Source organism: Roseomonas sp. CCTCC AB2023176 (assembly GCF_042259275.1).
GTDB lineage: Bacteria > Pseudomonadota > Alphaproteobacteria > Acetobacterales > Acetobacteraceae > Roseomonas.
This window is the reverse complement of sequence record NZ_CP170086.1, coordinates 454,012-508,010: the sequence shown is the minus strand read 5'-3', so window position 1 is coordinate 508,010 and position 53,999 is coordinate 454,012. Positions and strand designations below refer to the sequence as shown.

The following is a 53,999-nucleotide window of genomic DNA, read 5'->3' as shown; positions in this document are numbered from 1 at the left end:
AAAGCGGTTACCTCTTCGTCATGGTTCGCCTCGTGCTCCCCCTGGCGCTCGCGATCGGGACTGCCGCCTGTGCGCCCTTCCCGCCCGGCGGGCATCGCTACGCCGCTGAGTTCCGGCTCCAGCAGGAACAACTCGCCGCCCTGGCGGAGGCACGTCGCGCCCACGCCACGTCGGCCGGGACCCGGCGCGTGGACCCCGCCGAGACCCGCCAAGCCCGGGCCGCGCGGGTCCAGGCCGCGGCGCCCCGCGGCGACGCGCGAACCGGCGAGCCGATCGAGATGTCCATCACGGCCGTGGCCATCGCGCCGCCGGCCGTCCTCGGCCGACCGCGCTGGACGGGCGAAGGCCGGGACGAGGCGGCGGCACCGGAGCAGGGCGACCATGCCGGCGCGACCCGAGCCACGCCGGCCGGGGCCACATCGGTGTTCTGATCCGACGCAGGCCCGTCTCACGCTGCCGCGCGGTGAAGGCGGACCTCGTCGCCCATCCGGATCAGCCCTGGCCGTCCCGTCGCTCCGTAGGTCCCCACGAGGTCGCCGAAGCGCTGCGCCACGGTGCGCAGCACCGACGCGTCCCGCGCCGCGGAGTCCGGATCCAGCGTGATCATCGCGCAGCGCGGGATGCCCTCGCCCAGCGCCACGCGCGCCCCGTCCGCGCCCGTCCCGAAGGCCAGGATGCCGCCCCACCACGCGGAATCCGGCTCGTCGCTCTCGATCAGCACGTTCAGCCGGAAGCGCCGCCGGTCCAGCGGTGTGCCGTGCGCCGCCCCCACCGCCGCCAGCCCCGCCGTCGAGGCGAGGGAGACGGGCATCGCGTCGAAGGTGCCGCGCCCCAGATGGATCGGCGCGACCTCTACCCCCGCAGCACGCCCCAGCCGCGACGCGAGGTCGGGGTCGTCGAGCGCCATCGCCCCGCCCCCGGGCAGCGTCACCCACCACGGCGGAGCGGTAGGGGTCCGACGGGTCGGCGAAGCGCGCGCCGTGCAGCACCAGGTCCGGTACATCCCGCGCCGTCAGCCAGGGAAAGTTCGAGCGGTTCCCTACCCGGAGGAAGGCATGGCGCCGGTCGCCCAGCGCCCCCACCCACCCGAGGTCGAGCGCCTCGACCTCCTCCCCCGCCATGGATTTCACGGGATACCGCGCGAGCCGCGCGACCCGCCCTACGACCACGTCATCCGCCACGCCGATCTCCCCCCGGTCGCGCCGCGCTTGACGCCGCGCCCGCACCCGCGGCCTTCTGCGGGCCTCTCTCCAGGAAGCGCAAGCGGTGGGCCTCTTCAACGCCATCCTCGGCAACGCCTCGACCGTCGAGGCCGAGAAGGTCTCGGAGGAATTCGCCCCGCTGCTCATTCCCGGCGAGGTGGTCACCGGCGCCTACCGCCTTGTCCGCGACATGTTCGTCTTCACGACGAAGCGCCTGATGGTCGTGGACAGGCAGGGCGTGACGGGGCGCAAGACGGAATACCTGTCCATTCCCTACGCCGACGTGTCCCGCTTCTCCGTCGAGACGGCCGGCCATTTCGACCTGGAATCCGACATCAAGATCTGGCTCCGCGGCCACGCCGAGCCGATGCGATTCACCGTCCCCCGCGGCGGCGCGATCCTCGAGGTCCAGCGGCTGCTCGCGGCAGGGGTGCTGGCGGAGTAGCGGGCCACGACGCCCGATCCCGCCCATACCGGCGGCCCGGCTGGGCGCGTGGAAGCACCAGCCCAGGGCCAGCGGGACCGGACGCCCTGCGAGCCGCGGCCGCGCTGTGCCGCAGGACTGCCATGACCTAGGCTCGGCCGGGTGACCTCCTTCGTCGCCCTCCTTCGCGCGGTGAATGTCGGCGGGACCGGCAGGCTTGCGATGGCCGATCTGCGCGCGGCGTGCGGGCAGGCCGGCTTCGTCGACGCGCGCACCCACATCGCGTCGGGCAACGTCGTCTTCCGGAGTGACCTGGACGAGGCCGGCGTGAAGGCGGCGCTGGAGGGACGCCTCGCGCCGCTCACGGGCCAGCCGGTCGGCGTCCTCGTGCGGACGGCGCACGAGATGTCGGCCGTCCTTGCCGCCAACCCCTTCCCGGACAACCCGCCGAACCGGACCGTCGCCCTCTTTCTCGACCAGCCGCCGACCGCGGCAGCCCTCGATGACGTCCGCGGCCGGGCCGGGGAGCGGCTGGCCCTCGGCACCCGCGAGATTTACGTCGCGTACGATGGGACACTGTTGGCGAAGCCACCGACTCCTCCTCCACTGGGCCTACAGATGCCAGTTCGAGGCCTCCGGGCTCGGCAGGAGCAGGTTCACTGGTCCTCCACCTCGCGGAATGGGCGGAGCCGGGCAGGACATGGTGATTGACGCAACCCTCGTGCGCCGCCTCATCGCGGCACAGTTTCCGCGATGGAGCCATCTCGCCGTCACGCCGGTTGAACCGGGGGGCTGGGACAACCGGACCTTCCGGTTGGGCGAAGGGATGAGCGTGCGGATGCCGAGCGCGGCGTCCTACGCGCCCCAGGTCGAGAAGGAGCATCGGTGGCTCCCGGTGCTCGCTCCCCTCCTGCCGCAGCCGGTTCCCCTGCCGCTCGCGAAGGGGCAGCCCGGCGAGGGTTACCCATGGCCCTGGTCGGTCTACCGCTGGCTCCCCGGGCAGGCCGCATCGTCGGTCGATGCCGTGGACCTGGCGGTGCTGGCCGAGGACCTCGCGGGCTTCCTCGTCAGGCTCCAGTCGGCCGATCCGACGGGAGGACCGCCTCCCGGGTCCGACAACTTCCATCGTGGCGGCTCCCTCGCGGTCTACGACGACGAGGTGGGCGAGGCGTTGGCACGACTGCGCCGCTCCGTCGACACCGCCCCGATCCGGGCGATGTGGGATGCCGCACTCGGGGCGGCTGCAGCCGGCCCGCCTGTCTGGGTGCATGGCGACGTCAGCGCCGGCAACCTGCTCCTCGCGGGCGGTCGCCTCGCCGGCGTGATCGACTTCGGCGGGCTCGCGGTCGGAGACCCGGCCTGCGATCTCGCGATCGCGTGGACACTGTTCAGGAAGAGGAGCCGCGCTGTGTTCCGCGCGGGCCTCGGCCTGGCCGACGCAGCCTGGGCGCGGGGGCGCGGGTGGGCGCTCTGGAAGGCCGTCATCGTTCTCGCCGAACTGCCAGGCACGGACCACCGGCAAATCCCGGCAGCCCGCAATGTGATGACGGAGATCCTGAATGATCGCCGGTAAGGAGGCGCTCCGCCGCTGCGGTTCCGAAGGGCCTGCGGCAGAACCGGGCCGTGTCGTCGGGGAAGGGCGGAACGAACTTCTGCAGCCGGCGCGATCTCGCCAGCCTGCTGAGGAGAATTCGGCGTGATCCCCGCTCCCGTCCAGGGCTGCCGACTTCGCCAACAGTGTCCGATGGTTCGATGGGTACCTCGAAACTGGTCATCCCCCTCGCGGCCCGCGGCACGGCCCGGAACATCAACACGGTCGCGAAGCTCGCGGCGATGGCGGGAGGCGAGGGGCCGCGCGAGCCCTGACGGAGGAGGCAACGGTCGGGGCAGCCGTGCGTCCCGAGGTCCGCGACGTGAATCCGGCTTGCCGCGGCCGGCAGCGTCGCCGGGGCCGGCCGGTACCACCCGCTTGCCCCCACCCCCACCCCCGCGCTACACGCCCGCCTCCCGCGGGCACCCCTGGAGGCCCCGGTCCCCTTCGCGCGCCCGCACGGCTGCCGGAGGGACGCCCAGACGGGCACACACCCACACACGTGCGAAGGAAACACGGCAATGGTCCAGACCATCCGGATCGAGGCCGCGTCGCGCGAGCGGGCCGGTAAGGGGGCGGCGCGCGCGACCCGGCGAGGGGGCATGGTCCCCGCGGTCATCTACGGCGGCAAGCAGGAGGCGACGCTCCTCGCCCTCGACCCGCGCGACGTCATGAAGGAAATGCACAAGGGCGGCTGGCAGTCGCACCTCTATGAGGTCGCCGTCGCCAACGGCCCGACCGAGCGCTGCCTCATGCGCGAGGTTCAGTTCCACCCCGTCACCGACCAGCCGCAGCACGTGGACTTCCAGCGGCTCGCCGCGGGACAGCAGATCCGCGTCCGGGTCCCCGTCGCGCTCGTTGGCGAAGCGACCTCCCCCGGCCTGAAGGTCGGCGGCGTCGCCAACCTCGTCCGCCGCGACCTCGAGGTGCTGGCCGATCCCGACAACGTGCCGGAGCGCTTCGAGCTCGACGTCTCCGGCGCGAACATCGGTGACACGCTCCGCTGGTCCAACCTGCGCGACAACTTCGGCACGAAGCCGACGCTCGGCCGCGACTTCGTCGTGCTGACGATCGCGGCACCCACGACGGAAGCCGAGGCCGCGCCGGCCCCGGCCGCCGCCGCGCCGGCCCCGGCGCCCGCCAAGGGTGGCAAGGGCGGCAAGGCTGCGGCCCCCGCGCCGGCCGCCGCGAAGGCGCCCGCGAAGGCTCCTGCGAAGAAGAAGTGACGCCCCGTCACTGACTTGGGCGCCCGTCATGCGGAGACGCATGGCGGGCGCCCGCACCGGAGGGGGTGGCGCGATGCTTCTCTGGGTCGGCCTCGGCAATCCCGGCGCGGAGCATGCGCGCCAGCGCCACAACATCGGCTTCATGGCCGTGGAGCGCATCGCGCAGCGGCACCGCTTCGGTCCCTGGCGCAGCCGCTTCAAGGGCGAGACCTGCGAGGGCACGATCGCCGGCGACCGGATCGTCCTCCTCAAGCCCCAGACCTACATGAACGACAGCGGCAATTCCGTGCAGCCCGCCGCGGCATTCCTGAAGACCACGCTCGACGACATCACCGCCTTCCACGACGAACTCGACCTCGCGCCGGGGAAGGTCCGGGCGAAGAAGGGCGGCGGGAATGCCGGCCATAACGGCCTGCGCGACATGACGCGCGCCTTCGGCGCGCCCGACTTCCACCGAATCCGGCTCGGCATCGGCCATCCCGGGCACAAGGACCTCGTCCACCGCCACGTCCTCGGCAACTTCGCCAAGGGCGAAGCGGAATGGCTGGACCGCCTGCTCGACGCGGTCGCCGACGCCGCGCCGCTGCTGGCCGAACGGAAGCCGGAGGATTTCATGACAAAGGTCGCGTTGCTCACCGGACCCGCATGATCGCTATCGCCCGCGCCACCCCCGAGAACCTGCCCTTCATTCTCGCGACCGAGCGCCTGCCCGGCTACGACGCCCTCGTCGGCCGCTGGGACGAGGCCCGCCACCGCGAGGCTCTCGCCGCCCCGCACTTCGCCTACTTCATCGCCCGCCGTGACGGCGCCCCCGTCGGCTTCGCCATCCTCCGCGACTGGAACGCGCCGGAGCGCGTCACGAAGGTCCAGCGCATCGCCGTGTCCGACCCCGGGGCCGGCACCGGCCGTGCCCTGCTGCGCGCCGTCGCCGACGCTGCCTTCACCGAAACTCTGGTCCACCGCCTCTGGCTCGGCGTCTTCCCCGACAACCTCCGGGCCCAGCGCGCCTATGCCGCGGTCGGCTTCGTGCCGGAGGGTATCGCCCGCGGCAGCGCCTTCTTCGGCGGCCTTCACCGGGACGAACTCGTCATGTCCCTCATCCGCCCCGATTGGGAAGCCGCCCGCGCCGCCTCATCCCGTGCTAAGCCGGCCGCCGATGAAGGGCCTTCCGCGGCGCACCCTCCTTGCCGCGACGATCCTGACCGGCTGCGCCGAGGTTCCGCGCGCGGCATCCGCGCCACTGGCCGGCGCGGCCCCCGCGATGACCTCCGCGCCCGCCTGCACCGCCTCGTCGCCGCCTACCCCGACCACCTCACCGCGACGGACGGCGAGACACTGACCTGGCGCGACGGCACGCGGACCCCGACCGGCCTCCGCCTTCCCGAGCGCCCCTTCGACGTCATGCTCCGCGACGCCACCGTCGCTGATATGCTGCGCCAGTCCTACTGGCTGGGACCCCTCACCGTCATGCCCCCGCGCGACCACTCCCCCGGCCGCCTCCGCAACGGGGAGTTCTTCAACCGCCTCTACGGCGACTGCCGCGCAGCACCCCCGCCCACGCGCCCCGTCACCTGGATGCCCCGCACGGGGTCAGGCCGAGGGCGCCCGCAGCGCCTGTCCGTCACCACCGTCAACGATGTGGCGGGGCGGCTGGAGCGCGTGATCGAAGCCCTCGAAGGCCTCCCCGCCCGGATGAAGGCCTTCCTGGTCCCGTCCTCCGGCACCCTGAGCTGCCGCGCCGTCGCCGATACCGGCCTGCCGTCGATGCACGGCACGGGCGCCGCGATCGACCTCAACGCCCGCAACGCCGACTACTGGGCCTGGGCCCGCACGCGCTCAAGCGACGTCCCCTACCGCAACCGCATCCCCTGGGAGATCGCGGAATGCTTCGAGGCCGAGCGTTTCGCCTGGGGTGGCAAGTGGTACCACTACGACACGATGCACTTCGAGTACCGCCCCGAGCTCTTCCCGGCGTGAGCCTGGGTTAGATCCCCTCGCCATCCACGCCGTGCTCGGGCTGCGCTCCGTCCGGCGCACGCACCCCAGACGGCCGCTCCGCGTCCCGCGGCGCCGGCGCCCATTCGTCCGTGATCATCCCCTGCTGCTCGCTGATCCGGTCCAGCTCCTCCTTCGTCGGGGGGCGGGGGATGCGCGGTTCCTTCGTCGGCTCGTTGCTCATGGCACCCTCTCCGTTCCGCGCTGATCCAACGCTCGGGCGGTCCGAAGGATCGTCCCGGCCCTTCATGGCCGCGATGTTCTCCTCCGGGGTCTCGCCGGCGTCTTCGGCCATCCAGATCCGCCCGCGCATTGCGCCGGGCCGCCGTACGGTACCCCCATTCCCCTCCGTCATCCCGCTTGCCCTACTCCGGACCCTTCCCCCGCCGCACCCCCCGTCGTAACTCCCGCCCGCACTCCCCGAACCTGACCGGACCACCCCACCCCCATGGGCTTCAACTGCGGCATCGTCGGCCTGCCGAACGTCGGCAAGTCCACCCTGTTCAACGCGCTGACACGCACCGCCGCCGCCCAGGCCGCGAACTACCCCTTCTGCACCATCGAGCCCAACGTCGGCCGCGTCGCCGTTCCCGACCCGCGCCTCGACGCGCTCGCGCGCATCGGCAAGTCGGCCAAGATCGTCCCCACGTCGCTCGAATTCGTGGACATCGCTGGCCTCGTCCGCGGCGCCTCGAAGGGCGAGGGCCTCGGCAACCAGTTCCTGGCGAATATCCGGGAGGTGGACGCCATCGTTCACGTCCTCCGCTGCTTCGAGGACCCGGACGTCACCCACGTCGAAGGCTCCGTGGACCCCCTCCGCGATGCCGAAACGGTGGAGACCGAGCTGATGCTCGCCGACCTCGACAGCCTGGAGAAGCGCCTGCTGCCCGCGCAGAAGAAGGCGAAGAACGGCGACAAGGAAAGCGCCGCCTTCGTCGCGCTGGCCGAGCCGATCGTCGCCGCCCTCGCGGCCGGCAAGCCCGCCCGCACCGCCGTCCGCGCGCGGCGAGGAAGCCGCCGCTGCCCGCCTGCAGCTGATGACGACGAAGCCCATCCTCTATGTCTGCAACGTCGAGGAATCCTCGGCCGCCACTGGCAACGCGCAATCCGCCCGCGTCGCCGAACGCGCCGCCGCCGAGGGCGCTCGCAGCGTCGTCGTCTCCGCCGCCATCGAGGCAGAGATCGCCTCCATGGCCGAGGGCGACCGCCCCGACTTCCTCGAATCCCTCGGCTTGGCCGACAGCGGCCTGGATCGGGTGATCCGCGCCGGCTACGACCTGCTGGGCCTGCTGACCTACTTCACCGTCGGCCCGAAGGAAGCCCGCGCCTGGACCATCACCAAGGGCACCAAGGCCCCCCAGGCGGCGGCGGTCATTCACAATGACTTCGAACGCGGCTTCATCGCCTGCGAGACGATCACCTACGACGACTTCGTGGCGCTGAACGGCGAAGCCGGCGCGAAGGAAGCGGGGAAGATGCGCGTCGAAGGCAAGGAGTACGTCGTGAAGGACGGTGACGTGCTGCTCTTCCGCTTCAACGTCTGACGCGCCGCGCGACCCTCACCACCGCGCGGCGGGCGGCGCGTAGCGCGGCCGGTAGTCCCGCGTGAAGTGCGGCCGCGACCGCACGCGCATGGGGGATCGGGTATGCGACCGATCGGAATGCCGTCGCGCCACCGCCTCCGCCCGCAGCGCGGCATCCCGCCCTGCCTCGACCAATCCGGCCAGCGTGCCCAGCGGCAGGGCGCGCACGTCCCGTGCCTTCACGGCACAGGACCCCACCAGCACGAGCAAGGCCCAGCGCATCCGATCCTCCGCTCACGGAACCGTGAGCGGACACGACGACTGCCCGTTTCGCAACCTCAGAAGTTCTCGGAGGGCGCGGACGACCCGGGTCCGGTTCCCGGGGCGATCACGGTCGGCGTCACCGCCGTGTAGGTCGTGGCCTGCCCCGCCGCCTTGCCCAACTCGACCGTCCGCAGCGGAACGGACGGGAACCGCGCCCGGAACCGGTGGATCGAGTGCCGCGTGCAGGTTACGCAGCAGTCGATCTCCGACGCGATCACGAGGGAGGAGATGTCTTCCAGCCGGTCCAGACGCGACGCTGCGGCCGCGGCCTGCGCGCGCTGGTTCGCGACGAAGCCCTGGACGAACGCCCGCTGCGTCCCCGGCGGCGCGGTGATCGCCCCGCTCGGCTGCACCGCGCGGCGCCGCACCTCCGGCGTCGCGGCGAGGAAGTTCAGCAGCTTCGGCTCCGTATGGTACTGCGGCATCCCGTCGCAGCCGAAGCGGGTTTCGGCCGGCACCGCCGCGTAGGTGTCGGGCACCAGGCCCAGCCCCAGGCGGATCGATTCCGGGATGGCGGAGTCGTGCGAATACGCGGCCAGCACCACGCCCGGCCCGTTACGGAAGTTCACGACGCCGAGGCAGATGTTGTGCTTCTCAGTGTCGTAGCGCGTCCGGTATTGCAGTGCGCGGTTCAAGTCCTCGCGCATCACCGCCATTGCCATCTCGATATCGGCCCGCCGTGCGGGCGGCATCGTGGTCCCGGACATTGCCAACCCCCGCTCCGCCCCGCCCGTAAGGCGGGCCGAACCAGCCTAGGCAGCGGCCCCGGGGCGAACCAAGCCGCCTCCCGTCACGTCCGTCGCGCCGGCCAGCCCTTGGCCATCCGATCCCGGTCGGAAGCGCGGTGCCCAGAAGGCACTGCCAGCGCGCTGGGGGGAGGAGCGGATCGTCTGGGCCGCCCCTAACTCCCCGTCATCTCCCGCGGCTCCGCCGTCTCCGGCAGCGACTGGTCCATCGCCAGGCCCGGCACGCTGTCGCTGCACCACCCCACGATCTTCGCCGGCACGCCCGCGACCGTCGCGCAGGCCGGTACGTCGTGCAGCACCACCGACCCCGCGCCGACCTTCGCCCCGCGCCCGATCTCGATGTTGCCCAGCACCTTCGCGCCGGCTGCCAGCAGCACCCCGTCCCGGACCTTCGGGTGCCGGTCCCCGCGCTCCTTCCCCGTGCCGCCCAGCGTCACGCCCTGCAGGATCGAGACGTCGTTGCCGATCACCGCTGTCTCGCCCACCACGATCCCCGTCGCGTGGTCCATGAACACCCCGCGCCCCACCGGCACCGCGGGATGGATGTCCACCCCGAAGACCAGCGAGCACCGCGCCTGCAGGTAGAAGGCCAGGTCCCGCCTCCCCGCGAGCCACAGCGAATGCGTCACGCGGTGCCAGCACAGCGCGTGGTAGCCCTTGTAGTGCAGGAAGGGCGTCAGCCAGGACGCCGCCGCCGGATCCCGCCGCCGGATGGCGACGAGGTCATTTACCGCGGGCTCGGTCAGCGCGGTGCCCGCGTGCAGCGCCATGTCCTCCAGCGCTTCCGCAGGCATCAGCGATTCCGCCAGTTTCCGTGCCAGCAGCGCCGTCAGCGCCCCCCGAAGGTCGCGTGCCGCAGCACCGCTAGTTCCAGCAGCCCGCGCAGGGCCGGCTCGGCCGCCGCGGCCGCCGTCGCATCCGCCCGGATGCCGACCCAGACGTCCTCTTCCATCCCCGCGGCAAGCGCGCCGTTCCCGGCGATGACCGACCCGTCCATCCGGACCCCCTGACCCCGCCGGCACGTCGCCGCGGCCACGCCGGCTAGATCGTCGGTCCCTGCCGGCGGCACAAGTCGGCCGCGGCCCTCACGCCGGCAGGCTGACCCGCGCCCGCAGCCCCCCCAGCGGCGATCCCTCCAGCGTCAGGTCCCCCCCGTGCGCCCGCGCGATGTCCCGCGCGATCGCCAGCCCCAGCCCCGTCCCCCCGGAGGAGAAGGAGGTAAAGGGCCGGAACGCTTCCTCGCGCTGGCTCTCGGGGATGCCGGGGCCGTCATCGTCCACGAGCACGTGCGCGCGGTTCCAGTTCGCGCCGCCCGGCGCCTCGATCCGCACCTCCACCCGCCCCGCATGCTTGCGCGCGTTGTCCAGGAGGTTGCCGAGGCAGCGCCGCATCGCGTCGGCCCGCAGCGGCACCATCAGGTGCACCGGTCCCTCGACCCGCGCCGGATCGCCCGCGGCGCGGGCCACGCTCTCCCGCACCAGCGCCGCGAGGTCGGCGGGCCGCGGCACCTCCGTCACCTCCCCCGCGCGAAGGCGAGGTAGCCCGCGACCATCCGCTCCATTTCCTCGACGTCGGCGGTCAGCGCCTCCGCGTCCTCCCGCGCGTCGGACGGCAGCATGGCCAGCCCCAGCCGGAGACGCGTCAGCGGCGTCCGAAGGTCGTGGGAGATGCCCGCCAGCAATTCCGTCCGCTGCTGCACGAAGCGCCGGATGCGGGCCTGCATGCCGTTGAAGGCGGCCGCCGCCTGCCGCACCTCGGCCGCACCCTCCGGCTTGATCCCGCCGGCCCCCTCGACGCCCTCCCGCCCCTTGCCGAAGGCCTCCGCCGCGACCGCGAGGCGCCGGATCGCCTTCACCTGGTTCTTCATGAACAGCGCCGCCACGACGAAGAGCAGCGCCGACGATCCCGCGAGCCAGATGACGAAGAGGTACAGCGTGCCGGAGAACAGGCGCTTGCGCGGCGCCTCCACATGCAGCACGCCGTCGGGAAGGCCGACGCGGATGATCACGCTGCGCGTATCCGTCTGCCAGTCCGTGTCGAACGGCATGCGCAGGCGCTGCCGCAGCGCGTCGTCCAGGTCCGATTCCAGGGGGAGCAAGGGCAGCGATGCGGGTCGCGCCACCGGCGGCCCGAGCTCCGCTCCCCGCTCGAAGGCGAGCGACAGCTCCATGCGCCAGGAGGCCTCGCGGAAGATCCAGCCGCGCTCGCCCTCCCCACCCTCGCCGGGCGCGGGGTAGCGCGACAACAGCTCCGCGACGATCCCGACATCGCCCGCGAGGCCGGCGGTGAGCCGGCGCGAGATGACGTCGAGATGGGTACCATAGAAGATCTGGAGCGCGATCCCCTGCGTGACCAGCAGCGGGATGAGGATGATCAGGAGCGACCGGCCGAGCAGGCCGCTCGGCACGAAGCGGCGCAGCACCGCCGCCAGCGGCCGCGGGCGTGGAAGTCCGGAGAGCGGCTCCTCCCGACCGGGCCGGTCCCAGGCCGGGACGACCGCCAGCCCGGATGAGGTGGTTTCGGACGGCATGCGCGCGCTCCCCGCGGATCAGATGGGCGCCGGGCCTCCGTGCCGCGGCGCGGCGCCTCGGGTCAAGCGGACCGGCGCCCGTGGCCACTCGATGGCTGGGCAACCGAGGCTAACCCGGGCGAGGCCGCCGGGCGGGCAGGGGCGCCCCCATGCACGGATGCGTGCGCGCCGGGCGCAGCGGCTCGCGTCGGCGGCCCCGCCCATTCCGGGGTCAGGGCCGTCCGGGTTCCTCTTCCGCGACGGGGTCACCGGGGATCGCGTAGCCCTCGCCGAGCCACCGGCCCAGGTCCACCGCCCGGCACCGCGCGGAGCAGAAGGGCCGCGCCTCCTCCCGCGCCGGCTTCCCGCAAACCGGGCACGCTTTCGCCTTCGTCACGCCAGTCCCTCGATCCGTTCCTCGCCGGGCACGACGCCCGGGTCCTCGAGGAGGGAGATGGGGTGCGTTGCGCCGGCGGCGTAGTCCCGCAGCGCCTCCGGATGGTTCCGGAGGGCCGCGGCAACCACCGGATGGGCCCGCAGGACGGGCCTTGCCCCGGGCGCAGCGGCCGCTTCCCGCAGCGCCTGACGCAGTGCGCGCAGCCCGAGGGTCAGGGCCGAGGGCGGCTGCCCCAGGATCTCGTGCAGCGGCGGGTGCACCCGGGTCCGCACCATTTCCAGCAGCCCGGACCCCGTCACGCCGAGGACCCGCAGCCGCGTGTCGCCCGACGCCGCCCGGCGCAGCGCGGGAAGGAGCGCCGCGCGCGACGCCGCGCTGCCCCCCGCCGCGTCCAGCAGGATCACCCCCGCCAGGTGCCGCAGCCCTGCCTGCCGCACGCCCTGCACGATCGCCGCGGCGTTCGCCGCCGCCGGCTCCGCCGGCCCGGAATCCACGTCCATCGCGACGAGCGCGGCCGTCGGCTGGATGATCAGCCGCGCCCCGCCGCCGAGGGCCACCACCGGGTCCGAAAGCGACTCGAAAGCGGCATCCACCTCCCCGTCGAAGGCCTCCGCCACGGCCCGGACCCGGGCCGCGCCGAGCGCGCCCCGAAGCCGCGCGACCTCCGGGGCGCCCGAGGCCTCGATCGCGGCATCCGGATGCTCCGCCGCAAGCCGAAGCGCCGCGTCGGGGCCTCGCTCGACCAGCCGCGGCGGTCCGGCCCGGGGAAGGCCCGCCGGGACGTCCTTCGCCGAGAGCCGCGGCCCCTTGCCGCCCTGCGCCGGGCGCGTGACGCGGACCGGCAGGTAGGTCCCCTCCGGCACGCCGGCGCCGCCGGCCGCGTCGGGAAGGAAACCGCTGGCCCCGCCTTCCAGCAGCACGAAGGCGCCGGAGATCGCGGGCGCCCGCGCCGCGATGCGGCCGATGTGCAGGTCGCCGACCTCGCCGGCCCGGGGCGCCCGTTCGACGTAGGCTTCGTCGAGTGCGCCGTCGCGCAGCAGCGCCACGCGCCGCTCCCCCGGGGAAGCGGAGACGAGGATCCGGACCGCCCCGCCCGCCACCCCGTGCCCGTCCTTCAGGGGCGGAGCCATCCGACGCCGCGCAGGAGCTGGGCCGTCTCGAAGAGCGGCAGCCCGACGACGTTGGAATGGCTGCCGGAGAGGAACCGCACGAAGACCTCGGCGCGTCCTTGGATGGAGTAGCCGCCGGCCTTTCCCTCCCATTCCCCGCCCGCGACGTAGTCGGCGACCTGCGCCCCCGTCAGGCGCTGGAATGCCACGATCGTCGTCACCTGCCGCTGCCGGAGCCTGCCGTCGGGCGTGACGAGCGCGACGCCGGTCGTCACGCGGTGGCGCCGCCCGGACAGCATGTCGAGGAACCGCGCGGCTTCCGCCGCATCCGAAGGCTTGCCGAGGACGCGCCGCCCGAGGCCCACGACCGTATCGGCCGCCAGCACGAGGCAGCCGGGCGTCGCGGCGGCGATGGCCTGCGCCTTGGCAGCGGCCAGGCGGGTGGCGAGGTGCCGTGGCAGTTCCGCCTTCCGGGGCGTCTCGTCCAGGTCGGCGGGCGCGACGTGGTCCGGCACCACGCCGATGCGCGCGAGCAGGTCGAGGCGGCGCGGCGAGGCGCTCGCCAGCACGAGCTGGACCCGTCCGGTCGGGCCGGTGGGAATGACGTCAGCCGGCATGGGGGTGATGGCCGCACGCGACGGCGCCCTGCCTACGGTTCCAGTGATGTCCGCGATCGGGCGGGCGGAAGACGGCGTTCACTCGCGGGCTGCGCGGCAGGCCGGGACGCGGAGCGCGGACGAGGCACGCAGCCCCGCGGCGCTCACTTGAAGCGGAACGTGATCCGGCCCTTGGTCAGGTCATAGGGCGTCATCTCGACGTTCACGCGGTCGCCCGCCAGCACGCGGATGCGGTTCTTGCGCATCTTCCCGCTGGTGTGGGCGAGGACCATGTGGTCGTTGTCCAGCTTCACGCGGAACATTGCGTTGGGGAGCAGTTCAGTGACCTGGCCACTGAACTCGATCATGTCTTCCTTGGACATCAGGCCTCATTCTGCGACGGAAGGCCGCCCGCCCACGACGGGGGGGCGGCGGCCGGTCCGGATGGGTGGCGCGCCGACCGGGGCCGGGTTCGCGCCGATGGGGAGTGAACGCGGCCGGAACATGATCGTCGTCCCGCGCCGGGTCAAGGAAATGGGTGGTTCCGGCCCGTGCGGGAAGTGGCGCGCGACGGCTCGGGCCGCGCCGGTCCGAACCGCGTGACGTGGCCCGGGGCGCGATCGCCTACTCGCCCGACCTTCGCCGGGCCCGTTGCGCGGGCGTGACGGGATGGTTCGTCGCACCGTTCGGGGCCATCGCCCCGCACCGTCTCAGGCGTCGCCGACGATCCGTACGACCGTGCCCGTCCCGCCGCAGTCCTGGCATTCCCCGTCGCCCGACCTGCCGCTGCCGCCGCAGACGGGGCAGGTGACTTCACCCGCCTGCCGCGAACCGGGTGGCGCCTCGTCGCCGGGGGCCTGTTCCGCCGTCTCGTCCTGCATGGCTGCCTCCGGCCTCGACGGCCCGGTAACGGGCGGCGAAGCCCGGCCGTTGCGGGGGACGCGCGAGGTCCGAACGGGGAGTGGCACCGCCTGACCGCCGCTGCCTCGCGTCGTGCCGCGCCCGGGATGCTGCAAGCGGGTGAACGGCACGCCCGCGACGCCGCCGGGCCTGACCGATCCCGAACGGGTTGACCGGCCGTAGTCCTGGGCGCCCACTGATGCGCGCATGGCCGCCCGCGTGGTCTCCGGCCCGTTGGCAGGAAATCCAGTGGAACGGAGATCGCCCAGCCCCGGGGCCGTAGTCGAGGCGGCTGCGGCCCGGCGGTCCCGACGCGCGGCATCACGAGCGCCGATCCCAGGCGCAGGCACGCGTTCAGGTGGGGGCGGGGGAGATCCGGCCATGGGTGGTATTGCGACAGGGGCGGGGCCGGGGCGTCCGGCACGTGGTCTGGCGGCCGCAGGTCCGGGCCAGCGTTCGCGCGCGGGGGCGCACCGTTGAGCGGCGCTGTGTTCCTCCACCACGATCAGGATTCGCTCGACCGCGCCTACGACCAGCGGGTCTGGGCGCGCGACATGGACGCGGTGATGGCGCGGCTCGCGGCCCGCGGCGAGGAGGCACGGGCGCGGCTCGGTCCGCAGACCCGGCGCTACGGCCCGGGTGCGGACGAGGTGCTGGACGTCTTCGCGGCAGGGCCGGGCGCGCCGGTCCACGTGCACGTCCACGGCGGTGCCTGGCGCGCCCTCGGGCGGGGCGATGCGTCCTTCCTCGCGCCGGCCTTCGTGAAGGCCGGGGTCACGCTCGTCGTGCCGGACTTCACCAACCTTCCCCTTGGCCGCATGCCCGGGATGGCGGCGCAGGTCGCGGCGGCCGTGGCGTGGACGGCGCAGCATGCGGCGGAATTCGGCGGCGACCCGGATCGGCTCACGCTGTCCGGGCACTCCTCGGGGGCGCACCTGGCGGCCGTGGTCGCGACGGGGGCCGGGGGGCCTGGGCGCTTCCGGCAGGCACGATCCGGGCGCTGCTGCTGGTCAGCGGCACCTATGACCTCGAGCCGGTGCTGCTGAGCGCGCGGCGGAGCTACATCCAACTGGAGGCGAACGAGGCGCACCAACTCAGCCCTGCGCGTCACGTCTCGGCACTGGACTATCCCGTCACGGTCGCGGTCGGGGACCGCGAGAGTCCGGAGTTCCAGCGGCACGCGCGGGCCCTGCGGGACGGCCTTGACGCGCTCGGCCGGCTCGGGAACTGGATCGAGGAACGCGACTGCGATCACTTCGAGATCTGGGAACGGCTGGCCGATCCGGCGACCGCCCTGGGTGGGGCGGCGATCCGCCTCGCGCTCGGCAAGCCGGCCTGAAGCGAGGGAGACCACGGCATGAACACGACGGTCCGCGAGAACCACCGAGAGGACGTGGCGGGACGCGCCAATGTCGAGGATACGCCGGAGCTGCTCGCCTATTATGCGGAGCTGGAGCGGCACGAGACCGGGGCGCTCTGGACCGTCGCGAACAAGATCGAGCCGTGGGAGCCGGTGTCGTCCTCGGTGCCCGTGCTGTGGCGCTACGAGGTGCTGCGGCCTCACGTGCTTCGGTCCGTGGAACTGGTGACGCCGGAGAAGGCGGGCCGCCGGGTCATCTACCTGAACAACCCGGGGCGGCGGGACGTCTCGGCGGCGGTGGGTTGGCTGTATTCAGGGCTGCAGGTGATGCATCCCGGGGAGGTCGCCTCGGCGCACCGGCATTCGGCGTCCGCGCTGCGCTTCATCATGGAAGGCGCCGGCGCCTACACGATCGTGGACGGGCACAAGATGACGCTCGGCGCGAACGACTTCGTGCTGACGCCGAACGGCACCTGGCACGAGCACGGCGTGGAGGCGAGCGGGACACCCTGCATCTGGCAGGACGGGCTGGATATCCCGCTGGTGAACGCGCTGGAGGCGAACTTCTACGCCGTGCATCCGAAGTTGCAGCAGGAGGTCGGGTACCCCGTGGACGACATGCGGGAGGCCTGGGGCAATCCGGGCCTGCATCCGTCGAACGGGCCCTGGAGCAAGGGGTACTCGCCGCTGTTCAAGTACGAGTGGGGGCCGACCTACGAGGCGTTGGGACGGTATGCGCGGGCGACGGAGGGGTCGCCCTTCGACGGCGTGCTGATGACCTACGTGAACCCGGCGACGGGCGGGCCGGTGATGCAGACGATCGGGGCGTCCATGCAGATGCTCCGGCCGGGGGAGCGGACGAAGGCGCATCGTCACACCGGATCCTTCGTCTATCAGGTCGCGAAGGGGCGGGGACATTCCGTCATCGCGGGGCGGCGGTTCGACTGGCAGGAACGCGACATCTTCTGCGTGCCGTCCTGGGCCTGGCACGAGCATGCCAACGCGTCGGCGTCCAACGACGCCTGCCTCTTCACCTTCAACGACCTGCCGGTGATGCAGGCGCTGGGACTTTACCGGGAGGAGGGGTACCGCGACAACGACGGGCACCAGCGGATCGAAGGAACCTGAGCCCATGCGTCTCGTCACCTATCGTCGTCACGTCGAGGCTGCGGCGCGGCTGGGCTTCGTCGAGGACGAGCTTGTCGTGGACGTCGAGGCGCTGGGCGCCGCGCGCGGCCTGCCGCTGCCCTCGACGATGCTGGGGCTGATCGACCTGGGGCCGGTGGCGCTGGAAGCGCTGCGGTCGCTCGCGGGGGCGGGGGCCTGGCCCGTCGCGAGCGCGATCCCGGTGGAGGAGGTGCGGCTGCTCGCGCCGATCCCCCGCCCGAGGAAGAACATCTTCGGGATCGGGCTGAACTACGTGGAGCATGTCGAGGAATCGGCGCGGACGCTCGACACCTCGAAGGACTTGCCGAAGCAGCCGATCATCTTCTCCAAGCCGCCGACCTGCGTAATCGGGCCGGGCGACGCGATCGAGCATGACGGCGCGGTCACGCAGCAGCTGGATTGGGAAGTGGAGCTCGCGGTCATCATCGGGCGGCGGGCGAAGAAGGTGACGGAGGCGGATGCGCTGCGGCACGTCTTCGGATACTCGGTGATGGTGGACGTCTCGGCGCGGGACAACCGGCGCGCGGGGCAGTGGATCTATTCGAAGGGCATGGACACCTACGCGCCCTTCGGGCCCTGCATCGTCACGCCGGACGAGGTCGAGGACCCGCAGGCACTGGACCTCTGGCTGACGGTGAACGGGGTGGAGAAGCAGCTGTCGAACACGCGGCACATGCTGTTCAAGATCCCGACGCTCATCGCGGACATTTCGCGCGGGATGACATTGGAGCCGGGGGACATCATCGCGACGGGGACGCCGGAAGGCGTGGGCGCCGGGCGGAACCCTCAGGAATGGCTGCATCCCGGCGACGTTGTGGAGTGCGGGGTCGAGGGGATCGGCACGCTGCGCAACCCCGTCGTGGCGGTCTGAGGCGGCCGTGTTCTTCGACTTCGGGGCGTTGCCTGCGGATATCCGGTACAAGGTCCTGACCTCTACCGTCACGCCGCGTCCCATTGCCTGGGTGACGACGCGGCGCGAGGACGGGGTGGTGAACGCGGCGCCCTATTCGTTCTTCAACGTCATGGGGCAGGACCCGCCGACACTCGTGCTCGGGCTGCTGCGCGACCCGAAGCGCGGGTTCAAGGACACGGCGGCGAACATCCTGGACAGCGGGGAGTTCGTGGTGAACCTCGTGCCGGAGCGGCTGGCGGAGGCGATGAACCTGACCTGCATGGATGCGCCGCCGGACGTCAGCGAACTGGACGTGGCGGGGCTGGAAGCGGCGGCTTCCGTCCACGTGTCGGCGCCGCGGATCGCGGCCTCGCCGGTCGCGTTCGAGTGCCGCAGCCTGACCGTGCTGGTGACCGGGCCGAAGCAGGCGATCGTCGTCGGTCGGGTCCTTGCGGCACATGTCGCCGACGAAGTCGTGCTGGATGCGGCGCGGGCCTACATCGACACGCCGGCGCTGAACCTGATCGCGCGGATGCATGGCAGCGGGTGGTACGCTCGCTCGACCGACCGGTTCCAGTTGGACCGGCCGACCTACGCGGCCTGGCTGGCAGCGCGGGGGGAGATTGCGGGCTGACGGGCACGTCAACAGGCTGGCCCTTTTCTTGCGGACGCGGTTCGACCATGACAACTCCGGGACGGCCCGCGGCGGAGCGGGGCGGGAGGCAGGGAGAATGACCATGACGGTGGGACGCCGGCCGCTTCTGGCCGGAATGGGCGCGGCGCTTGCGGCGCCGCTCGTGGCGCGCGGCGCCAACGCACAGGGCGCGCCGGTCCGGGTGGGCTTCATCGCCACGCTGTCGGGGCCGTCCGGCTACATCGGCGAGGACCAGCGGGATGCCTGGAACCTCGCGATGCAGGAGGAGGGCGGGAACCGCCTCGGCGGCGTCGCCGTGCAGACGCTGCTGGAGGACGACGCCTTCCGGCCCGCGACCGCCAAGTCCATCTCCGACCGGATGCTCGCGGACGGCGTGCGGCTCTTCACGGGCATCAACTGGTCGAACGTGCTCGCCGCCGTCGTGCCGGGGGTGCTGGAGGGCAATGCCTTCTACGTCTCGCTGAATGCGGGGCCGTCGAACTATGCGGGGCGGAACTGCCATCCGAACTACTTCGTCGTGTCGTTCCAGAACGACGCGTTCCACGAGGCCTGCGGGCTCGGCGCGAACCAGGTGGGCTACAAGCGCATGCTGGTCATGGCGCCGAACTACCAGGCGGGGCGCGACGCCATCGCCGGGTTCCGGCGTACCTTCTCCGGCGAGGTGGTGGGGGAGATCTTCACGCGGCTCGAGCAGACCGACTTCTCGGCGGAGCTGTCGCGCATCCGCGCTGCACGCCCCGACGCGCTGTACCAGTTCCACCCGGGTGGCCTCGGCATCAATCTGACGAAGCAGTACGCGAATGCCGGGCTGACGCGCGACGTGCCGATGATCCAGGCGGTCTTCGCGATGGATGAGCGGATGATCGCGGCGACCGGCGACGCGGCGGAGGGGCTCTACACCGGCGGGTCCTGGTCCTCGGAACTGGATCACGCGCCGTCGCGGCGCTTCGTCGAGGCCTTCCGGCGTGCCTACAACCGCACGCCGACGATCTATGCGGGGCAGGCCTACGACACGGCGAAGTTGATCGGCTCGGCCCTGCGCGCGGTGGGCGGCGACCTGCGCAAGGCCGCCGAGTTCCGGGCGGCGATGCGTGCGGCGCAGTTCGAGAGCATCCGCACCGGCTTCCGGATGGGGCCGAACCAGCACCCGATCCAGGACTATTACCTCTTCAGGGTCGAGCGCGGGGCGAACAACGAGCTGCTGCACAAGCCGCAGAACCGCATCGCCGAGGCGCGCGGCGACGTCTTCGCGGCGGAATGCCGCATGCCCTCCGCCTGACCGGGTAAGCCGTGGGTCTCCTCCTCGCGGAGCAGGTGCTGAACGGGCTGCAATACGCGGCGCTGCTTTTCCTGCTGGCCTCGGGCCTCACCCTGATCTTCGGGGTGATGAACGTGATCAACCTGACCCACGGCTCCTTCTACATGGTCGGCGCCTTCACGGGCGCCTGGGCCTATGTGCGCACCGGGTCCTTCGGGGCGGCGCTGGTCGCGGCGCTCGCGGGTGCGGCGGTCTACGGGATCGTCATCGAACGGCTGGTGATGCGGCACCTCTACCGGCGGGATCACCTGGACCAGGTGCTCGCGACCTTCGGGCTGACGCTGTTCACGAACGAGCTGGTCTCGCTCGTCTTCGGGCGGACGCCGCCGCGGGTGGACGTGCCGGGCTTCCTGCGCGGGACGGTGGAGGTGCTGCCGGGGCTGCCCTATCCGCTGATGCGGCTGGCGCTGATCGGTGCCGGGCTACTGGTGGGGCTGCTGCTTTGGCTACTGATTTCCCGCACGCGGCTGGGCATGCTGGTTCGTGCGGGCGCGGACGACCAGGAAATGGTGGACGCGCTGGGGGTGGATACGCGTTTGCTGTTCGCAGGCGTCTTCGCGATCGGGGCGCTGCTCTGCGGCTTCGCGGGGGCGATGGCGGCGCCGCTGCTGGCCGTGGAGGTCGGGATGGGCGAACGCATCCTCATCACGACCTTCGTCGTCATCGTGGTAGGCGGCGTCGGGTCCATCCGCGGGGCGGCGCTGGGGGCCTTCCTGCTCGGGATGGCGGATTCCTTCGGGCGGACCTTCGTGCCGCCGGCGCTTGGCGCCGTGCTGCCGGGCTGGATCGCGGCGGACCTCGCGGCGGGGCTGGTCACCGCCATCGCCTTCGCCGTGATGGCGATCGTGCTGATCGTCCGGCCGAAGGGGTTGCTGGGATGAGCGACCTCGCGGCCACGCCGGTGGTGTCCGCCGCGCCGTCGCGCCGGCTGCTGCACGCGCTCTGGGCGGTGCCGCTGATCGTCGCGCTGGTGATGCTGCCGCAGATCGGGCAGGCGCTGGGGGTGACCTGGCTCGTCTCGGCCTTCACGCGCTTCGCGATCTACGCGTTGGCGGCGGCGGCGCTGAACCTCGTCATGGGATATGGCGGGCTGGTGTCCTTCGGGCACGGCGCCTTCTTCGGGATCGGCGGCTACGTCGTGGGGATCATGGCGCACCACCTGTCGGAGGGGGATGCGCTGCTCGGCGCGGCATCGAACATGGCGCTCGTCGTCTGGCCGCTGGCGATGCTCGTCGCGGGGCTGGTGGGGGTCGCGATCGGATGGTTGTCGCTGCGGACGAGCGGCGTGCAGTTCATCATGATCACGCTGGCCTTCGGGCAATTGGTCTACGTCCTGCTGGTGTCGCTGAAATACTACGGCGGCGATGACGGGCTGCTGGTGCCGGCGCGGAGCACGATTCCCGGCGTGGTGCGCACCGGGCCGACGGAGATCTACTACGCGACCCTCGTCGCGCTCGGGCTCTGGCTGCTGCTGACCTGGCGGATCGTGCATTCGCGCTTCGGCGCGGTGCTGCGCGGCCTGCGGCAGAGCGAGCGGCGGATCCAGAGCCTCGGCTATGCCGCGCGGCCGTATCGGCTGGTGGCGTTCGCGATCTCGGCGGCGGGGATGGGGCTTTCGGGCGCGCTCTGGGCGGAATACGCACGCTTCGTCTCGCCGGACATGGCGGCCTGGACGAAGTCCGGGGAGTTCATGGCCATGGTCATCCTCGGTGGCGTGGGGACCATGGCGGGGCCAGTGATCGGGGCGTCGGTCTATCTCGCACTGGAGCAGGTCTTCACCTCACTCACCGAGCGCTGGATGCTGATCTTCGGGCCGGCCCTCGTGCTCGTCGTCCTGCTCGGGCGCCGCGGGATCGTCGGGATGTTCGAGGATGTGTGGCAGCGGTTCGGGGGCGGCCGCGGATGACCGCGCTTCGGATCGAGGGCCTGCGCAAGTCCTTCGGCGCGCTGCGCGCAACGGACGACGTGTCGCTGACGATCGCGCCGGGGGAGATGCACGCGCTGATCGGGCCGAACGGGGCGGGGAAGACGACGCTCGTTTCCCTCATCGCGGGGGAGCACGGGGCCGATGCGGGGCGCATCCTGTTGCTCGGCCACGACGTCACGCGGCTGCCGGTGCATCGCCGGGCGCGGCTGGGGTTGGGACGGTCTTTCCAGATCACGCAGTTGCTGCCGGAGGAGACGGCGGAAGCCAATGCGGCCATGGCGGTGCAGGCGGTGCAGGGGCATGCCTTCCGCTTCTGGCGGGAGGCGGCGCGGGACCCGTCGCTGCTCGGGCCGGCCCGGGCGGCGCTGGATCGGGTGGGATTGGGTGCGCGGGCCGGGACGCGCGTCGCGGACCTGTCGCATGGGGAACGGCGGCAGCTGGAACTCGCGATCGTGCTGGCGCGCGGGGCGGAGGTGCTGCTGCTGGACGAGCCGATGGCGGGGCTGGGGCACGAGGAGGGGCTGCGGATGACGGAACAGCTCCGCGCGCTGAAGGGGCGCCACGCCGTGCTGCTCGTGGAGCATGACATGGACGCGGTCTTCGCGCTGGCCGACCGGATCACCGTGCTGGTCCGCGGGCGGGTCATCGCGACGGGCACGCCGGACGAGATCCGGCGCGATCCGGAGGTGCGGGCCGCCTATCTCGGCGACAGCCTGGAGGATGCGCCGGCGGCGGAGGTCCCGGCGTGAGCGCGGAAGGGTTGGTCCTGTCCGGCGTCGAAGCGGGCTATCCCGGCGGCGGGCGGGTGCTGTTCGGCGTGGACCTCGTCGCGCCGCTCGGGGCCGCGGTGTCGCTCATCGGGCGGAACGGGATGGGGAAGACGACGACCGTCCGGACGGTCATGGGGATGCTGCGGCCGCTGGGCGGGACAATCCGCTTCGCGGGGCGAGAGATCGGGGGGGAGCGGTCCTTCCGGATCGCACGCGCGGGACTGGGGCTGGTGCCGGAAGGTCGGCGCGTGTTTCCGTCCCTCAGCGTCGAGGAGAACCTGGCGGCGACGGCGCGTCCCGGGCCCTGGACGATGGCGCGGGTGCTGCGCCTGTTTCCGCAGTTGGAAGCGCGGCGCAATTCCTACGCGCGGACGCTGTCCGGCGGGGAGCAGCAGATGCTCGCCGTCGGGCGCGCCGTGCTGACGAACCCGCGGCTGCTGATCCTCGACGAAGCGACGGAGGGTCTGGCACCGCTGATCCGGGCGGAGATCTGGGGCGCGCTGCAGGTGCTGAAGACCGAAGGCCTGGGCGTCGTCGTGATCGACAAGAACCTGCGGGAGATGGCGCACCTCGTGGACCGGCATCATGTGCTGGAGAAGGGGCGCGTCGTCTGGACCGGGACCTCTGCGGAACTGGCGGGGGATCGGTCGCTGGCGGAACGGGCTCTCGGCGTGTAGGCGGCGGCCTGCCGGGGTCAGATGTCCTTCGGCGGGTCGGTTGCGGGCACCGTGACCTCAGCGAGCCCCTGCGCGACGAGGCTGCGCCAGGCTGATTCCGCGTCCTCCGCGAAGCGGAGCAGTTCGCGGTCGAGCGGCGCGATCATCCCGGCCTCCAGCAGCGCATCCACGTTGAAGACCGAACGCCAGAAGGCCTCGTCCACGAGGACGACGGGCACCGCCGGCGCCTTGCCGGTCTGGCGGAGGGTGAGGACCTCGAACAATTCGTCGAAGGTGCCGAGGCCACCGGGGAACACGACGAGGGCGTTCGCGCGCATGGCCAGGTGCATCTTGCGCATCGCGAAGTAGTGGAACCGGAAGGTCAGTTCCGGGGTGGAATACGCGTTCGGCTCCTGCTCGAAGGGGAGGAGGATGTTGAAGCCGATGGAGGCGGCGCCCGCATCGGCGGCGCCGCGGTTGGCGGCCTCCATGATCCCCGGGCCGCCGCCGGTGGCGATCACGTTGTCACGGAGGCCCTCGCCGTCGAGGAAGGCGCCGCCGCGTTCGGAGGCGATTCGGCCGAAGCGCCGGGCCTCGGCGTACCAGGAGGGCTGGCGGCCCGGGCCGTCCTCGCGCACGCGGGCGCTGCCGAAGACGACGATCGTGGAGCGGATGCGCCATTGGCGCAGGATCTCGTCGGCCTTGGCGAACTCGACGAGGAAGCGGACCCCGCGCATCGATGGGCCGAGGAGGAAGTCCTGGTCCAGCATCGGTAGCCGGTAGGACGGCGAAGCCATCTGCGCGGCGTTGGGCGGGTCGGGGTCGCGCGGCATCCGGGCTCCGGTCGGGCGCGGGGCGAAGCGGTCCCGGCATCCCCGCGACAACGGCGCGGACGGGCCGTCGTTGTGGCGCCGCCGCGGACCAGGTGGCCGGCACGCGGTCGTGAAGGCCTGTGCGCCATGGCCAGGACGGGCCGGCGGTCCCGGTCGGGCGGTCCCGGTCGGGCGGACCCGGCGCGAGCCGGGCCGTCGCCTGCCGGTCAGAACCGGAAGAAGAGGCCCACGCCCGGGGGTGGCGGCGGCGCGTAATAGCGCGGCGGCGGGGGAGGCGGCGCGTAGTACACGGGCGGCGGGGGCGGCGCGTAGTAGCGCGGCGGCGGGGCGTAGTAGGCCGGCGGCGGCGGCCCGATCGGGCGGCAGGCGTTGAGACGGTAGGAGAAGCGGTAGCCCGGCGGGCAGTAGTACTGCACCGGCTCCGCCATCGGGGGCAGGGAAGGCTCGGGCAGGCCGGGCGCCGCGAAGGCCGGGGCCGCCGAGAGCGCGAGGGCCGCGAGGCCGCCGCGTAGGGTGCTGGTGATCATGTCGTGGCCTCCTTCCCTGCCGTAACGCGAGTGCCGTAACGCCAGTGCCGTCACGCCGGTGCCTTAACGCCGGTCCCGGTCCGTCATCACGGCAGAACCGGGGCGGGATCGTGGCGTTTCGCAGCCGGGTCTGTCACCCGGCACATATCACGCGCCGCTGAAGACCCGGTCGAGCGTGGCGCGGACGTGGACGAAGTCCCGGGCCGGATCCATCGCTGCGTCGAGGGACGCAGCATTGAGGAACGAGGTAACGCCCGGGTCGGCCAGGAGGTTGTCGCGGAAGGAGCGCGCGCCGGAAGAGCCGAGGGCTTCCCAGGTCGCCATCGCCCCGCGCTGGACCGTGCGGTAGGCGTCCTCCCGGCTCATCCCGGCCTGGGTCAGGGCGAGCAACACCTTCTGGGAGTGCACGACGCCGCCGAGCGATTCGAGGTTGGCGCGCATGCGGTCCGGATAGATCGTCAGCCGTTCCATCATCCCCGCGGCGCGGGCCAGGGCGAAGTCGAGGGCGATGGTGGCGTCGGGACCGATCACCCGCTCGACGCTGGAATGGCTGATATCCCGCTCGTGCCAGAGCGCGACGTTCTCCAGCGCCGGGGTGGCGTAGCCGCGGACGAGGCGTGCCAGGCCGGTCAGGTTTTCGGAGAGCACCGGGTTCCGCTTGTGGGGCATCGCGGAGGAGCCCTTCTGGCCCGGATGGAAATATTCCTCGGCTTCCCGGACCTCGCTCCGCTGCAGGTGGCGGACCTCCACGGCCAGCCGCTCCACCCCGGAGGCGACGACGGCGAGGGCGCAGAAATAGGCGGCGTGGCGGTCGCGCGGGATGACCTGCGTCGAGACGGGTTCCGGCCTCAGTCCAAGTTCGGCGCAGACATGCGCCTCCACCCGCGGGTCCACCGCCGCGAAGGTGCCGACGGCGCCGGAAATGGCGCCCGTCGCCACCTCGTCCCGCGCCGCGACGAGGCGCTGGCGGCCCCGTGCGAACTCGGCCCAGTGGCCCGCAAGCTTGATCCCGAAGGTCGTCGGCTCCGCATGGATGCCGTGGGAGCGGCCGATGGTCGGGGTCATCGCGTGCTCCTCCGCGCGCCGCCGAAGGGCGGCCAGCAGCGCGTCGAGGTCGGCGATCAGCAGGTCCGCGGCGCGGACGAGCTGGAGGTTGAGCGTCGTGTCCAGCACGTCCGACGACGTGAGTCCCTGGTGCATGAACCGGGCGTGCTCCCCCATGCCCGTCCCGTCCGGTCCAGGCTCACCGAGCCAGGTGAGAAAGGCGATGACGTCGTGACGCGTCTCCCGCTCGATCGCATCGATCCGGTCGAGGTCGGCCTGGGAGATGGCTGCGACCTTCCGGGCGCCGGCCTCCCGGATCACGCGGGCGGACTCGGCTGGAATGGTGCCGAGCCGGGCCATTGCCTCGGCGGCCAGGGCCTCGGCTTCGAACCAGATGCGAAACCGGGCCTCGGGCGACCAGATCGCGGCCATCTCGGGGCGGGTATAGCGGGGGACCATCGTCGTGCTTCCGGAGTGCGCCCGGGGTATCCCGGTGCCTCCGCGGCGCGTCAACGGCCCGATGCGACGCCGCGATGTCCCGGGGCCCCGGCCGTTATGGAGCCCCCGTGTTGCGGGGGAATGGACGATTGTTTATGCGCGGTCCTCCTCGGCGGGCGCCCCGTCGGGCGCGGGATGGGACTGGACGCGGATGGATTGGCTGATCGCCCTCGGGCAGGTGCTCCTGATCGACATCGTGCTCGCCGGGGACAATGCGATCGTCGTCGGCATGGCCGCGGCCGGGCTGCCGACGGAGCAGCGGCGCAAGGCCATCCTTTGGGGCATCGGTGCCGCGACGATCATGCGGATCGGCTTCGCGGCGATCACGACGCAGCTTCTCGCGATCGTCGGCATCACGCTGGCGGGCGGCGTGCTGCTGCTCTGGGTCTGCTGGAAGATGTTCCGGGAGTTGCGGAACCCCCACGCCGAGCACCACGGGGCGGAGGCGGCCGCGGGCGAGGACACCGGCCTCGGGCCGGACGGGCAGCCGAAGAAGACCTTGCGTCAGGCGATCACGCAGATCCTCGTCGCCGACATCTCCATGTCCCTCGACAACGTGCTCGCGGTCGCCGGCGCGGCGAAGGACCACCTGGAGGTCCTGATCATCGGCCTCGCGATCTCCGTCGTGCTGATGGGCGTCGCCGCGACCTTCATCGCGGGGCTGCTGGACCGGTACCGCTGGATCGCGTGGATCGGCCTCGCGGTCATCCTCTACGTCGCGGCGGACATGATCTACGACGGCACGCACGAGGTCGCGGAGCGCGTACCCGGCGCCTATGCCTACCTGCTGCTGCCGCTCGGGTACCTCGCGGTGCGCGACGCCTTCCCGGCCTGGCTCTGGGTTGGGGCGACCGCGTTCCAGGTCGTCATCCTCTCCGCCCTCGTCGCGGTGGTGACGGAGGTGGTGCGGGGCGCCATGCGGCGCCCGGCGCCGCGGCACCTGTCGGATTCATGACGGTCGTGTCATCCGACTGTCCGGCCGGCCCCGCAGCGGGCCGCATCGCTTCCCACGCGGCGCGCGGATGATCTAAGGCCCGCGGCGCGCGGCGGTGCCAGTGGTGCCGCCGCGCGATTCGTGAGGTGATCGGGGCCGCCGCGCAGCATGGCGCCGCGGCCTGAGGACGGGGGAGCTACCCAATGGAGTCGCTGACCGGGTCGTTCGCCGGCCTGATGCAGATCATCTTTGCCAACGCGATCCTGTCAGGCGACAACGCCGTGGTGATCGGCCTAGCGGCGGCCGGCCTGCCGGCGCACCAGCGCGGCAAGGCCGTCCTCTTCGGCGTGATCGCGGCGGCGGTGCTGCGCATCGTCTTCTCGATCTTCGCGACCTTCCTCCTGACCCTCTGGTGGATCGAGCTCGTGGGCGGTCTCGCGCTGCTCTACATTGCCTATGGCTTCTTCCGGGAGCTGCGCCACAAGGAACAGGACGAGGCGGAGGGCGGCGAGCCGGCGCAAGAGAAGTCGCTGATGCAGGCCCTCTGGCAGATCATCGTCGCCGACGTGTCCATGAGCCTCGACAACGTGCTGGCGATCGCGGCGATCGCACGGAACAACTTCACGCTGCTGATCATCGGGCTGCTCGTCTCCATCGTGATGATGGGCCTGCTCGGCGGGTTCCTCGCGAAGCTGCTCGACCGCTACAAGTGGATCGCGTGGCTCGGCCTGCTGCTCATCGTCTACATCGCCCTTCAGCTGCTGTGGGAAGGGTCGCTGACGGCGAACGCGGCGTTGAGCCTCGGCCTGCCGCTGCCGGCACCGCATCCGGCGGGGCACTGACACCATCGCGACGCGCGCCCGACGACCCACCGCACGGCCGGCTGCACCGGAGGGGCGGCCGCCCGCGCTCCCGCTGGACCGCCCGCCGGTCCGGCCGTAGAGCGGGCCGCGGGGAGCGAGCCATTTGCCCTGCGAACAATGGCCTGGGCTGGCCGATCCCGACGGCGGACGGCCGGAGGCGAGGCCTCGGCCGACGCACGCGCCGTGTCGGTGATCCGGTCGTGCGGGTGATCCGGATCGACCGAGCAGGAGGAGGCGGCATGGCGTTGGTGCGGAACGTCGGGGGCGCCCTCGCCCTCGCCCTGTCGTTGGCGGCGTGCGCCACCGATGGCGGAAACCAGGACGACCGGGTCCCGCTCGAGGCCGCCACGGCCCGCCTACCGGCCCAGGCCGCGGGCTTCGAGCGCGCGGCCGCCCTTCCGGCCGGCGCTACGCCGGAACGCGCGCAGGAGCGCATCGTCGAATACGCGACGCCCCGCCGCATCGCCGTCGGCCTCGTCTTCCTCTACGACGCGGGCAAGCCGGAGGTGGCGCCGTCCGACGTGGCGCCGGAGTTCGAGCGCCGGGTCGCCGAGGGCGGACGGATGTCGGAGCGGTCGGGGCGCCGGCTGGTGGAACGCTCGCGCGAGGCGGTGCCGCTGGCCCGCGGCGGGTCCCTTTCCTGCGCCACCCTCGCCGGCGCCTTCGGGCGCAACCCGGTGGAATGGCAGGTCTGCGTCGGTGCGGTCGGCGGCCGCTTCATCCGGACCGAGGTGACGATGCCCGGCCGGAGCCCGCCGGCGGCGGACGCGCGCGGCTTCGCGCGGGCCATCGCGGACGCCGCCCGGGGCTGAAGCGCCGGCCCGGTTTGCAAGGCCGGGTCACCACCGTGGCTGTCGCCGATGCGATCAGGCCCCCGTCCTTGCACCCGCCGGCAGGGCTGCCGCTTCAGCCGAGGCAGCGCAGGAACAGCACGGAGGGGTGGACGGCGTCGCCGACCTCCGCGGCGTTACGGTTGGCCGTGCTGGCGGCGGTGCGCGGGGTCACGCCGTTGGCGCGAAGGAAGGTCAGCGCCTCCGATCCCTTCACCGCGAAGTTCACGTTCTGCGGGATGTCGCCGGTGCGCTGCGCCACGCGCTGCGCGTTCAGCTTGGAGGTGATGACGCCGACGACGTGGCCCGCGAGATCCAGCAGCGGCCCGCCGGAATTGCCGGGCTGCACGGGCGCGGAGATCTGGAACTGCTGCTGGTTGTCCTGCAGCCCCGCAAGGGCCGAGACATCGCCGGTCGTGAGGGTCGGGCCGGAGGACAGGAGCCCCGACAGGGGGAAGCCGTAGGTCACGACGGATTCGCCGCGCCGGACGACCGGATCGGAGCGGAAGGTGAGGGGCGGCCCCGCATTCTCCCGCAGGTCAAGCAGGGCGAGGTCACGGTCGTTGTCGCGGGCGCGGACGGTCGCCGTGACCTCCCGCCCCTCGGCGTTGCGGGCGCGGATGGCGGTGCAGCCGCGGATGACGTGCTCGTTCGTCATGGCTTGGCGGTCGCCGATGATGAAGCCCGTGCCGGAGGAGATCATGCGGCCGGTGCCGCCCGGGGCCGGGCCGTCGCCGGGGGCGAGGGGGCGGGCTTTCCATCCGCGGCCTGCTGCGGGCGGCCCGGGATGATCGGCCGCGGCAGCACGGGCGTCGCGACGGGTGGCGGCGCGACCGGTGGCGGCGCGACCCGTCCCGGCCCGGCGGTCGGCGGCAGGGGGGCTGGCTTGCCCGCATCCCCCTGCACGACCTGGGGCGGCGGAACCGGAACGGCGACGCCGCCCGCTCCGGGCTTGCGCGGATCCAGCACGACCTGCGCGGTCGCTGCGGAGGCGAGGAGAAGGAACGCGGCGGTCAGGGGAGCGCGTTGCATGGGCCAAGGGTGGTCACGCCGGCGGGGTCGGTCAATCGCGGCGGTCGCGGCCTGCGACGGACGTGACAGGCGGTGGGCGGCGCGCGTCGTGACGGTCCCGCCGACAGGGCTACAGGAGCCCTTCCCGCCGGAAGGACAGGTGCCGGCCGTTCCCGATGATGAGGTGGTCGTGCAGCGCGATCCCCAGCGCGCTGGCCGCGGCCTTCACCTCCGACGTCATCTCGACGTCGGCGCGGGACGGGCTCGGGTCGCCCGAGGGGTGGTTGTGGACGAGGATGAGGGCCGTTGCCCCGACTTCCAGCGCGCGCTTCACGACCTCGCGCGGATAGACCGGCGTGTGGTTCACGGTGCCGCGGGCCTGGGCTTCGTCCGCGATGAGGCGGTTGCGGCTGTCGAGGAACAGGACGCGGAACTGCTCGACGCGTTCGTGCGCAAGGGCGGCGGAGAGATAGGTGATGAGGCGGTCCCAGTTGTTGAGGACGGGCTGCTCCCGCGCCTCCTCCCCCGCCAGCTTGATCGCGGCGGCGCGGACGAGGCGCAGCGCCGCCACGACGGAGTCGCCGACGCCGGGGATGGCGCGGAGCTCCGGCTCCGGCGCTGCGGCGGCGCGGCCGAAGGAGCCGAAGCGGGCCATGAGGGTCTTGGCGAGCGGCTTCGTGTCCACGCGGGGCAGGGCGAGGAAGAGCACCATCTCCAGCAGCTCGTAGTCGGCCAGCGCGTCCGGCCCGGCGCGGAGCAGTTTTTCGCGCAGGCGCTTGCGGTGGCCGTCGGGGCCGGGCGGAGGTGCTTCGGCGCATGGTGCCGGCGCCAGGTCGGCGAGGAGGCCGAACCCCGCGCTCGCCTCCGACAGGCCGCTCCGCTTCGCCACGACCACCCCGCACCGTTGCGGGGGCAGTTGATCATCCGGGCCGGTACGGCGCCAGGGGTGCGATGGGGCCCGCGGTGGATCAACGCCCGTTCATGAGGTCCAACAAGCGGCGCTGCGCGTCCTGAAGGGCGGCGCCGCTCGTCCGGACCTCGTTCATCTGCGCATCGAGACGGGCGCGGAGGGAGGCGTCGCGGACCTCGAGGTTGTTGCCGCTGACCCGCAGCCGGACGAGGTTCGCGGCGATCAGTTCACCCAGGCGCTCGGTCGCGGCGAGGGCTTCTTCCATCAGTGGGAAGGCCGTCCCGAAGATGCGGGCGGGGGTGCGGACTAGACGGTCGAACACGGGGTCGTAGGCCGCGCGGAGGTCGTCGGGCTGGCGGAGGGCGTTGCGCGCAGCCTCGGTCTTCGCGAATTCCTCGGCAAGGGCGGTGCGGATGCGGCCGATCGCCTCGCGCGCGCGGGCCAGCTCGTCGCGCTTGGCGACGGGGACGATGTCCTGCAGCGTCGTGGGCGCCGTGGCGCCGGCGACGGTGCGGTAGGGGCCGGCGACGCGGGCGTCCATCGCGGCGTGGAAGTCGCGGATGACGTCCCAGTGGGCGGCGTAGGGGCCGAAGGCGGTCCGTTCCTCCGCGGTCGGCACGGGCAGGCGCAGGCCGCCGCCCGCAGCCGCCCGGGTGGTGAGAAAGGCGATGAGGGCGCGGCGCTGCGGCGCCTCCGCGTTCTCGCAGGCAGTGAGGAGGGGTGGGGCGGCGAGCAGGGGCAGGGCGGCGAGGAGCGTGCGGCGTCGGGTCGTCGGGTGCATGGCGGAACCCGTTTGCACCGTCGCGGCGCCGCTTTCAGCCCCCGAGGCGCACATCGGCGGGAGGTCAGCCGAGGACGCGGAAAGTGCCGGCGGCCTCGTCGAGGATGCGGATCTCGCCCTCATGCACGTCGAACCAGAGGCCATGGAGCCGCAGGCGTCCGTCGCGCTCCCGAGCCGCGACCCAGGGGAAGGTGCGGAGGTTGCGGAGGGACTGGCGGATGGCGGCGAGTTCCATCGGCTGCGCCTCGGCCAGCGGGTCCGTGCCGGGCGGGACGGCCTCGCAGGCCAGGGTCATTGCCGGAGCCAGCATCTCCATCCAGCGTGAGACGAAATCGCCCGGCACGGCCGCTGCCCCCGCGCGCGCGTTGCGGCGGAAGGCGGCGACGCCTGAGCAGCCTGCATGGCCCATCACGACGACGTCACGGACTTCCAGCGTGCGGACCGCGAACTCGATCGCGGCGGAGGTTCCGTGGTGGTTCATGTCGGGCTGGTAAGGCGGGACGAGGTTCGCGACGTTGCGGACGACGACCATCTCGCCGGGGTCGGCGTCGAAGATGACCTCCGGCGCGACGCGGCTGTCCACGCAGGCGATCATCAGCGTGCCCGGGTTCTGCCCGGACTCGGCGAGGCGCGCGTAGTGGTCGCGCTCGCGCCGGAAGCGGGTGCGCCGGAAGCCTTCGTAGCCCTCGACCAGACGGTCGGGGAGGGCTGGGGGCGAGAGGTCGTTCAGGGAAGGAGACCGTCGTAGAGCGTGGCGAGAGGGATGGTCAGCCCGAACTCCGGAAGGTCGAGCGCGTCACGCACCCGCCGTTCGATGAAGCCGTCGTCGCGGGCGCAGACCGGGGCGAGGCGGTCGTCCGAGGCGAGCATCACGTAGCGGCGAAGGCTTGGCAGGCCCGCATACTCCACGCGCTTGATGCTGCGGTCCTGGGCGGTGGTGCTGTCCGACAGGACTTCGACGATGAGGACGGGATCGGGCACCGCGTGGTTCCCGCCGTCGAAGGGGGGGAACAGGTGACGACGAGGTCGGGATAGCGAATGCGGGAAGCCGCGGCGGTGCGGACCTGGACGTCGGCGCGGAAGACCGTGCAGGGGCCGCCCTGGAGCCTGGCGTCCAGGGCATTGGCAAGCCGGTTGGCGATGGTGTTGTGCCGCAGCGTGCCGCCGACCAGCGCGATGACCTGCGTCCCGTCCCATTCGTAGGTCAGCTCCTGATAGGGGAACCAGTCCGGGAACGCCTCCAGCGTGGAGGGCGGGGTCATGTCGAGGGCGGCGCTCACCGCGCGCGCCTCACGCTGCGTAGGGCGGCTTGTGCAGGCCGGCGGGGGAGAAGGTGAAGACCTCGCAGCCCGTCTCCGTCACGCCGACCATGTGCTCGAACTGCGCGGAGAGGGAGCGGTCGCGCGTGACGGCGGTCCAGCCGTCGTCGAGGACCTTCACCTCGGGGCGGCCGGCGTTCACCATCGGCTCGATCGTGAAGAACATGCCGGGGCGCAGCACGGGGCCCTCGCCGGGGCGGCCGAAATGCAGGACGTTCGGCGCGGCATGGAACTTGCGCCCGATGCCGTGGCCGCAGAAGTCGCGCACGACGGAGAAACGGTTCTTCTCGACGTAGGACTGGATCGCGAAACCCACGTCGCCAAGGGTCGCGCCGGGGCGCACGGCGGCTATGCCGCGCATCAGCGCCTCGTAGGTCACGTCCATGAGGACCCGTGCCTTCGTGGAGGGCGTGCCGGCGACGTACATGCGGGACGTGTCGCCGTGCCAGCCGTCCAGAAGCGGCGTGACGTCGATGTTGAGGATGTCCCCCTCCGCCAGCGTCCGGTCGCCCGGGATGCCGTGGCAGACGACGTGGTTGATCGAGATGCAGGACGACTTGGTGTAGCCGCGGTAGCCGAGCGTCGCGGGCACCGCGCCGTGCGCCAGCATGAAGTCGTGGCAACGCTGGTCCAGTTCGCCCGTGGTCACGCCGGGGCGCACGAAGGGCGTGATCATGTCGAGGCACTCGGCCGCCAGGCGGCCGGCGCGACGCATGCCCTCGTAGTCCTCCGGCGCGTGGAGGGGAATCTTCCGGGACTCTCCGGCAGCCTGGTCCATCGCGGGAACATGCTGAAGGGGGTGGCCCTTCGCAAGGCTTCCGTCATGCGGGGGACGGGTGCGACGGCCGCATGCCGCGGGGTGGTCGGGGGGCGGGGGCTCGTCCATGGTGGCTGGAGGAGGGCCTTGGTGACCGGCGATGCCTTGACCTTGACCGCACTGCTGGAGGGATCGGCCGCACGCCGCCCCGAGGCACCGGCCTTGCTGGGGGAGGACGGGACGGCCTTGTCGTATGCCGGCCTGGCTGCCGCGTCTCGCCGGGTCGCGGGCGGGCTGGCGGCGCTCGGGGTCGGGCCGGGGGACCGGGTCGCGGTCTGGCTGCCGAACGGCCGCCTATCCGGTCCTGGCCTTCGCCCTGGCGCGGCTCGGGGCCTGCGCGGTGCACCTCTCGACGCGGGCGTCGGCGGCGGAGCTGGCGGCCCTGCTGGGGCGGGCGCGGCCGGTCGCCGTGGCGGCGGCCTGGGGCTTCGGGGTGGATTTCGCTGAGACCCTGGCGGCAGCGCTGGCCGACCTGCGCGCGCCGGTCGGGGCCGTGATCGGGGCGGGGGAGGGAGCGCCTGACCAGGTCGTGGGCGTGCCGATCATCCGCTGGTCCGACCTGGACGCCACGCCCGAGCGGGTGGCGGACGACGCCGATCCCGACGCGGCCTGCCTGACCTTCACCACGAGCGGCACGACCGGGCTGCCGAAGCTCGTCCTCCACCGCCAGCGTTCGGTCGCGGCGCATGCCCGCGACGTCGCGGCGGCGTTGGGGTTGGCCGAGGGGGCGTCGCGATGGTGCCGGTGCCGCTCTGCGGGACGTTCGGGATGACGCTGGCGATGGCGGCGGCGCTGGCCGGGGGTGCTGCGGTGCTGGCGCCGGCGCGGCCGGATCCCGCTGCCTTGGCCGCGACGCTCCGGGAGCGCGGCGTGACGCATTGGGTGACGGGCGACGACCTGCTGGCGCGGGTGCTGGACGCGGCGGGGCCGGCGCCGTTCGGCGACGTGCGCTTTACCGGCTTCGCGTCCTTCCATCCCGGGGCCGAGCCGGTCGCGCGGCGGGCGGAGGCGGCGGGACTCCGGCCCCGGGCGCTCTACGGGTCGTCGGAGGTCCAGGCGATCTACGCAGTGGCCGGGGAAGCGCAACGGTTCACGCCGGGCGGGATGCCCGTGTCCCCCGCAGCCTCCGTCACGGCGGATGCGGACGGGAGGCTGTGCTTCGCGGGCCCGTCGCTGTTCACCGGGTATCTCGGTGACCCCGCAGCGACGGAGGGGGCGAGGCGGGACGCCGTGTTCCGGTCGTCCGACCTCGGTATGGTGGGGGAGGCAGGCTTCGCCTTCCTCGGGCGTCGCGACGACGCGCTGCGGCTGTCCGGCTTCCTCGTCCAGCCCGCGGAGATCGAGGCGGTGCTGGAGGCCGTGGACGGCGTCGAGGCCGCGGTCGTGATCGGCGCGGCCGGCGGGACCCGGGCCGTGGCCTTCGTTCGGGGCGGCGATGCGGCGGCCCTGCGCGCGGCGGCCGAGGCCAGCCTGCCCCGTCACAAGCGCCCCGCCCTCATCGCCCCGATGGACGCCCTGCCGGTTGCGGAAGGGCCGAACGGCGCGAAGCTGCGGCGCCGGGACCTGAGGGATGTGGCCGACCGGCTCCTCGCCGAAGCGGCGGTGCCGGCATGACGCCCGACGATGCCCCGCGCCAGGGCCCGCGCCGGGGCACGCGCGACGAGCCGCCCGTCCCCGACCTGCCGCGCGTGACCGGCGACGCCGAGCTGCCCTCGATCTCCGAGGCGGTGGTGCCGCCGCCGTCCCGCGGGTGGCGGCGCGACGACCCGCGCGTGACGGCGATGATCGTCGCTTCCGCCCTCATCATGTCGAACCTGGATTCCAGCGTGATCGCGACGGCGCTGCCGGCGATGGCGCGGGACCTCGGGTCGGATCCGGTTCATCTCTCGGCGGCCATCACCTCCTACCTCGTGGCCCTCACCGTCTTCATCCCGGTCTCCGGCTGGGTCGCGGACCGGTTCGGGGCGAAGCGCGTCTTCATGGCGGCCATCGCGGTCTTCGCCGCGGCCTCGGCGCTGTGCGGGCTGGCAGGCGGACTGGGCGAACTGATCGCGGCGCGCGTCCTTCAGGGCGTCGGTGGCGCGATGATGGTGCCGGTCGCGCGCATCCTGCTGCTGCGGCGCGTGAAGCCGGAGGAGATCGTCGGCGCGACGACCTGGCTCACCATGCCCGGGCTGCTGGGACCGATCCTCGGGCCGCCGCTCGGCGGCGTTCTGACGGACACCCTGTCCTGGCGGGCGGTGTTCTGGATCAACCTGCCGGTGGCGGCGATCGGCATCGCGCTCGTCGCGGCGTTCATCCCCCGCGATGAGGAACGGCGGCCGCCGCGCCTCGACCTGATCGGGATCACCCTGATCGGCACTTCGCTGGCATCCCTGATGTTCGGGATCGAGACGGTGGGGCGGCACCTCGTGCCGCAGTTCCTCACCATTTTCGGCTTCGCGCTCGGGCTGGTCCTGGGCTGGCTGGCGCTGCGGCACGCGCGGCGCGCGACGAACCCGGTGCTCGACCTGTCGCTGCTCGCCATGCCGGCCTTCTCCATCCCGCTCTATGCCGGGACGCTGTTCCGCATGGGGGCGGGCGCCGCACCCTTCCTCATCCCGCTCTCGTTGCAGCTGGGCTTCGGCGCCTCGGCGACGACCGCGGGGATGGTGACGCTTGCGACGGCCCTCGGCGCCTTCGCGATGAAGCCGATGACCTCCGTCGCGCTGCGGACCTTCGGGTTCCGCGACGTGCTGACCTGGAACTCCGTCGTCGTCGCCCTGACGCTCGGGGCCTGCGCCCTGTTCACGCCGGACTGGCCGCTCTGGGCCGTGTTCCTCGTGCTCGCCACGGGCGGCCTGGCGCGGAGCCTGCAGTTCACCTCGCTCAACGCCCTGTCCTACACGGACGTGCCCACGACGAAGCTCTCGGCCGCGACGTCGATCATCGCAACGGGGCAGCAACTCTCCATGGCGCTCGGCGTGACCTGGGGGGCGGCCTGGCTCTCGGTGTCCACGGCGCTGCTGGGGCACGGGGCGCCGACGCCGCTGGACTTCTCCATCGCCTTCCTGGGCGCGGCGATCCCGCCGCTGATTGCGGCGCCGATGGCGCGGCGGCTGCCGTTGGATGCGGGGGCCCGCGCTTCGGGACACCGGGCAAGGGGAGGCTGACCGGGACCTGACGGGCGGCCTTCCGGGGCATCTTGCATTTCAGTAATTTCAGAAATATCTGGGGTGCATGAACCTCCCGCCCCTCACCCAGGCCTTCGTCCTGCACTTCGGCGAGATGGGCAGCCGCTGGGGTATCAACCGCACCGTCGGCCAGATCTATGCCCTGCTCTTCGTGGCGGAGAAGCCGATGAACGCGGAGGAGATCGTGGAGGCGCTCGGCGTCGCCCGGTCCAACGTCTCGATCGGGCTGCGGGAACTGGACAACTGGCGGCTGATCCGTCGCATGCACCTGCCGGACGACCGGCGCGAGCACTTCGCGGCGCTGGAGGACCCCTGGGCCATCGTCCGCACGCTGGCGGAGGAGCGGCGGAAACGGGAGGTGGACCCGACCCTTTCCGTCCTCCGCGACCTGCTGATGCAGAAGCCGGGCGACGAGGCCGAGCGCCATGCGCAGGAGCGCCTGCGCGCGCTGACCGAGGTCATCGAATTGCTGACCGGGTGGGCGGACGAGGTCCAGCGCCTGCCGGATGAACGGGTCGTCGCGCTGCTGCGCCTCGGCGCCGGCGTCGTGAAGCTGCTGGAGGCGAAAGACCGCCTCTCCGTCATCGTCGGCGGCAAGGGCCGCCGCAAGGGCAAGGACCAGGATTGATGGACCCCGTCGTCCTCGCGCGGATCCAGTTCGCCGCGAACATCTCCTTCCACATCCTCTTTCCGACCATCACCATCGCGCTGGGCTGGGCGCTGCTGTTCTTCAAGGTTCGGTTCAATGCCACGCGCGACGAGGCGTGGATGGACGCCTACCGTTTCTGGGTGAAGGTCTTCGCGCTGTCCTTCGCGCTCGGCGTCGTCTCCGGCGTGACGATGTCCTTCCAGTTCGGCACGAACTGGCCGGGCTTCATGGAGCGCGTGGGCAACATCGCGGGCCCGTTGCTTGCCTATGAGGTGCTGACCGCGTTCTTCCTGGAGGCGACCTTCCTTGCGGTCATGCTCTTCGGGTTCCGGCGCGTGCCGAACTGGGCGCATACGCTCGCGACGTTCCTCGTCGCCTTCGGGACGACGATGTCGGCCTTCTGGATCCTCGTCCTCAATTCCTGGATGCACACGCCGGCGGGCTACGAGATGCGGGACGGCGTGGCGCATGCGACGGACTGGCTGGCGATCATCTTCAACCCGTCCATGCCCTATCGGCTCACGCACATGCTCATCGCCTCGGGGCTGACGGTCGCTTTCCTGCTGGCGGGGATGTCGGCCTGGCGCTGGATGCGGGGCGATACGTCGGGCGGGGTGATGCGGGCACTGCGCACGGGTGTCGTGCTCGGGGCCGTGCTCATCCCCGTGCAGATCCTCGTCGGCGACCTGCACGGCCTCAACACGAAGGAGCACCAGCCCGCGAAGGTCGCGGCAATGGAGGGCATCTGGGAGACGGAGCGTGGCGCGGGCCTGCGCCTCTTCGCCATCCCCGACGAGGCGGCACGGGAAAACCGCTATTCCATCGAGATCCCGAACCTCGCCAGCCTCATCCTGACGCATGATTGGGATGGCGAGGTGCGCGGGCTCAACGAGTTCGCCGGCCAGCACCCGCCGGTGGCGCCGGTGTTCTTCGCCTTCCGCGTCATGGTGGGGATGGGCATGCTGATGCTGCTGGTGTCCTGGGTCGCGGCTTGGCGGATCTGGCGGCGGGGCGGGATCAACCGGCCGCTGGGCTGGGCACTCGTCGGCATGACCTTCTCCGGGTGGATCGCGACGCTCGCGGGCTGGTACGTGACGGAGATCGGGCGGCAGCCCTGGCTGGTCACGGGGATCCTCCGCACCGGGGAGGCCGCGGGGCCGGTCGCGGCGACGACCATCGGCGCATCGCTCGCGACCTACCTCGTCCTCTACTCCCTGCTGCTGGCGGCCTACGTCTACACGCTGTTCCACCTGGCCCGCCGCCCCCGGTCGCCGGAGCCGGAGGAGCTGGGCCAGAACGATCCGCTGCGGCCGCTGCCGGCCGCTGCCATGACCGCAGCGGAGTGACCGACATGGACATGCTCCCCCCCGGCGCCTGGCTGCCGATCACCTTCGCGGGCCTCATGGCCTTCGCCATGCTGGCCTATGCCATCCTCGACGGCTTCGACCTCGGCGTCGGCATCCTGCTGCGCCGGACCGGCGAGGAGGCGATGCGCGACCGCATGGTCGCGTCCATCGGCCCGTTCTGGGACGCGAACGAGACCTGGCTGGTGCTAGGGGTCGGGCTGCTGCTCGTCGCCTTCCCGAAGGCGCATGGGCTGATCCTGACGGCCCTCTACATCCCCGTGCTGGTGATGCTGGCGGGCCTGATCCTGCGGGGCGTGGCGTTCGAGTTCCGCGCGAAGGCGCCGGAGCAGCAAAAGCCGGCGTGGGACGTCGCCTTCCAGGTCGGGTCCCTCGCTGCCGCCTTCGCGCAGGGCTGGATGCTCGGCGCCTACATCCTCGGCTTCGAGCAGGGCTGGGCGGCGCTGGCCTTCGCCTTCGCCTGCGGGTTCTTCGTCGCCGCGGGCTACACGCTGCTCGGCGCGACCTGGCTCGTCTGGCGGGGGAGGAGGACCTGCACCGCCGCGCCGTCGGCTGGGCGCGTGGCGCGCTCTTGGCCACGGCCGCGGGGGTGGCCGTCGTTTCGGTCGCGACGCCCTTCGTCTCGCCGCGCATCTTCGAGAAGTGGTTTGCCCTGCCGCAGCTCCTCGGCCTCGCACCCATTCCCGTCGCGACGGCGACGCTGTTCGTTGTCCTCTACCTGTCACTTCGGCACCTGCCGCGGGCCGACCACCGGCTGGACTGGGTGCCCTTCGCGGCGACTGTCGGCATCTTCGTCCTGTGCTTCCAGGGCCTCGCCTATTCCTTCTGGCCCTATGTCGTGCCGGACCGGCTGACGATCTTCGAGGCGGCGAGCGCCCCGGAGTCCCTGCGGATCATCCTGTTCGGGGCGGTCGGGGTGCTGCCGATGATCCTGCTCTACACGGCCTTCGTCTGGCGGGTGTTCCGCGGCAAGGCTCGGGCGCTGCAATACTACTGACGCGGCGAGGGGTGCGGGCGCTGACGCGCGCGTGATCGTCGCGACGCGGCGGACGCGACAATCCGGGGGCATGCGTCCCGCGCGAGGCCATGGCATCCTTCCCGAATATGTGGGGAAGAACTGCCATGCGCCTCGGCCTGCTCGCGCGCGTGCTCGCACTCTCAATCGCCGCGGCGACCCCGCCGTTCCTCGCACCCCCCGTCCAGGCCCAGTCGGCCTTCGAATTGCCGGGTCTGTCGACGCAGTCGCAGCGTTACGCCGATGGACTGGTACGGCGCTTTCCCGGCGGCGCTACGCCGCAGCAGCGCCAGGCGGCGGAACAGCAGGCGGCCCAGGCCGAACAGCGGCGGGACTGGAACGCGGCGATCGAGGCCTGGGAACGGCGTCTCGGCATGCCCGACGCCAAGGCGGAGCAGTGGATGGCGCTTGCCCGCGCCGCCATGGCCCGCATCCCCGCCGATCCGACGAGGGCGCTGAATGCGGCGCAGCAGGCCTTCAACATGGTGCCCTCCGGCCCGCCGGAGATCCCCTCCTCCAGATCATGGCCGATGCGCTGCGGCGTCTCGAGCGCTGGCCGCAGGTCGTGACGGTGCTGGAAGCCGTCGCCGAGCGCGCGCCCGACGATGCGGCGGTGCGGGCGCAACTGGCCGATGCCCGGCGCCAGGGCGGGATGCTGCTCCGTCGCGTGCGGACGGAGGCCGAGACGGACCCGGCGCGCGCCTGCCTGTCCTTCACCTCGGCGCCCGCGCGCCGGCGCGACTGGCAGCCGGAGGACTGGGTCCGTGCCGACCCGCCCATCCCCGACTTGGCAGTGACGCGCGAAGAGGACGAACTCTGCGTCCTCGGCCTGCCCTGGGGCCGCACGACACGGCTGACCATCCGCGCGGGCCTGCCGGGAGAAGACGGGATCAACGTCCGTGCCGACATCCCGGTCACCGTAAACATGCCGGACCGGCAGGCGCGCATCGCCTTCGACGCGCGGTCCTTCATCCTGCCGCGCGGCGGGCCGCGCCGCGTCGGCGTCGGCACGATCAACCTACAGGAGCTGGAGGTGCGGATCATCCGCATCGCCGAGCGCAGCCTGATTTCGTCGCAGCGCTATGGCGATGCCTTCCGTTTCGGGGAACCGGTGTCCTCCTACGAGACGGATGACCTGACGGAAACGCGCGGGCGGCTCGTCTGGGAAGGGCGGATGACCGTCCCGGCCTTCCAGCGCAACCGGATGCAGCGCAGCGTCATCACCCTGCCCGAGGTCGTGGTGAACGGCCCACCCGGGGCTTATGTCCTCGTCGTGCGCGCGCCCGAGGGCGGGGAGCGCCGCCGCGGATCCGGCGAATCCTCCGGCCTGCCTCTGATCGTCACGGATATCGGCCTTACGGCTTGGCGCAGCGGGGACGGGCTGGCGGTGCAGGCCCGCTCCCTTGGCGCCGCGCAGGCGCGTGCGGGCGTGCGGGTCGCGCTGATGGCGCGCAGCAATGAGATCCTTGGGGAGGGCGAAACCGGCGCCGACGGACTCGTCCGCTTCCCCGGCGCGCTGCTGCGCGGGGAGGGCGCCGTCGCGCCGGTCGCGGTCCACGCGCAGCTCGGCGAAGACCTTGTCGCGTTGAACCTGGAATCGGCGGCGTTCGACCTGTCCGATCGCGGCGTCACGGGCCGGGCCTATCCGGGGCCGGTGGACGCCTTCACCTGGCTCGACCGCGGCATCTACCGCCCCGGCGAGCAGGTCCGCTTCTCCGCCCTGCTGCGCGACGCGACGGGGCGGCCGCTGGAACGCGACATTCCCATCCGCCTGCGCCTCAAGCGCCCCAATGGCCAGGTGGCGGAGGAAGCGGTGCCGGAACGGGGGCCGGACGGCGCCGTGCTCTGGGCACCGCGGCTCAGCGCCGGCGCGCCGGTCGGCGGCTGGTCCATCGAGACCTATACCGACCCCAACCGTCCGCCGATCGCGACCCAGGCCTTCCAGGTCGATGCCTTCGTGCCGGAACGGCTGGAGGTGAAGATCGGCGACGCGCCGGGGCCGCTGGTCGCCGGCACGCCGCTGACTCTCCCGGTGGAGGCGCGCTTCCTCTACGGCGCGCCCGGCGCCGGGCTGACGGGTGAGGCGGAACTCCGGTGTCGGTCGATCCCGAGCCCTTCGAGCAGTGGCGCGGCTGGCGCTTCGGCAATGCGGAGGACGCCTTCGACGGCGGCCTGGAGACCTTCCAGGTCGGCGAGACCGACGCGCAGGGCCGCGGGACGCTGACGCTGAACCTGCCCCGCGTGCCGGATGCCACGCGGCCGCTGCGCGCGCGCGTGGACCTGTCCATGGCGGAGCCGGGCGGGCGGGCGACGAAGGCCAACACGACCCTGCCGGTTCGCGGGACGTCCGACTACGTCGCCATCCGGCCCGGCTTCGGCGACGGCTCGGTGAACGAGAACGGCGAGGCGGCGGTGGACATCGCCATCGTCTCCCCGAACGGCGAGGCGCGCGCGGGCCGCGTGCAGGTGCGGCTGGTGCGGGAACGCCCGACCTGGCGCATGACGACGCAGTACGGCGCCGTCCGCTACGAGACGGTCTGGCGCGACGAGGTCGTGGAGACGCAGGACGTCCAGGTCGCGCCGGGCCGCCCGGCCCGCTTCGCGCGCAACCTGGGCTTCGGCCGCTACCGCATCGTCGCGACGCAGGCCGGCGGGCTTGGCACCGCCTCGATCCGCGTGCGCGCGGGCTGGGTCGGGTCGGAGTCGGCGGAGGTGCCGGACAAGGTGGACGTTTCCGCCGACCGCCGCGCCTACGCGGCCGGCGAGACGGCGCGCATCCGCATTGCCCCGCCCTTCGCCGGGCGGGCGAGCGTCGCGATCCTGACCGACCGCCTCATCGCCACGCGGGACGTGGAGGTGCCGGCGGGCGGCACGACGGTGGACGTTCCCGCTGACCCGGCCTGGGGCCCCGGCGCCTGGATCGCCGTCACCGTCTTCAAGCCGGGCGAGGCACCTGACGCCGCCAACACGGGCCCGCGCCGCGCGCTCGGCCTGGCCTGGGTGTCGCTGGACCCCGCGGCGCGGACGCTCGACGTCGCGATCGAGGGCGATACGCTGGTCCGCCCGCGCGGCCGGGTGACCGTGCCGGTGCGCGTCGCCAATACGAACGGCGCGGCCTACCTGACCCTTGCGGCAGTGGATGAGGGCATCCTGCGGATCACGCGATTCCAGAACCCCGACCCGCTGGCCCATTTCACCGGACGGCGGGCGCTCGGCACCGACATCCGCGACGATTACGGCCGCCTGATCGTGCCGCCGGAGGGCGAGGCGGCGACGCTGCGCCAGGGTGGCGACGACGACCTCGACACCTCCGGCGTGCAGCCGCCGCAGCGGATCGTGGCGCTGTTTTCCGGCGTGGTCGCGGTGGGCCCGGATGGGCGGGCGAGCATCCCGCTCGACTTCCCCGAGTTCAACGGCGAGGTGCGGCTGATGGCCGTCGCCTGGTCCGGCGAACGCGTCGGCTCGGCGGCCCGCGCCATGACGGTGCGCGACCCCATCGTGGCCGAGGCGCTGCTGCCGCGTTTCCTCTCACCCGGCGACGAGGCGCGGCTGCCGGTGCTGCTGCACAACCTCGACCAGCCCTCGGGCAAGGTCCCGCCACCGTCACGGTCGAGGGTCCGCTGGCGGTCACCGACCCCAACGTCGTCGTGGACCTGAACCAGGGCCAGCGCACGCTCGGCGCCTCGGGGCTGCGCGCGACCGGTGCGGGGGAGGGCGTGGTGCGCCTCGCGATCACCGGCCCCGGCGGCTACTCCGCGACGCAGGAGAGCCGGATCACCATCCGATCGCCGCGGCCTGCGGGGCGGGAGGTCGTTCTGTCCTCCATCCCGGCCGGGCAGACCGCGCGGATCGCACCGAACCTGCAGGCCTACTACGCCGGCACGGTGACGGTGCGCGCGACGTGGGGACAGCCGGTGCGCTACGACCCCGCGGCGCTGATGCGTGCGGCCGTGGACTTCGCCTTCGCGTGCTCCGAACAGGCGTCGTCGCGGATCATGGCGCTCTCGGCCTTCCCGTACGAGGAGGAACGGGACGCGCGGCTCGACAGCTACATCCGGCAATTGCTGGACAAGCAGCGCTACGACGGATCGCTCGGCCTGTGGTCGTCTCAGGGAGATGCCGATCGCTTCGTCACCTCCTACGGCGCGGAGGCGCTGCTGCGCGCCCGCACGGCCGGGGCGACGGTGCCCGAAGGCCCGATGAACGCGCTGCTCCAGAGCATCCGCGACGGGGTGGAGGAGAGCGGGATCGACGAGCCCTATGACCGCGCCGTCCAGGCCTATCGCCTCCACGTGCTGGCCATGGCGGGCCGTCCGAACCCCGGCGCGGCGCGGCGGCTCTACGAGGTGCTGAACGACCTGCCGACGCCGCTGTCGCGCGCGCAACTCGGCGCGGCCTTCGCGCGCATGGGCGACCGGGAACGGGCGGAGGCATCGTTCAACGCGGCGCTGTCCATGCCGCCGCGGCGCTTCTGGTACCAGGACTACGGCTCCCCCATCCGGGACAACCTGGCGATCGCCCTGCTGCTGAAGGAAAGCGGCGTGCTGCCGAACCGCCTGAACGAGGTGGTCGGACGCCTGCCGGGGCCGGAGTTCAACCCGAACACCGCCTCCACCCAGGAAGCGGCCTGGGCCGTCGCCACGGCGGCGGCGCTGGGGCGGGACGGGCGGCCGGTGCGGGTCTCCGTCGGCGGCTCGGCCGCGGCCCCGGCGCCGGTCGTGTCGCAGCGGATCAGCCCGCCGGTGGACGTACGGAACAACGGCGAGGGCGCGCTGCCCCAGGCCGTCTCCATCATCGGCCTGCCGGTCCAGGCGCCGCCGGCCGGGCGCGAGGGGATGCGCATCTCCCGCCGCTTCCTGACGATGCAGGGTGAGGCGGTGAACCTCGACCAGCTCCGGCAGAACCAGGTCTTTATCCTCTGGGTCGAGGCTCGGGCGGAGACGAACGAGACGCACCGCGCGATGGTCCAGCAGGGCCTGCCCGCGGGCTGGGAGATCGTCGGCCGCTTCGGCGAGGGAGACGTGCCCGCCGCGCCTTTCCTCGGCACGCTGTCGGAGGCGGAATCCTTCCCCGCGCTCGACGATCGCTTCGCGGCGGCGGTGACGCTGACGCCGGGCAGCCCCGTCGCGCGCTACGCCGTGCGGGTGCGCGCGGTGACGGCGGGACGGTTCGAACTGCCGGGCGCGGAGGTCAGGGACATGTACCGCCCGAACATCTACGCGCGGCAGAACACGGGGCGGATCACCATCGCGCCGGTGCAATAGGCCGCGCGATGGCGGCGCGGCGGTCAGGCCGGCGCGGCGACGACCGTCGCGCCAGCGATAAGGCGGCGGATCTTGTCGTTCTCCGTCGCGCCGGCCGCGACGTTCGCGATGGCGCGCGCCTCGGCCGCGCGAGATCTCGTCGAGACGCGCGAGCACGTGCTCCGCCCGGTCCAGCGGGATGACGACCACGCCGTCTGCGTCGCCCACCACGATGTCGCCGCTGCGCACGGGCACGCCGCCGCAGGTGACCGGCGCGCCGACCGTGCCCGGCCCGGTCGCGGCGGGCGAGTTCGGGTTGATGCCCGCGGCGAAGACCGGCAGGCAAGATTCACGATGCCCGCTCGGTCCCGCGCGAGGCCGTCGGTGACGAAGGCGGCAACACCCCGGTTGCGCATCAGCCCCGCCACGATGTCCCCGACCAGCGCCGTGCCGCGGTAGGCGTCGTTGGCCGCGACGATCACGTCGCCCGCGCGTGCCTCGCCCATGGCGCCGAGCACGCCGACATTGTCAGCCGGGTAAGCGAAGCAGGTCAGCGCGGGTCCCACGAAGGCGGCAATGGCGGGGTCCATCGGCTTGATCTGCCAGTCCATCGCGCCGCGGCCATCCATGGCATCGGCGAGGTGCGAGGTCTGCGCGCCCCGGAAGCGTTCGACCAGCGCGGGATCGGGGCGGCGGTGGCCGCGGTGGATCGTCAGGGCCGGCGGGTCGTGCAGCATGGGCGGGTCCTCCTTCGTTGGGGCGCGGCGTGACGCCCGCCGCGAAGGGTCGCGCGGAACGGGGGCGGGCGCGACTCCCCCGGACCGCGCGGCGCGTGGCCTTGGTGGCCGCATCCGGCGTCATCGCCGTCGGCGCGGCGTTCCTCGTGGCCGACCGGCTCCTGCCCCCCGACCTGTCCCGGTTGGAGACGACGGGACAGGTCGTCGTGGACCGGGACGGGCGGACGCTCGCCGCCCTGCCCGCGCCGGGCGGCATCTGGCGCCTGCCGGTCCGCGCGTCGGACGTCCCGCCGCACCTGCTCGACCTGCTGATCGCGGCGGAGGACCGGCGCTTCCGCTGGCATCCCGGCGTGGACCCCGTCGCGCTCGCCCGCGCCGCCGCACAGTGGGTACGCGCCGGCCGCGTCGTCTCCGGCGGCTCGACGGTTTCGATGCAGGCCGCACGGCTGCTGGAACCGCGTCCCCGCACGCTGCGCAGCAAGGCCATCGAGGCCTTCCGCGCGATGCAGTTGGAATGGCGCTACGGCAAGGAAGGGGTGCTGCGGATCTGGCTCACCCTCGCGCCCCAGGGCGGCAATCTGGAGGGCGTGCGGGCCGGCTCGCTCGCCTGGTTGGGGCGTCCGGTGGAGCGGCTGGGCGTCGCCGAAGCCGCGCTGCTCGTCGCCATCCCCCGCCGTCCGGAGGCGCTGCGCCCGGACCGTCACCCCGTGGCGGCGATCGAGGCGCGCGACAAGCTTCTGCGGGTGCGCGGCGCGCCCGCCCTGCCCGCGAGCGAGCGGGAGGCCGCGACGGCCGAAGGCGCGCCGAGCGCGCGCCACCCCATGCCGAACCTCTCGCCGCACCTGTCGCGACAGGCCGCGCGGGCCGCGGGCGAGGGCGTGGTGCGGACGTCGCTCGACGCCACGCTCCAGCGCGGGACCGAGGCGCTGGCGCGGGAGGTCCTGGCGGGCCTGCCGGGCCGCGCGTCGGTCGCCATCGTCATCGCCGACCTCCGCACGCGGGAAATCCGCGCCCTCGTCGGAGGGGAATGGATGGCGGAGGGCCGGGCCGGCGCGCTGGACCTGACGCGCGCCGTGCGCTCGCCGGGATCGGCGCTGAAGCCGCTGCTCTACGCCATGGCCTTCGAGCGCGGGCTCGTCACGCCCGGCACGGTGCTGGAGGACATGCCGCGCCGCTTCGGCGACTACGCGCCGGAGAACTTCGCGCGCGGCTTCTCGGGGCGTGTGACGGCGGCCTCGGCGCTGCGGCAATCGCTGAACCTGCCGGCGGTCGCGTTGATGGAGGCGGTGGGGCCGCTGCGCTTCTCCTCCGCCATGAAGGCGCTCGGCGCGACGCCGCGGCTGCCGCCCGGCGCGGGCGCGGCGCTGCCGCTGGCGCTTGGCGGGGCCGGCGTGACGCTGCGGGAACTCGTGGGCGTCACCGCGGCCCTGGGCGACGGCGGGCGCGCGGGGCCGGTGCGCGCGATGCCGGGCACCGTGGCGGGGGAGCAGGTCGTCGCGGCGGCCGCGGCCGCCTCCGTCGCCGCCATCCTGACCCAGCCCTTCCCCGGCGGCGGGCCGGAAGGCGTGGCCTGGAAGACCGGCACTTCCTGGGGCGGGCGCGACGCCTGGGCGGTGGGCTTCGATGCGCGCCACGTCGCGGGCGTCTGGGTTGGGCGGCCCGACGGCACGCCGATTCCCGGCCTGACGGGGCGGAGCCACGCCATCCCCGTCCTGTCCCGGGCCTTCGGGCTGCTGCCGGCGAACCCGCGGCCGCGCCCCGACGCGTTCCGGGCCGAGGCGGGTGGCGCGCAACGGGCTGCGGACGGGCTGCGCCTGCTCTTCCCGCCGCCGAACGCGGTGGTCGAGGAGGGGGCGATGACGCTCCGTGCCGCCGGCGGTCAGCGGCCCCTGACCTTCCTCGTGGACGGCGTGCCCCTGCCCGCCGAGCCGGCCCGCCGGGACGTGGCCTGGCTGCCGCCCGGCCCCGGCTTCTACCGCGTGACTGTCCTGGACGCGGAAGGCCGCGCGGCCACCGCGCCGGTCCGCGTGCGCGGGTCCGAGTAGGCCGCCTGGTCAGGCGGGCTGTCGGGCCGGCCCGCACATCCAGGGATCAGCGGGGCCGAAGCGAACCCGGCGCGGGGCGGGCTTACGCGGGTCACGCGGACGGCGCCCCCCGTTGGGCTGCCATGTCAGCTGATGCGCGGTGCCGGGCCCGGGCAGGCGTTCCACCGCCGCCCCGATCGCCCGGGACAGGTTGTCCACGACGGTCATGCCGAGGTTGCGCCGCGCCCCGGGCGGCATGCCCGCCCCGTCGTCGGAGATGCGCAGGACGAAGCCGGCGCCGCGTTGGCGGAGCGTGATCCGGACGGTCCCCGGCGGCTGCCCGACGAAGGCGTGCTTCAGCGAGTTGGTCGCGAGCTCGTTCACCACCAGGCCGACCTTCACCGCGACGTCGGCGGGGACGGAGACCGGCTCCAGCTCCGTCTCGATCACCGGGCCGCCAGCGGCGTCGCGCGCGGTGAGCGCCTTCGCCGTGCGGTCGAGCATGCGGTCCAGCGCGACCTGGTCGTCGGCGCCCTCGTGCAGCAGCTCGTAGGTCAGCGCGATGGATCGCATGCGACCCTCGGCGGTGCGGAGCGCCTGGAGCGCCGCGTGGTCCGACAGGCGGCGCTCCTGCAATCGCAGGAAGGAGGCGACGAGGGCGAGGTGGTTCTTGATCCGGTGGTTCACCTCCCGCAGCAGGAGGTCGCGGAGCTGTACCGCCTCCTCCCGGGTCGCGCGCGCCGCGCCGAGGCGCTCGATGAGCTGCGCGATCTCAGCCGGCGCGCGGGCCTCCCGCGTGTCGGGCAGGATCGCGCCCGGCGCCTCCAGCCGCCGCGTCGCGGCCTCAAGCGGGCCGAGGACGAACCGCCCGACGGCCCAGAACAGCGCGGCCAGGCCGGCGAGCAGCAGGGCCGCGAGGGCGAGGGGCGGGGCGAGGACCTCCGGCGGCAGCGGGGGCCGGAAGGCATCGGGGGGAATGGCCGCGAGGAGCACGAGGTCGTCGTCCACCCGCTGTCCGACGAGCAGGCCCTCGGCGGCCCGGACCACCATCCGCGACATCCGCGCCGGCTCCGGCCCGAACAGCGGGTCCGCGTCGAAGGCAGGGACCGGCGCGCCGGCCTCGTGCAGGGCCGCCGAGGTGCCGCCGGCCTCCAGCAGCCACAGGCCGCGGGCGGTGGCCGCGTCCCAGCCGCCGACCCCCTCGCGCAGCGCTGCGACGGGCAGTTCCGTGAGGAGGACGCCGAGGGAGCGGCTGCCCCGGCGCACGGGATGGGCGAGGAGCAGCACCGGCTCGCCGCCCGGCGCCACGAGGAGGCTCGGGCCGGCCGGCCGGGCCGTGCGCTCGGCCGTCGCCAGCGTGGCGGTCGCCGCGACCGTCGCGCCGAGCGGGGCGCCGAGCGGGGCGCGGAAATCGGCGCAGGCGATGTGCCGGTCGGGGCCGACGAGGGTCGTGCGGCCCGCCAGCGCCGGCCGGGCGGCGGAGGCGGCCTCCAGGGCCGCGGTGCAGGCGGCGGGATCGGTCGGGAGCGATGCGGCGAGGACCGCGGCGGTCTCCTCGGCCCGGTCGAGGACAGCGGCGACGCGGTCCGCGAGACGCGCGACCTCCCCGACCGCGAGCGCCTCCTCCCGTTCGGCCAGCAGCCGCGATCCGGACCAGACCGTGGCCCCCACCGCCCCGACGGCGAGGAGCGCGAGGACGCCGTAGGCCGCGGCGAGGCGCGTGCCGAGCGCCCAGCGCCGCCGCCCCGCCGCCAACGGTGGGCGCGGGTCCGCAACGGGGATCGCGGCACCCGCGGGCCGGTCCGGGACTTCCTCGAATTTGGGCGCCGTCAGGCCGTCCAACATACGGATTCCGTCGCAGCAGCGGGGGGCAGGATGCGGAAGGGCGAAGCCCAGGCGCATTCACGTGCCGCAACGCCTGCCGGTGCAGGATGACGGTCTTTCCGGGGCCGCGTCAAAGGTGGTGAGCGTATCTCCGTCTTGTCAGGTTCCGTCCCATCCAGCGGAACGGAAGCGGGGAAGCAGCGGTGCCGGCACCGGGGCCACCGCGGTGAGCGGCGGGTCGAGCGGAAGGACGAGGGCCCGCGCGAGGAGGTGGAGCCCGCCCGGGCCCGGACCGCCATAGACGGGGTCCCCGAGGATCGGGCAGCCGAGATGCGCCAGGTGCACCCGCAGCTGATGCGTCCGGCCTGTCCGGGGACGGAGTTCCAGGAAGGTCGCGCCGCCGCCGGCGCCGAGCGTCCGCCACGCGGTCCGGGCGGGCTGGCCGGACGGGTCCACCTCCATCCGCCAGCCGCCGGCGGCCGTGCTGACCTTCCGCAAGGGGGCGTCGAGCGTGCCGTCCGGTTCCGGAGGGCGGCCGCGGACAACCGCCCAATAGGTCTTCTCCGCCCGGCCCGCGGCGAAGAGGGCGCCGAGCGCGGCGAGGGCCGGCTTCGTACGGCCGAGGACAAGGCAGCCCGCCGTATCCGTATCCAGCCGGTGCGCGGGCTGCGGCAGGTGACGCTTCCCGAAGCGGAGGAGGGGCAGCCAGTCCTCCAGGCTCTCGGTCGCGCGGGGGCCGCGGTGGACCGGCAGGCCGGCGGGCTTGTCGAGGACGATGGCGTCGGGCCGGATGAGGAGGATCCGGGCGGCGAGCCAGGGCGGCGAATCGGGCTCGCGCAGCCCGGGCAGGCCGTCCGGGTCCGCTGGGCTTGGCCGGCCCGGCGCGCCCGGCCTTGCCGACCCGGCGCGGCGCGTGACACCCGGGCGGGCGGGCGGGCGGGCATGCCGGCGAGCGGGGCGGGTTGGGGGAGATCTCATGACGGCGACGGTGGTGTGCCTCGGCCAGGTGGTGACGGACCATACCTTCCGGGTGGACGAGATCGACCCGCCCCCTCGAAGGTCACGGCGCGGCGCTACGAGGCGGCGGTGGGCGGCATGGCCGCGCATGCCGCGATTGCGGTCGCGCGCCTCGGCGGCCGTGCCGTCTTCATCGGGCGGGTCGGGCGAGACGAGGCGGGGGAGGAGCTGGGTCGGGCACTGGAGGCGGAGGGGGTGGACGCCTCGGGGCTGCTCCGCGCGGAGGGAGCAAAGACCCCGCTCTCCGCCGTCATCGTGGACAAGCGGGGGGAGCGGAGCATCGTGACCTACCGCGGGGAGGGACTGCCCTCCGACCCCGCCGCACTGGACCTGTCTGTGCTGGACGGCGCAGGGGCGCTGCTCTGCGACCCGCGCTGGCCGGAGGGGGCGGAGGCGGCGTTCCGCGCGGCGCGGGAGAGGGGGTGCCGACGGTCCTCGACGCGGAGAAGAGCGAGGCACGGGTGCTGAACCTGCTCGTGCCGCTGACGGACCACGCGATCTTCGCCCAGACCGGGCTGACCGTCATGTTCCCGAACATGCCGCCGGAAGAAGGGCTCCGGCGGGCGCTGGAGCTGGGGCCGCTGTGGCTCGTCGCGGTCACCCGGGGGGAGCGGGGGACGCTCTGGCTGACCCCGGGGATGGAGGCGGTGGGCGAGAGGCCCGTCTTCCCGGTGGAGGCGACGAACACGACCGGGGCCGGCGACGTCTTCCACGGCGCCTTCGCGCTGGCGGTCGCGGAGCGGATGGGGATGGCGGAGGCGCTGCGCTTCGCTTCGGCGGCAGGCGGCTTGCGGGCACGGGACGGGCGGACGCCGGATCGGGCCGCTGTCGAGGCGATGCTGGTGGGCGGGACGGATGTGCCGGTGAAGCGGTGGCGGCGGGAGAGGTAGCCGCCAGGGGTCGAAATCGGCCTTCCAGCGGTCCAGGAGGGCGGGGCGGCGCTCGGCCGGCCGTTGCAGCCTGCACGGCGGGCCCTGCTGAACCTCGCACGTCTGAAGGAGGCGTCATACAGCGGCGAAGGCTGGCGTGCTGGCCTGCCTCGGCGGGTCAGGCGGTCCCAGGCTCGGCGTCATGGCAGCGGGCTGCCTCCGGCAGGACGTGGGCACGGAAGCGCTCGGTGGTCCAGGCGAAGGGCCGGATGTAGGGCGTCGGGCCCAGCTGCGGGCAGGCCTCTTCCGCGAAGGTCCCGGCCCTTGGTCCGTGCCGCCGTCCGGGAAGTCCAGGAGGATGTCCACGTCGCTGTCGTGTCGCATCTCTCCGCGGGCGGCGGAGCCGAACAGGAGGTAGCGGCCGCCGAGGCGCGGGGCCTCCGCGGCGGGCAGCAGGCGCAGCTCCCCGACGGCGGCGCGCAGGCGCGCCAACTTCCCGGCCATCCGCTGGGGGATGGCCTTGATCGCGCCCATCGCGTCCTCGCCGCCGGGGATGGGGCGGCGGCAAGGCGCTGCAAGCGGATCAGGCGGCCTTCGGGATGATCCGCGCCGTCTCGCACCAGTCGAGGTAGAGGCGGCGCGCCTCCGACGCGACGGGTCCCGGCTGCAGGTGGCGCCCCGCGTAGTTCGTGCAGGGCTGCACCTTGCCGAAATTGCCGGTCGCGAAGATCTCGTCGGCATCCGCCAGCATGTCCGGCGTGACGACGCATTCCCGGACGTCGCGCCCGTTACGGCGCAGCAGGTCCATGATGCGGGACCGCGTGATGCCCGCGAGGAAGGTGCCGTTGGCCGCGGGCGTCACCACCACGCCGTCCTTCACGAGCATGATGTTGGCGGCGGCGAATTCCGCGACGTTGCCCTCGTGGTCGCAGACGACGGCCATCTCGTAGCCCTGGCTCTTCGCCCACATCGTCGCGCGGGCGGAGTTGGGGTAGAGGGCGCTCGCCTTGCTGTCCGTCGGCGCCATGTCGGCGGCGGGGCGGCGGAAGGGCGCGATGACCGCGGAGAAGCCCGTCGCCGGCGGCAGCGGCGCGTCGTAGATCGCGAGGATGAACTCGGTGCTCGTCGGGTCGGGCTGCGCGGCGCCGAGGCCGCGGCGAACGAAGAACTGCGGACGGATGTAGAGCTCGGCATCGGGGCCCATCATGCGCACGCCCTCGATGCAGAGGGCCTCGATCTCCTCCGCGGTCTTGGTCGGCTCCATCAGCATGTTGCGGGCGGACTGGACGCATCGGGCGCAGTGCCGGTCGAGGTCGGGAACGGTGCCGCGGATGGCGCGGGCGCCGTCGAAGATGACGGATCCCAGCCAGAAGGCGTGGTCCATGGGCCCGAGGACCTTCGGCTCCTCGCGCGACCATTTCCCGTCATGCCAATACACGCCGGCCATCCGATCGCCCTCCCCGCGGTGAGGCGCCGAAGGTCGCACGGGCGACGCCCCGGGTGAAGCGCGGCCCGGCGGATCTGCTCCGCGCCGCCCGCATTCCGCCCCCGGCCGAAGGGCGTATCTTCTGGGTCCAAGGGTCGGGGAGCACCGGTGCTCATCGCAATGCTGGCGGACGTGCACGCGAACCGGGAGGCGCTGGAAGCCTGCTTGCTGCACGCACGGGCTACGGGTGCGGCCCGCCTCGTCTTCCTCGGCGACCTCGTCGGGTATGGTGCGGATCCGGAATGGGTCGTGGGCGCGGCGATGGAGGAAGTCGGCCGGGGGCGCTGGCGGTCCAGGGCAACCACGACTGGGCGATCGCCGGCGGAACGGGCCGGATGACCGGGCTGGCCGCGGCCGCGCTGGACTGGACGCGGGACCGGCTGTCGAGTGGCAGCGCCGCCTTCCTCGCGGCGCTGCCGCTCAAGGTCGAGGAGGAGGGGCGGCTCTACGTCCACGCCGATGCCTCGGCGCCCGCGGCCTGGCACTACGTCGAGGAGGCGGACGAGGCGCTGGCATCGATGAACGCGACGAAGGCCTGGGCGACCTTCTGCGGGCACGTCCACGTCCCCCGGCTGTTCGGGATCACGGCCGCGGCGAAGGTCACCGCCTTCCGACCGCTCGCCGGCGTGCCGGTGCCCCTGATGCGGGCGCGGCAATGGCTCGCGGTGCTCGGCGCGGTGGGGCAGCCGAGGGATGGCGACCCGCGGGCCTGCTACGGGATGCTCGACACGGTCCGGGGCGAGCTGACCTGGGTGCGCGTGGCCTACGACGCAGCGGCGGCCGCCGAGAAGATCCGGGCGGCGGGGTTGCCGGAGGCGCTCGCCCTGCGGCTGCTGCGCGGGCGCTGAGATGGCATCGCCGTGCCTCGCGACAGGGAAGGTGCAGGACGGCTTCCTCACCGGCCAACGCGTTCACCTCGCCGGCATGGCGGTGCCGAACGCGGT

General features: G+C 73.0%; 56 protein-coding genes and 8 pseudogenes. 35 read left to right on the top strand and 29 right to left on the bottom strand.

Going from position 1 to position 53,999, the window contains the following annotated elements:
* Positions 1-20: 20 nt before the first annotated feature.
* The gene (locus tag ACE7GA_RS02505) at positions 21-431 is read left to right on the top strand and encodes a hypothetical protein (RefSeq protein ID WP_376095156.1); all 411 of its coding nucleotides are present in this window, start codon (positions 21-23) and stop codon (positions 429-431) included.
* Positions 432-448: 17 nt separating this feature from the next.
* Here the strand turns inward: ACE7GA_RS02505 and ACE7GA_RS02500 are convergent, their stop codons facing one another.
* Together ACE7GA_RS02500 and ACE7GA_RS02495 are read right to left on the bottom strand one after the other, a co-directional pair.
* Positions 449-931 (bottom strand): MOSC domain-containing protein, encoded by a 483-nt coding sequence (locus ACE7GA_RS02500; protein WP_376095153.1) that lies wholly within the window; start codon positions 929-931, stop codon positions 449-451.
* A gap of 55 nt (positions 932-986) precedes the next feature.
* Positions 987-1,286 (bottom strand): annotated as a pseudogene (locus tag ACE7GA_RS02495) (MOSC N-terminal beta barrel domain-containing protein); the annotation flags it as partial.
* Between ACE7GA_RS02495 and ACE7GA_RS02490 the strand changes: the two are divergent.
* The 6 genes from ACE7GA_RS02490 to ACE7GA_RS02465 all read left to right on the top strand — a co-directional run bounded on the left by ACE7GA_RS02490 (position 1,267) and on the right by ACE7GA_RS02465 (position 6,420).
* The gene (locus ACE7GA_RS02490) at positions 1,267-1,647 is read left to right on the top strand and encodes a PH domain-containing protein (RefSeq protein ID WP_376095150.1); all 381 of its coding nucleotides are present in this window, start codon (positions 1,267-1,269) and stop codon (positions 1,645-1,647) included. The pseudogene ACE7GA_RS02495 and the gene ACE7GA_RS02490 overlap by 20 nt on opposite strands.
* Positions 1,648-1,788: 141 nt before the next feature.
* On the top strand, positions 1,789-2,337 hold the full coding sequence (locus tag ACE7GA_RS02485) for a DUF1697 domain-containing protein (RefSeq protein WP_376095147.1): 549 nt from the start codon (positions 1,789-1,791) through the stop codon (positions 2,335-2,337).
* Positions 2,327-3,199 (top strand): aminoglycoside phosphotransferase family protein, encoded by an 873-nt coding sequence (locus ACE7GA_RS02480; RefSeq protein ID WP_376095144.1) that lies wholly within the window; start codon positions 2,327-2,329, stop codon positions 3,197-3,199. The genes ACE7GA_RS02485 and ACE7GA_RS02480 overlap by 11 nt, the downstream gene beginning before the upstream one ends.
* A gap of 539 nt (positions 3,200-3,738) precedes the next feature.
* Positions 3,739-4,443 (top strand): 50S ribosomal protein L25/general stress protein Ctc, encoded by a 705-nt coding sequence (locus tag ACE7GA_RS02475; RefSeq protein ID WP_376095141.1) that lies wholly within the window; start codon positions 3,739-3,741, stop codon positions 4,441-4,443.
* A gap of 73 nt (positions 4,444-4,516) precedes the next feature.
* On the top strand, positions 4,517-5,092 hold the full coding sequence (gene pth / locus ACE7GA_RS02470; RefSeq protein ID WP_376095138.1) for an aminoacyl-tRNA hydrolase: 576 nt from the start codon (positions 4,517-4,519) through the stop codon (positions 5,090-5,092).
* The gene (locus ACE7GA_RS02465) at positions 5,089-6,420 is read left to right on the top strand and encodes a GNAT family N-acetyltransferase (protein WP_376095135.1); all 1,332 of its coding nucleotides are present in this window, start codon (positions 5,089-5,091) and stop codon (positions 6,418-6,420) included. The genes pth and ACE7GA_RS02465 overlap by 4 nt, the downstream gene beginning before the upstream one ends.
* A 7-nt stretch (positions 6,421-6,427) precedes the next feature.
* On the opposite strand, the gene ACE7GA_RS02460 is transcribed toward ACE7GA_RS02465, so the two are convergent.
* Complete coding sequence (locus tag ACE7GA_RS02460) at positions 6,428-6,622, bottom strand: hypothetical protein (RefSeq protein WP_376095132.1); 195 nt, start codon at positions 6,620-6,622, stop codon at positions 6,428-6,430.
* A gap of 264 nt (positions 6,623-6,886) precedes the next feature.
* Here ACE7GA_RS02460 and ychF point away from each other — a divergent pair.
* Positions 6,887-7,982, top strand: a pseudogene (gene ychF, locus ACE7GA_RS02455) (redox-regulated ATPase YchF).
* 15 nt (positions 7,983-7,997) lie between these two features.
* On the opposite strand, the gene ACE7GA_RS02450 reads toward ychF, so the two are convergent.
* The 10 genes and pseudogenes from ACE7GA_RS02450 to ACE7GA_RS02405 form a co-directional block, all read right to left on the bottom strand.
* Entirely contained in the window at positions 7,998-8,243 is a 246-nt protein-coding gene (locus ACE7GA_RS02450) for a hypothetical protein (RefSeq protein ID WP_376095130.1), read from the bottom strand.
* A gap of 56 nt (positions 8,244-8,299) precedes the next feature.
* Complete coding sequence (locus ACE7GA_RS02445) at positions 8,300-8,992, bottom strand: hypothetical protein (protein WP_376095127.1); 693 nt, start codon at positions 8,990-8,992, stop codon at positions 8,300-8,302.
* Between the two features lie 194 nt (positions 8,993-9,186).
* Positions 9,187-9,983, bottom strand: a pseudogene (cysE, locus tag ACE7GA_RS02440) (serine O-acetyltransferase).
* A gap of 133 nt (positions 9,984-10,116) precedes the next feature.
* Complete coding sequence (locus ACE7GA_RS02435) at positions 10,117-10,539, bottom strand: sensor histidine kinase (protein ID WP_376095124.1); 423 nt, start codon at positions 10,537-10,539, stop codon at positions 10,117-10,119.
* 5 nt (positions 10,540-10,544) lie between these two features.
* Positions 10,545-11,561 carry a histidine kinase dimerization/phospho-acceptor domain-containing protein gene (locus ACE7GA_RS02430; protein WP_376095121.1) on the bottom strand — a complete coding sequence of 339 codons (1,017 nt, stop codon included), beginning with the start codon at positions 11,559-11,561 and terminating at the stop codon, positions 10,545-10,547.
* 211 nt (positions 11,562-11,772) lie between these two features.
* Positions 11,773-11,937: a DNA gyrase inhibitor YacG gene (locus ACE7GA_RS02425; protein ID WP_376095118.1), complete on the bottom strand. Its 165-nt coding sequence runs from the start codon at positions 11,935-11,937 to the stop codon at positions 11,773-11,775.
* Positions 11,934-13,067, bottom strand: a complete 1,134-nt coding sequence (locus ACE7GA_RS02420) for a ribonuclease E/G (protein WP_376095115.1) — start codon at positions 13,065-13,067, stop codon at positions 11,934-11,936. Before ACE7GA_RS02420 ends, ACE7GA_RS02425 begins: the two co-directional genes overlap by 4 nt.
* Positions 13,052-13,663, bottom strand: coding sequence for a Maf family protein (locus ACE7GA_RS02415; RefSeq protein WP_376095112.1), 612 nt, complete (start codon positions 13,661-13,663; stop codon positions 13,052-13,054). Before ACE7GA_RS02415 ends, ACE7GA_RS02420 begins: the two co-directional genes overlap by 16 nt.
* Positions 13,664-13,806: 143 nt before the next feature.
* On the bottom strand, positions 13,807-14,025 hold the full coding sequence (infA, locus tag ACE7GA_RS02410) for a translation initiation factor IF-1 (protein WP_376095109.1): 219 nt from the start codon (positions 14,023-14,025) through the stop codon (positions 13,807-13,809).
* Positions 14,026-14,352: 327 nt separating this feature from the next.
* On the bottom strand, positions 14,353-14,523 hold the full coding sequence (locus ACE7GA_RS02405) for a hypothetical protein (protein WP_376095106.1): 171 nt from the start codon (positions 14,521-14,523) through the stop codon (positions 14,353-14,355).
* A 495-nt stretch (positions 14,524-15,018) separates the two neighbouring features.
* On the opposite strand from ACE7GA_RS02405, the gene ACE7GA_RS02400 reads away from it, so the two are divergent.
* From ACE7GA_RS02400 to ACE7GA_RS02355, 10 genes are all read left to right on the top strand, one after another.
* Positions 15,019-15,588, top strand: coding sequence for an alpha/beta hydrolase (locus tag ACE7GA_RS02400; protein WP_376095103.1), 570 nt, complete (start codon positions 15,019-15,021; stop codon positions 15,586-15,588).
* Positions 15,579-15,881: a hypothetical protein gene (locus ACE7GA_RS02395; RefSeq protein WP_376095100.1), complete on the top strand. Its 303-nt coding sequence runs from the start codon at positions 15,579-15,581 to the stop codon at positions 15,879-15,881. The genes ACE7GA_RS02400 and ACE7GA_RS02395 overlap by 10 nt, the downstream gene beginning before the upstream one ends.
* Before the next feature lie 18 nt (positions 15,882-15,899).
* Positions 15,900-17,030 (top strand): cupin domain-containing protein, encoded by a 1,131-nt coding sequence (locus ACE7GA_RS02390; protein ID WP_376095097.1) that lies wholly within the window; start codon positions 15,900-15,902, stop codon positions 17,028-17,030.
* Positions 17,031-17,034: 4 nt separating this feature from the next.
* Positions 17,035-17,940, top strand: coding sequence for a fumarylacetoacetate hydrolase family protein (locus ACE7GA_RS02385; RefSeq protein ID WP_376095094.1), 906 nt, complete (start codon positions 17,035-17,037; stop codon positions 17,938-17,940).
* 7 nt (positions 17,941-17,947) lie between these two features.
* Positions 17,948-18,595: a flavin reductase family protein gene (locus ACE7GA_RS02380; RefSeq protein WP_376095091.1), complete on the top strand. Its 648-nt coding sequence runs from the start codon at positions 17,948-17,950 to the stop codon at positions 18,593-18,595.
* 103 nt (positions 18,596-18,698) lie between these two features.
* Positions 18,699-19,895, top strand: coding sequence for an ABC transporter substrate-binding protein (locus ACE7GA_RS02375; RefSeq protein WP_376095088.1), 1,197 nt, complete (start codon positions 18,699-18,701; stop codon positions 19,893-19,895).
* 11 nt (positions 19,896-19,906) lie between these two features.
* Entirely contained in the window at positions 19,907-20,815 is a 909-nt protein-coding gene (locus tag ACE7GA_RS02370) for a branched-chain amino acid ABC transporter permease (protein ID WP_376095085.1), read from the top strand.
* Positions 20,812-21,840 carry a branched-chain amino acid ABC transporter permease gene (locus ACE7GA_RS02365; protein WP_376095082.1) on the top strand — a complete coding sequence of 343 codons (1,029 nt, stop codon included), beginning with the start codon at positions 20,812-20,814 and terminating at the stop codon, positions 21,838-21,840. The genes ACE7GA_RS02370 and ACE7GA_RS02365 overlap by 4 nt, the downstream gene beginning before the upstream one ends.
* Positions 21,837-22,610, top strand: coding sequence for an ABC transporter ATP-binding protein (locus ACE7GA_RS02360; protein WP_376095079.1), 774 nt, complete (start codon positions 21,837-21,839; stop codon positions 22,608-22,610). Before ACE7GA_RS02365 ends, ACE7GA_RS02360 begins: the two co-directional genes overlap by 4 nt.
* Positions 22,607-23,308, top strand: coding sequence for an ABC transporter ATP-binding protein (locus tag ACE7GA_RS02355; protein WP_376095076.1), 702 nt, complete (start codon positions 22,607-22,609; stop codon positions 23,306-23,308). The genes ACE7GA_RS02360 and ACE7GA_RS02355 overlap by 4 nt, the downstream gene beginning before the upstream one ends.
* Positions 23,309-23,325: 17 nt before the next feature.
* Here ACE7GA_RS02355 and ACE7GA_RS02350 read toward each other — a convergent pair whose 3' ends face one another.
* From ACE7GA_RS02350 to purB, 3 genes are all read right to left on the bottom strand, one after another.
* Positions 23,326-24,120, bottom strand: a complete 795-nt coding sequence (locus tag ACE7GA_RS02350; RefSeq protein WP_376095073.1) for an LOG family protein — start codon at positions 24,118-24,120, stop codon at positions 23,326-23,328.
* A gap of 206 nt (positions 24,121-24,326) precedes the next feature.
* The gene (locus ACE7GA_RS02345; RefSeq protein ID WP_376095070.1) at positions 24,327-24,647 is read right to left on the bottom strand and encodes a hypothetical protein; all 321 of its coding nucleotides are present in this window, start codon (positions 24,645-24,647) and stop codon (positions 24,327-24,329) included.
* Positions 24,648-24,794: 147 nt separating this feature from the next.
* Positions 24,795-26,150, bottom strand: coding sequence for an adenylosuccinate lyase (gene purB, locus ACE7GA_RS02340; RefSeq protein WP_376095067.1), 1,356 nt, complete (start codon positions 26,148-26,150; stop codon positions 24,795-24,797).
* Positions 26,151-26,340: 190 nt separating this feature from the next.
* On the opposite strand from purB, the gene ACE7GA_RS02335 reads away from it, so the two are divergent.
* From ACE7GA_RS02335 to ACE7GA_RS02325, 3 genes are all read left to right on the top strand, one after another.
* Complete coding sequence (locus ACE7GA_RS02335) at positions 26,341-27,144, top strand: TerC family protein (RefSeq protein ID WP_376095064.1); 804 nt, start codon at positions 26,341-26,343, stop codon at positions 27,142-27,144.
* 182 nt (positions 27,145-27,326) lie between these two features.
* A complete protein-coding gene (locus ACE7GA_RS02330) occupies positions 27,327-27,965 on the top strand; it encodes a TerC family protein (protein WP_376095061.1) in 639 nt (212 codons plus the stop codon).
* A 260-nt stretch (positions 27,966-28,225) separates the two neighbouring features.
* Positions 28,226-28,798 (top strand): hypothetical protein, encoded by a 573-nt coding sequence (locus ACE7GA_RS02325; RefSeq protein ID WP_376095058.1) that lies wholly within the window; start codon positions 28,226-28,228, stop codon positions 28,796-28,798.
* 94 nt (positions 28,799-28,892) lie between these two features.
* Here the strand turns inward: ACE7GA_RS02325 and ACE7GA_RS02320 are convergent, their stop codons facing one another.
* From ACE7GA_RS02320 to map, 8 genes are all read right to left on the bottom strand, one after another.
* On the bottom strand, positions 28,893-29,519 hold the full coding sequence (locus ACE7GA_RS02320) for a S1C family serine protease (RefSeq protein ID WP_376095055.1): 627 nt from the start codon (positions 29,517-29,519) through the stop codon (positions 28,893-28,895).
* On the bottom strand, positions 29,516-29,848 hold the full coding sequence (locus tag ACE7GA_RS02315; RefSeq protein ID WP_376095052.1) for a hypothetical protein: 333 nt from the start codon (positions 29,846-29,848) through the stop codon (positions 29,516-29,518). The genes ACE7GA_RS02320 and ACE7GA_RS02315 overlap by 4 nt, the downstream gene beginning before the upstream one ends.
* A 109-nt stretch (positions 29,849-29,957) precedes the next feature.
* Positions 29,958-30,716: a DNA repair protein RadC gene (gene radC, locus ACE7GA_RS02310; protein ID WP_376095049.1), complete on the bottom strand. Its 759-nt coding sequence runs from the start codon at positions 30,714-30,716 to the stop codon at positions 29,958-29,960.
* 79 nt (positions 30,717-30,795) lie between these two features.
* Positions 30,796-31,518, bottom strand: coding sequence for a DUF3053 family protein (locus ACE7GA_RS02305; RefSeq protein WP_376095046.1), 723 nt, complete (start codon positions 31,516-31,518; stop codon positions 30,796-30,798).
* A gap of 64 nt (positions 31,519-31,582) precedes the next feature.
* Positions 31,583-32,113, bottom strand: coding sequence for a carbonic anhydrase (locus tag ACE7GA_RS02300; RefSeq protein ID WP_376095043.1), 531 nt, complete (start codon positions 32,111-32,113; stop codon positions 31,583-31,585).
* 131 nt (positions 32,114-32,244) lie between these two features.
* Complete coding sequence (locus ACE7GA_RS02295) at positions 32,245-32,499, bottom strand: Uma2 family endonuclease (protein ID WP_376095040.1); 255 nt, start codon at positions 32,497-32,499, stop codon at positions 32,245-32,247.
* On the bottom strand, positions 32,388-32,780 hold the full coding sequence (locus tag ACE7GA_RS02290; protein ID WP_376100069.1) for a Uma2 family endonuclease: 393 nt from the start codon (positions 32,778-32,780) through the stop codon (positions 32,388-32,390). Before ACE7GA_RS02290 ends, ACE7GA_RS02295 begins: the two co-directional genes overlap by 112 nt.
* A gap of 28 nt (positions 32,781-32,808) precedes the next feature.
* Positions 32,809-33,615: a type I methionyl aminopeptidase gene (map, locus tag ACE7GA_RS02285; RefSeq protein ID WP_376095037.1), complete on the bottom strand. Its 807-nt coding sequence runs from the start codon at positions 33,613-33,615 to the stop codon at positions 32,809-32,811.
* 9 nt (positions 33,616-33,624) lie between these two features.
* Here map and ACE7GA_RS02280 point away from each other — a divergent pair.
* The 10 genes and pseudogenes from ACE7GA_RS02280 to ACE7GA_RS02235 all read left to right on the top strand — a co-directional run bounded on the left by ACE7GA_RS02280 (position 33,625) and on the right by ACE7GA_RS02235 (position 45,119).
* Positions 33,625-34,426: pseudogene (locus ACE7GA_RS02280) on the top strand (AMP-binding protein).
* Positions 34,390-35,268, top strand: a complete 879-nt coding sequence (locus ACE7GA_RS02275) for an AMP-binding protein (RefSeq protein WP_376095034.1) — start codon at positions 34,390-34,392, stop codon at positions 35,266-35,268. Before ACE7GA_RS02280 ends, ACE7GA_RS02275 begins: the two are co-directional and overlap by 37 nt.
* A complete protein-coding gene (locus ACE7GA_RS02270) occupies positions 35,265-36,806 on the top strand; it encodes an MFS transporter (RefSeq protein ID WP_376095031.1) in 1,542 nt (513 codons plus the stop codon). Before ACE7GA_RS02275 ends, ACE7GA_RS02270 begins: the two co-directional genes overlap by 4 nt.
* Before the next feature lie 67 nt (positions 36,807-36,873).
* On the top strand, positions 36,874-37,455 hold the full coding sequence (locus ACE7GA_RS02265) for a GbsR/MarR family transcriptional regulator (RefSeq protein ID WP_376095028.1): 582 nt from the start codon (positions 36,874-36,876) through the stop codon (positions 37,453-37,455).
* The gene (locus ACE7GA_RS02260) at positions 37,455-38,822 is read left to right on the top strand and encodes a cytochrome ubiquinol oxidase subunit I (RefSeq protein WP_376095025.1); all 1,368 of its coding nucleotides are present in this window, start codon (positions 37,455-37,457) and stop codon (positions 38,820-38,822) included. The genes ACE7GA_RS02265 and ACE7GA_RS02260 overlap by 1 nt, the downstream gene beginning before the upstream one ends.
* A 5-nt stretch (positions 38,823-38,827) precedes the next feature.
* A pseudogene (locus ACE7GA_RS02255) lies at positions 38,828-39,837 on the top strand (cytochrome d ubiquinol oxidase subunit II).
* Between the two features lie 125 nt (positions 39,838-39,962).
* Complete coding sequence (locus tag ACE7GA_RS02250; protein WP_376095022.1) at positions 39,963-40,424, top strand: hypothetical protein; 462 nt, start codon at positions 39,963-39,965, stop codon at positions 40,422-40,424.
* Positions 40,379-42,132, top strand: a pseudogene (locus ACE7GA_RS02245) (MG2 domain-containing protein); the annotation flags it as partial. The gene ACE7GA_RS02250 and the pseudogene ACE7GA_RS02245, both read left to right, overlap by 46 nt.
* A gap of 9 nt (positions 42,133-42,141) precedes the next feature.
* Positions 42,142-43,512: an alpha-2-macroglobulin family protein gene (locus ACE7GA_RS02240; RefSeq protein WP_376100067.1), complete on the top strand. Its 1,371-nt coding sequence runs from the start codon at positions 42,142-42,144 to the stop codon at positions 43,510-43,512.
* Positions 43,503-45,119 carry a hypothetical protein gene (locus tag ACE7GA_RS02235; protein WP_376095019.1) on the top strand — a complete coding sequence of 539 codons (1,617 nt, stop codon included), beginning with the start codon at positions 43,503-43,505 and terminating at the stop codon, positions 45,117-45,119. The genes ACE7GA_RS02240 and ACE7GA_RS02235 overlap by 10 nt, the downstream gene beginning before the upstream one ends.
* 240 nt (positions 45,120-45,359) lie before the next feature.
* Here ACE7GA_RS02235 and ACE7GA_RS02230 read toward each other — a convergent pair.
* Positions 45,360-45,688 (bottom strand): annotated as a pseudogene (locus ACE7GA_RS02230) (RraA family protein); the annotation flags it as partial.
* Positions 45,689-45,930: 242 nt separating this feature from the next.
* Between ACE7GA_RS02230 and pbpC the strand changes: the two are divergent.
* Positions 45,931-47,880, top strand: coding sequence for a penicillin-binding protein 1C (gene pbpC, locus ACE7GA_RS02225; protein ID WP_376095016.1), 1,950 nt, complete (start codon positions 45,931-45,933; stop codon positions 47,878-47,880).
* A gap of 9 nt (positions 47,881-47,889) precedes the next feature.
* Here the strand turns inward: pbpC and ACE7GA_RS02220 are convergent, their stop codons facing one another.
* The gene (locus ACE7GA_RS02220; RefSeq protein WP_376095013.1) at positions 47,890-49,704 is read right to left on the bottom strand and encodes a sensor histidine kinase; all 1,815 of its coding nucleotides are present in this window, start codon (positions 49,702-49,704) and stop codon (positions 47,890-47,892) included.
* 138 nt (positions 49,705-49,842) lie between these two features.
* Positions 49,843-50,661 (bottom strand): RluA family pseudouridine synthase, encoded by an 819-nt coding sequence (locus ACE7GA_RS02215; protein WP_376095010.1) that lies wholly within the window; start codon positions 50,659-50,661, stop codon positions 49,843-49,845.
* Here ACE7GA_RS02215 and ACE7GA_RS02210 point away from each other — a divergent pair.
* Positions 50,626-51,590, top strand: a pseudogene (locus tag ACE7GA_RS02210) (PfkB family carbohydrate kinase). The gene ACE7GA_RS02215 and the pseudogene ACE7GA_RS02210 overlap by 36 nt on opposite strands.
* A gap of 114 nt (positions 51,591-51,704) precedes the next feature.
* On the opposite strand, the gene ACE7GA_RS02205 reads toward ACE7GA_RS02210, so the two are convergent.
* Both ACE7GA_RS02205 and ACE7GA_RS02200 read right to left on the bottom strand, forming a co-directional pair.
* Positions 51,705-52,073 (bottom strand): nucleotidyltransferase family protein, encoded by a 369-nt coding sequence (locus ACE7GA_RS02205; protein ID WP_376100065.1) that lies wholly within the window; start codon positions 52,071-52,073, stop codon positions 51,705-51,707.
* A 79-nt stretch (positions 52,074-52,152) separates the two neighbouring features.
* Positions 52,153-53,016, bottom strand: coding sequence for a branched-chain amino acid aminotransferase (locus ACE7GA_RS02200; protein WP_376095007.1), 864 nt, complete (start codon positions 53,014-53,016; stop codon positions 52,153-52,155).
* Positions 53,017-53,163: 147 nt separating this feature from the next.
* Here ACE7GA_RS02200 and ACE7GA_RS02195 point away from each other — a divergent pair, with 147 nt between their 5' ends.
* Entirely contained in the window at positions 53,164-53,394 is a 231-nt protein-coding gene (locus ACE7GA_RS02195) for a metallophosphoesterase family protein (protein WP_376095004.1), read from the top strand.
* The gene (locus ACE7GA_RS02190; RefSeq protein ID WP_376095001.1) at positions 53,391-53,903 is read left to right on the top strand and encodes a hypothetical protein; all 513 of its coding nucleotides are present in this window, start codon (positions 53,391-53,393) and stop codon (positions 53,901-53,903) included. The genes ACE7GA_RS02195 and ACE7GA_RS02190 overlap by 4 nt, the downstream gene beginning before the upstream one ends.
* Positions 53,904-53,999 lie beyond the last annotated feature (96 nt).

Bases quoted from the DNA above. Each gene is read 5' to 3' on its own strand.
- ACE7GA_RS02390 (WP_376095097.1), top strand. From the start codon at position 15,900: ATGAACACGACGGTCCGCGAGAACCACCGAGAGGACGTGGCGGGACGC.
- ACE7GA_RS02265 (WP_376095028.1), top strand. From the start codon at position 36,874: ATGAACCTCCCGCCCCTCACCCAGGCCTTCGTCCTGCACTTCGGCGAG.
- infA (WP_376095109.1), bottom strand. From the start codon at position 14,025: ATGTCCAAGGAAGACATGATCGAGTTCAGTGGCCAGGTCACTGAACTG.
- ACE7GA_RS02320 (WP_376095055.1), bottom strand. From the start codon at position 29,519: ATGATCTCCTCCGGCACGGGCTTCATCATCGGCGACCGCCAAGCCATG.
- ACE7GA_RS02305 (WP_376095046.1), bottom strand. From the start codon at position 31,518: ATGCACCCGACGACCCGACGCCGCACGCTCCTCGCCGCCCTGCCCCTG.
- ACE7GA_RS02270 (WP_376095031.1), top strand. From the start codon at position 35,265: ATGACGCCCGACGATGCCCCGCGCCAGGGCCCGCGCCGGGGCACGCGC.
- ACE7GA_RS02465 (WP_376095135.1), top strand. From the start codon at position 5,089: ATGATCGCTATCGCCCGCGCCACCCCCGAGAACCTGCCCTTCATTCTC.
- ACE7GA_RS02330 (WP_376095061.1), top strand. From the start codon at position 27,327: ATGGAGTCGCTGACCGGGTCGTTCGCCGGCCTGATGCAGATCATCTTT.
- purB (WP_376095067.1), bottom strand. From the start codon at position 26,150: ATGGTCCCCCGCTATACCCGCCCCGAGATGGCCGCGATCTGGTCGCCC.
- ACE7GA_RS02365 (WP_376095082.1), top strand. From the start codon at position 20,812: ATGAGCGACCTCGCGGCCACGCCGGTGGTGTCCGCCGCGCCGTCGCGC.
- ACE7GA_RS02405 (WP_376095106.1), bottom strand. From the start codon at position 14,523: ATGCAGGACGAGACGGCGGAACAGGCCCCCGGCGACGAGGCGCCACCC.
- ACE7GA_RS02215 (WP_376095010.1), bottom strand. From the start codon at position 50,661: ATGAGATCTCCCCCAACCCGCCCCGCTCGCCGGCATGCCCGCCCGCCC.
- ACE7GA_RS02325 (WP_376095058.1), top strand. From the start codon at position 28,226: ATGGCGTTGGTGCGGAACGTCGGGGGCGCCCTCGCCCTCGCCCTGTCG.
- ACE7GA_RS02475 (WP_376095141.1), top strand. From the start codon at position 3,739: ATGGTCCAGACCATCCGGATCGAGGCCGCGTCGCGCGAGCGGGCCGGT.
- ACE7GA_RS02315 (WP_376095052.1), bottom strand. From the start codon at position 29,848: ATGCAACGCGCTCCCCTGACCGCCGCGTTCCTTCTCCTCGCCTCCGCA.
- ACE7GA_RS02190 (WP_376095001.1), top strand. From the start codon at position 53,391: ATGACCGGGCTGGCCGCGGCCGCGCTGGACTGGACGCGGGACCGGCTG.
- ACE7GA_RS02450 (WP_376095130.1), bottom strand. From the start codon at position 8,243: ATGCGCTGGGCCTTGCTCGTGCTGGTGGGGTCCTGTGCCGTGAAGGCA.
- ACE7GA_RS02240 (WP_376100067.1), top strand. From the start codon at position 42,142: ATGGCGGAGCCGGGCGGGCGGGCGACGAAGGCCAACACGACCCTGCCG.
- ACE7GA_RS02200 (WP_376095007.1), bottom strand. From the start codon at position 53,016: ATGGCCGGCGTGTATTGGCATGACGGGAAATGGTCGCGCGAGGAGCCG.
- ACE7GA_RS02260 (WP_376095025.1), top strand. From the start codon at position 37,455: ATGGACCCCGTCGTCCTCGCGCGGATCCAGTTCGCCGCGAACATCTCC.
- ACE7GA_RS02290 (WP_376100069.1), bottom strand. From the start codon at position 32,780: ATGACCCCGCCCTCCACGCTGGAGGCGTTCCCGGACTGGTTCCCCTAT.
- ACE7GA_RS02205 (WP_376100065.1), bottom strand. From the start codon at position 52,073: ATGGCCGGGAAGTTGGCGCGCCTGCGCGCCGCCGTCGGGGAGCTGCGC.
- ACE7GA_RS02460 (WP_376095132.1), bottom strand. From the start codon at position 6,622: ATGAGCAACGAGCCGACGAAGGAACCGCGCATCCCCCGCCCCCCGACG.
- ACE7GA_RS02430 (WP_376095121.1), bottom strand. From the start codon at position 11,561: ATGCCGTCCGAAACCACCTCATCCGGGCTGGCGGTCGTCCCGGCCTGG.
- ACE7GA_RS02275 (WP_376095034.1), top strand. From the start codon at position 34,390: ATGGTGCCGGTGCCGCTCTGCGGGACGTTCGGGATGACGCTGGCGATG.
- ACE7GA_RS02250 (WP_376095022.1), top strand. From the start codon at position 39,963: ATGCGCCTCGGCCTGCTCGCGCGCGTGCTCGCACTCTCAATCGCCGCG.
- ACE7GA_RS02220 (WP_376095013.1), bottom strand. From the start codon at position 49,704: ATGTTGGACGGCCTGACGGCGCCCAAATTCGAGGAAGTCCCGGACCGG.
- pth (WP_376095138.1), top strand. From the start codon at position 4,517: ATGCTTCTCTGGGTCGGCCTCGGCAATCCCGGCGCGGAGCATGCGCGC.
- ACE7GA_RS02505 (WP_376095156.1), top strand. From the start codon at position 21: ATGGTTCGCCTCGTGCTCCCCCTGGCGCTCGCGATCGGGACTGCCGCC.
- ACE7GA_RS02300 (WP_376095043.1), bottom strand. From the start codon at position 32,113: ATGATCGCCTGCGTGGACAGCCGCGTCGCGCCGGAGGTCATCTTCGAC.
- map (WP_376095037.1), bottom strand. From the start codon at position 33,615: ATGGACCAGGCTGCCGGAGAGTCCCGGAAGATTCCCCTCCACGCGCCG.
- ACE7GA_RS02445 (WP_376095127.1), bottom strand. From the start codon at position 8,992: ATGTCCGGGACCACGATGCCGCCCGCACGGCGGGCCGATATCGAGATG.
- ACE7GA_RS02350 (WP_376095073.1), bottom strand. From the start codon at position 24,120: ATGCCGCGCGACCCCGACCCGCCCAACGCCGCGCAGATGGCTTCGCCG.
- ACE7GA_RS02335 (WP_376095064.1), top strand. From the start codon at position 26,341: ATGGATTGGCTGATCGCCCTCGGGCAGGTGCTCCTGATCGACATCGTG.
- ACE7GA_RS02480 (WP_376095144.1), top strand. From the start codon at position 2,327: ATGGTGATTGACGCAACCCTCGTGCGCCGCCTCATCGCGGCACAGTTT.
- ACE7GA_RS02385 (WP_376095094.1), top strand. From the start codon at position 17,035: ATGCGTCTCGTCACCTATCGTCGTCACGTCGAGGCTGCGGCGCGGCTG.
- ACE7GA_RS02360 (WP_376095079.1), top strand. From the start codon at position 21,837: ATGACCGCGCTTCGGATCGAGGGCCTGCGCAAGTCCTTCGGCGCGCTG.
- ACE7GA_RS02420 (WP_376095115.1), bottom strand. From the start codon at position 13,067: ATGGCTCCGCCCCTGAAGGACGGGCACGGGGTGGCGGGCGGGGCGGTC.
- ACE7GA_RS02415 (WP_376095112.1), bottom strand. From the start codon at position 13,663: ATGCCGGCTGACGTCATTCCCACCGGCCCGACCGGACGGGTCCAGCTC.
- ACE7GA_RS02375 (WP_376095088.1), top strand. From the start codon at position 18,699: ATGACGGTGGGACGCCGGCCGCTTCTGGCCGGAATGGGCGCGGCGCTT.
- ACE7GA_RS02345 (WP_376095070.1), bottom strand. From the start codon at position 24,647: ATGATCACCAGCACCCTACGCGGCGGCCTCGCGGCCCTCGCGCTCTCG.